Source organism: Serratia proteamaculans, assembly GCF_949794035.1.
Taxonomy (GTDB): Bacteria; Pseudomonadota; Gammaproteobacteria; order Enterobacterales; family Enterobacteriaceae; genus Serratia; species Serratia proteamaculans.
In genome coordinates, this window is sequence record NZ_OX461105.1 from 686,871 (window position 1) to 744,541 (window position 57,671).

47 protein-coding genes and 1 riboswitch (1 of these 48 only partly in view) are annotated in these 57,671 nt (G+C 57.0%); of the genes, 22 read left to right on the forward strand and 25 right to left on the reverse strand.

The features are described 5' to 3' along the window. Positions 1-330: 330 nt before the first annotated feature. From ribF to ispH, 5 genes are read left to right on the forward strand one after another with little or no spacing between them, the layout of a single operon-like run. Positions 331-1,269 (forward strand): bifunctional riboflavin kinase/FAD synthetase, encoded by a 939-nt coding sequence (gene ribF, locus QOT07_RS03145; protein ID WP_099063128.1) that lies wholly within the window; start codon positions 331-333, stop codon positions 1,267-1,269. A gap of 32 nt (positions 1,270-1,301) precedes the next feature. After that, positions 1,302-4,118, forward strand: coding sequence for an isoleucine--tRNA ligase (ileS, locus tag QOT07_RS03150; RefSeq protein WP_099063127.1), 2,817 nt, complete (start codon positions 1,302-1,304; stop codon positions 4,116-4,118). Then, complete coding sequence (gene lspA, locus QOT07_RS03155; protein ID WP_099063126.1) at positions 4,118-4,627, forward strand: signal peptidase II; 510 nt, start codon at positions 4,118-4,120, stop codon at positions 4,625-4,627. Before ileS ends, lspA begins: the two co-directional genes overlap by 1 nt. A gap of 1 nt (position 4,628) precedes the next feature. Beyond that, complete coding sequence (gene fkpB / locus QOT07_RS03160; protein ID WP_085120175.1) at positions 4,629-5,099, forward strand: FKBP-type peptidyl-prolyl cis-trans isomerase; 471 nt, start codon at positions 4,629-4,631, stop codon at positions 5,097-5,099. After that, positions 5,080-6,033, forward strand: a complete 954-nt coding sequence (gene ispH, locus QOT07_RS03165; protein ID WP_099063125.1) for a 4-hydroxy-3-methylbut-2-enyl diphosphate reductase — start codon at positions 5,080-5,082, stop codon at positions 6,031-6,033. Before fkpB ends, ispH begins: the two co-directional genes overlap by 20 nt. Before the next feature lie 304 nt (positions 6,034-6,337). On the opposite strand, the gene QOT07_RS03170 is transcribed toward ispH, so the two are convergent. Further along, positions 6,338-7,261, reverse strand: coding sequence for a LysR family transcriptional regulator (locus QOT07_RS03170; RefSeq protein WP_099063124.1), 924 nt, complete (start codon positions 7,259-7,261; stop codon positions 6,338-6,340). Positions 7,262-7,452: 191 nt separating this feature from the next. On the opposite strand from QOT07_RS03170, the gene pvcA reads away from it, so the two are divergent. The 3 genes from pvcA (at position 7,453) to QOT07_RS03185 (ending at position 10,650) form a co-directional block, all read left to right on the forward strand. Further along, positions 7,453-8,418 carry an L-tyrosine isonitrile synthase gene (gene pvcA, locus QOT07_RS03175; protein WP_099063123.1) on the forward strand — a complete coding sequence of 322 codons (966 nt, stop codon included), beginning with the start codon at positions 7,453-7,455 and terminating at the stop codon, positions 8,416-8,418. 90 nt (positions 8,419-8,508) lie between these two features. Further along, on the forward strand, positions 8,509-9,372 hold the full coding sequence (locus tag QOT07_RS03180; RefSeq protein ID WP_283602559.1) for a TauD/TfdA dioxygenase family protein: 864 nt from the start codon (positions 8,509-8,511) through the stop codon (positions 9,370-9,372). Positions 9,373-9,393: 21 nt separating this feature from the next. After that, a complete protein-coding gene (locus tag QOT07_RS03185) occupies positions 9,394-10,650 on the forward strand; it encodes a glycosyltransferase (RefSeq protein WP_283604281.1) in 1,257 nt (418 codons plus the stop codon). A 53-nt stretch (positions 10,651-10,703) separates the two neighbouring features. On the opposite strand, the gene QOT07_RS03190 is transcribed toward QOT07_RS03185, so the two are convergent. From QOT07_RS03190 to QOT07_RS03215, 6 genes are all read right to left on the reverse strand, one after another. After that, positions 10,704-11,486, reverse strand: a complete 783-nt coding sequence (locus QOT07_RS03190) for an SDR family NAD(P)-dependent oxidoreductase (protein WP_207979322.1) — start codon at positions 11,484-11,486, stop codon at positions 10,704-10,706. Between the two features lie 25 nt (positions 11,487-11,511). Continuing rightward, complete coding sequence (locus QOT07_RS03195; RefSeq protein ID WP_283602560.1) at positions 11,512-12,414, reverse strand: dihydrodipicolinate synthase family protein; 903 nt, start codon at positions 12,412-12,414, stop codon at positions 11,512-11,514. Beyond that, complete coding sequence (gene ilvD, locus QOT07_RS03200) at positions 12,414-14,126, reverse strand: dihydroxy-acid dehydratase (RefSeq protein ID WP_283602561.1); 1,713 nt, start codon at positions 14,124-14,126, stop codon at positions 12,414-12,416. The genes QOT07_RS03195 and ilvD overlap by 1 nt, the downstream gene beginning before the upstream one ends. A 2-nt stretch (positions 14,127-14,128) precedes the next feature. Then, positions 14,129-15,517: an MFS transporter gene (locus QOT07_RS03205; RefSeq protein ID WP_099063118.1), complete on the reverse strand. Its 1,389-nt coding sequence runs from the start codon at positions 15,515-15,517 to the stop codon at positions 14,129-14,131. 28 nt (positions 15,518-15,545) lie between these two features. Further along, complete coding sequence (locus QOT07_RS03210; RefSeq protein WP_283602562.1) at positions 15,546-16,976, reverse strand: sugar porter family MFS transporter; 1,431 nt, start codon at positions 16,974-16,976, stop codon at positions 15,546-15,548. Between the two features lie 205 nt (positions 16,977-17,181). Then, positions 17,182-17,913 (reverse strand): FadR/GntR family transcriptional regulator, encoded by a 732-nt coding sequence (locus tag QOT07_RS03215; RefSeq protein WP_207979310.1) that lies wholly within the window; start codon positions 17,911-17,913, stop codon positions 17,182-17,184. A gap of 321 nt (positions 17,914-18,234) precedes the next feature. Between QOT07_RS03215 and dapB the strand changes: the two genes are divergently transcribed. From dapB to kefC, 5 genes are all read left to right on the forward strand, one after another. After that, positions 18,235-19,056 (forward strand): 4-hydroxy-tetrahydrodipicolinate reductase, encoded by an 822-nt coding sequence (gene dapB / locus QOT07_RS03220; protein ID WP_099063115.1) that lies wholly within the window; start codon positions 18,235-18,237, stop codon positions 19,054-19,056. 470 nt (positions 19,057-19,526) lie between these two features. Further along, positions 19,527-20,675, forward strand: a complete 1,149-nt coding sequence (gene carA, locus QOT07_RS03225; protein WP_099063244.1) for a glutamine-hydrolyzing carbamoyl-phosphate synthase small subunit — start codon at positions 19,527-19,529, stop codon at positions 20,673-20,675. A gap of 15 nt (positions 20,676-20,690) precedes the next feature. Then, positions 20,691-23,915: a carbamoyl-phosphate synthase large subunit gene (gene carB / locus QOT07_RS03230; protein WP_261416068.1), complete on the forward strand. Its 3,225-nt coding sequence runs from the start codon at positions 20,691-20,693 to the stop codon at positions 23,913-23,915. Positions 23,916-24,095: 180 nt separating this feature from the next. After that, on the forward strand, positions 24,096-24,653 hold the full coding sequence (gene kefF / locus QOT07_RS03235; protein WP_112347991.1) for a glutathione-regulated potassium-efflux system oxidoreductase KefF: 558 nt from the start codon (positions 24,096-24,098) through the stop codon (positions 24,651-24,653). Beyond that, on the forward strand, positions 24,646-26,499 hold the full coding sequence (gene kefC, locus QOT07_RS03240; protein ID WP_283602563.1) for a glutathione-regulated potassium-efflux system protein KefC: 1,854 nt from the start codon (positions 24,646-24,648) through the stop codon (positions 26,497-26,499). The genes kefF and kefC overlap by 8 nt, the downstream gene beginning before the upstream one ends. A 43-nt stretch (positions 26,500-26,542) precedes the next feature. Here kefC and QOT07_RS03245 read toward each other — a convergent pair whose 3' ends face one another. Further along, positions 26,543-27,157, reverse strand: coding sequence for a LysE family translocator (locus QOT07_RS03245; protein ID WP_099063111.1), 615 nt, complete (start codon positions 27,155-27,157; stop codon positions 26,543-26,545). A 129-nt stretch (positions 27,158-27,286) separates the two neighbouring features. On the opposite strand from QOT07_RS03245, the gene QOT07_RS03250 reads away from it, so the two are divergent. The 4 genes from QOT07_RS03250 (at position 27,287) to QOT07_RS03265 (ending at position 31,255) form a co-directional block, all read left to right on the forward strand. Further along, positions 27,287-28,087: a threonine/serine exporter family protein gene (locus QOT07_RS03250; protein ID WP_283602564.1), complete on the forward strand. Its 801-nt coding sequence runs from the start codon at positions 27,287-27,289 to the stop codon at positions 28,085-28,087. After that, positions 28,084-28,548, forward strand: a complete 465-nt coding sequence (locus QOT07_RS03255; RefSeq protein WP_165366336.1) for a threonine/serine exporter — start codon at positions 28,084-28,086, stop codon at positions 28,546-28,548. Before QOT07_RS03250 ends, QOT07_RS03255 begins: the two co-directional genes overlap by 4 nt. Before the next feature lie 141 nt (positions 28,549-28,689). Then, the gene (gene folA / locus QOT07_RS03260; RefSeq protein ID WP_099063108.1) at positions 28,690-29,172 is read left to right on the forward strand and encodes a type 3 dihydrofolate reductase; all 483 of its coding nucleotides are present in this window, start codon (positions 28,690-28,692) and stop codon (positions 29,170-29,172) included. A gap of 193 nt (positions 29,173-29,365) precedes the next feature. Then, positions 29,366-31,255, forward strand: coding sequence for a PhoX family protein (locus tag QOT07_RS03265; protein WP_283602565.1), 1,890 nt, complete (start codon positions 29,366-29,368; stop codon positions 31,253-31,255). A 39-nt stretch (positions 31,256-31,294) separates the two neighbouring features. On the opposite strand, the gene apaH is transcribed toward QOT07_RS03265, so the two are convergent. The 6 genes from apaH to lptD all read right to left on the reverse strand — a co-directional run bounded on the left by apaH (position 31,295) and on the right by lptD (position 38,056). After that, positions 31,295-32,146 (reverse strand): bis(5'-nucleosyl)-tetraphosphatase (symmetrical) ApaH, encoded by an 852-nt coding sequence (gene apaH / locus QOT07_RS03270; protein WP_099063106.1) that lies wholly within the window; start codon positions 32,144-32,146, stop codon positions 31,295-31,297. Between the two features lie 2 nt (positions 32,147-32,148). Beyond that, the gene (gene apaG, locus QOT07_RS03275; protein WP_012005174.1) at positions 32,149-32,526 is read right to left on the reverse strand and encodes a Co2+/Mg2+ efflux protein ApaG; all 378 of its coding nucleotides are present in this window, start codon (positions 32,524-32,526) and stop codon (positions 32,149-32,151) included. Positions 32,527-32,538: 12 nt separating this feature from the next. Further along, positions 32,539-33,357, reverse strand: a complete 819-nt coding sequence (gene rsmA, locus QOT07_RS03280) for a 16S rRNA (adenine(1518)-N(6)/adenine(1519)-N(6))-dimethyltransferase RsmA (RefSeq protein ID WP_085120197.1) — start codon at positions 33,355-33,357, stop codon at positions 32,539-32,541. Beyond that, positions 33,350-34,342, reverse strand: a complete 993-nt coding sequence (gene pdxA / locus QOT07_RS03285; protein WP_207979298.1) for a 4-hydroxythreonine-4-phosphate dehydrogenase PdxA — start codon at positions 34,340-34,342, stop codon at positions 33,350-33,352. The genes rsmA and pdxA overlap by 8 nt, the downstream gene beginning before the upstream one ends. Beyond that, complete coding sequence (gene surA, locus QOT07_RS03290; RefSeq protein ID WP_099063104.1) at positions 34,329-35,627, reverse strand: peptidylprolyl isomerase SurA; 1,299 nt, start codon at positions 35,625-35,627, stop codon at positions 34,329-34,331. Before surA ends, pdxA begins: the two co-directional genes overlap by 14 nt. A gap of 65 nt (positions 35,628-35,692) precedes the next feature. After that, entirely contained in the window at positions 35,693-38,056 is a 2,364-nt protein-coding gene (lptD, locus tag QOT07_RS03295) for an LPS assembly protein LptD (RefSeq protein ID WP_099063103.1), read from the reverse strand. Between the two features lie 228 nt (positions 38,057-38,284). Here lptD and djlA point away from each other — a divergent pair, with 228 nt between their 5' ends. Then, positions 38,285-39,106 (forward strand): co-chaperone DjlA, encoded by an 822-nt coding sequence (djlA, locus tag QOT07_RS03300; RefSeq protein WP_085120201.1) that lies wholly within the window; start codon positions 38,285-38,287, stop codon positions 39,104-39,106. Between the two features lie 60 nt (positions 39,107-39,166). On the opposite strand, the gene rluA is transcribed toward djlA, so the two are convergent. The 3 genes from rluA to QOT07_RS03315 form a co-directional block, all read right to left on the reverse strand. Beyond that, complete coding sequence (rluA, locus tag QOT07_RS03305) at positions 39,167-39,817, reverse strand: bifunctional tRNA pseudouridine(32) synthase/23S rRNA pseudouridine(746) synthase RluA (RefSeq protein ID WP_261427615.1); 651 nt, start codon at positions 39,815-39,817, stop codon at positions 39,167-39,169. A 57-nt stretch (positions 39,818-39,874) separates the two neighbouring features. Next, positions 39,875-42,781, reverse strand: coding sequence for an RNA polymerase-associated protein RapA (gene rapA, locus QOT07_RS03310; protein ID WP_099063101.1), 2,907 nt, complete (start codon positions 42,779-42,781; stop codon positions 39,875-39,877). A 265-nt stretch (positions 42,782-43,046) separates the two neighbouring features. Beyond that, positions 43,047-45,410, reverse strand: a complete 2,364-nt coding sequence (locus tag QOT07_RS03315) for a DNA polymerase II (protein WP_283602566.1) — start codon at positions 45,408-45,410, stop codon at positions 43,047-43,049. Between the two features lie 184 nt (positions 45,411-45,594). Here QOT07_RS03315 and QOT07_RS03320 point away from each other — a divergent pair, with 184 nt between their 5' ends. Then, entirely contained in the window at positions 45,595-46,365 is a 771-nt protein-coding gene (locus tag QOT07_RS03320; RefSeq protein WP_099063099.1) for a DedA family protein, read from the forward strand. 241 nt (positions 46,366-46,606) lie between these two features. Here QOT07_RS03320 and ilvN read toward each other — a convergent pair whose 3' ends face one another. The 7 genes from ilvN to sgrR all read right to left on the reverse strand — a co-directional run bounded on the left by ilvN (position 46,607) and on the right by sgrR (position 54,038). Further along, the gene (gene ilvN, locus QOT07_RS03325; protein WP_099063098.1) at positions 46,607-46,900 is read right to left on the reverse strand and encodes an acetolactate synthase small subunit; all 294 of its coding nucleotides are present in this window, start codon (positions 46,898-46,900) and stop codon (positions 46,607-46,609) included. A 3-nt stretch (positions 46,901-46,903) separates the two neighbouring features. Further along, the gene (gene ilvB / locus QOT07_RS03330; protein ID WP_283602567.1) at positions 46,904-48,598 is read right to left on the reverse strand and encodes an acetolactate synthase large subunit; all 1,695 of its coding nucleotides are present in this window, start codon (positions 48,596-48,598) and stop codon (positions 46,904-46,906) included. 110 nt (positions 48,599-48,708) lie between these two features. Then, positions 48,709-48,825, reverse strand: a complete 117-nt coding sequence (ivbL, locus tag QOT07_RS03335; RefSeq protein WP_208295193.1) for an ilvB operon leader peptide IvbL — start codon at positions 48,823-48,825, stop codon at positions 48,709-48,711. A gap of 88 nt (positions 48,826-48,913) precedes the next feature. Beyond that, positions 48,914-49,618: a thiamine ABC transporter ATP-binding protein ThiQ gene (thiQ, locus tag QOT07_RS03340; RefSeq protein WP_207979291.1), complete on the reverse strand. Its 705-nt coding sequence runs from the start codon at positions 49,616-49,618 to the stop codon at positions 48,914-48,916. Continuing rightward, a complete protein-coding gene (gene thiP / locus QOT07_RS03345; protein WP_261416063.1) occupies positions 49,605-51,212 on the reverse strand; it encodes a thiamine/thiamine pyrophosphate ABC transporter permease ThiP in 1,608 nt (535 codons plus the stop codon). The genes thiQ and thiP overlap by 14 nt, the downstream gene beginning before the upstream one ends. Beyond that, a complete protein-coding gene (thiB, locus tag QOT07_RS03350; RefSeq protein WP_099063094.1) occupies positions 51,188-52,174 on the reverse strand; it encodes a thiamine ABC transporter substrate binding subunit in 987 nt (328 codons plus the stop codon). The genes thiP and thiB overlap by 25 nt, the downstream gene beginning before the upstream one ends. A 58-nt stretch (positions 52,175-52,232) precedes the next feature. Continuing rightward, positions 52,233-52,339, reverse strand: a riboswitch (TPP riboswitch). Between the two features lie 37 nt (positions 52,340-52,376). Next, positions 52,377-54,038, reverse strand: coding sequence for an HTH-type transcriptional regulator SgrR (gene sgrR, locus QOT07_RS03355; protein WP_283602568.1), 1,662 nt, complete (start codon positions 54,036-54,038; stop codon positions 52,377-52,379). Positions 54,039-54,128: 90 nt separating this feature from the next. Between sgrR and sgrT the strand changes: the two genes are divergently transcribed. The 3 genes from sgrT to QOT07_RS03370 all read left to right on the forward strand — a co-directional run bounded on the left by sgrT (position 54,129) and on the right by QOT07_RS03370 (position 57,278). Further along, positions 54,129-54,302, forward strand: coding sequence for a glucose uptake inhibitor SgrT (sgrT, locus tag QOT07_RS03360; protein ID WP_283602569.1), 174 nt, complete (start codon positions 54,129-54,131; stop codon positions 54,300-54,302). Between the two features lie 156 nt (positions 54,303-54,458). Further along, a complete protein-coding gene (locus QOT07_RS03365) occupies positions 54,459-55,664 on the forward strand; it encodes a sugar efflux transporter (protein ID WP_283602570.1) in 1,206 nt (401 codons plus the stop codon). Between the two features lie 141 nt (positions 55,665-55,805). Beyond that, a complete protein-coding gene (locus QOT07_RS03370; protein WP_099063090.1) occupies positions 55,806-57,278 on the forward strand; it encodes a DASS family sodium-coupled anion symporter in 1,473 nt (490 codons plus the stop codon). Between the two features lie 47 nt (positions 57,279-57,325). On the opposite strand, the gene leuD is transcribed toward QOT07_RS03370, so the two are convergent. Then, positions 57,326-57,671 carry the 3' portion of a 3-isopropylmalate dehydratase small subunit gene (gene leuD, locus QOT07_RS03375; RefSeq protein ID WP_085120215.1) on the reverse strand. It continues 257 nt past the right edge of the window, so 346 of the gene's 603 nt are visible here — the last part of the coding sequence; the start codon falls outside the window, past its right edge; it ends in the stop codon at positions 57,326-57,328.

The window sequence follows — 57,671 nt, forward strand, 5'->3', positions numbered from 1 at the left end:
TAGTCTTCGTTTGTCAACGGATTTGTGCAAATAAGCGCCGTTTGTACTGGCGGCACTTGCTACGTTGTGATGGGGCAGGATTTTACCAGCTTCGGTCATGGGAATACAGTGTTTCGCGAGAAAATTCGCCAATGAGTTGCCGTATTGGCCGCAAGCTGTTGGCCGCGGTCGATAATCAGCTTTGTGTCGCCGGATAAACTGCGGTTAGGGCGTTTCACCTGCAGATTATCTCCGGTATGGTATGTCTATTACATAAAGGCACCAATCGCGGGTTAACCTTAACCGCTGTACAAGGTATAATCCGGCGATTTCCACTGTTTTGAGCCAGCTATGGAGCTAATTCGCGGCATTCACAATATCCGGGCACGCCACCATGGTTGCGTGCTCACCATCGGCAACTTTGACGGCGTACACCGCGGTCACCAAGCGTTGCTGGAGCAGCTGAAACAAGAGGGGCACCGCCTCGGGCTGCCAGTGATGGTCATGATCTTTGAGCCGCAGCCGCTGGAAATGTTTGCAGCGGACAAGGCACCGGCCCGTCTCACGCGTTTGCGTGACAAGGCCAAATACCTGGCGCAGGCGGGTGTTGACTACCTGTTGTGCGTCAAGTTCGACCCGCGTTTCGCTGCCAACACGGCGCAGGCTTTCGTTGCCGAACTGTTGGTCGAGAAACTGGGGGTGAAATTCCTGATGGTCGGGGATGATTTTCGCTTTGGCGCTACCCGCCAGGGCGATTTTCCGCTATTGCAAAAAGCCGGTAAAGAATACGGTTTTGAAGTGATCAGCACGCCGACCTTCCGCGAGGGCGATCAACGTATCAGCAGCACGGCGATTCGCAATGCGCTGCGCGATGACGACCTGGCACTGGCCGAAACGCTGCTGGGCCACCCGTACAGTATTTCTGGTCGGGTGGTGCACGGCGATGAACTGGGCCGTACCATCGGTTTTCCCACCGCTAACCTGCCGCTGAAGCGCCTGGTTGCCCCTGTGAAAGGGGTCTATGCGGTAGAAGTTTATGGCCTGGGGCCTGAACCGCTCCCCGGCGTGGCCAATATTGGTACACGCCCAACCGTTGCCGGCGTGCGACAGCAGCTGGAAGTCCATCTGCTGGATGTCACAATGGATCTTTACGGGCGCCATATTGACGTGGTGCTCCGCGCGAAATTGCGCAATGAACAGCGTTTTGCTTCGCTCGATGCGCTGAAGCAGCAAATCGCCAATGATGTGGTGACGGCCCGGAAGTTTTTCGGGCTACAGACACCGGTTTAATCTCTATAGCCGAAAACGGAACCGAGAATCTAATGAGTGACTACAAGAATACCCTGAACTTGCCGGAAACAGGGTTCCCGATGCGTGGCGATCTGGCCAAGCGTGAACCTGGCATGCTGCAACGTTGGTATGAACAGGATCTGTACGGGATTATTCGTACTGCCAAAAAGGGCAAAAAATCCTTCATTCTGCATGACGGCCCTCCGTATGCGAATGGCAGCATTCACATTGGTCACTCGGTTAACAAGATTCTCAAAGACATTATTATCAAGTCGAAAGGGATGTCCGGTTTCGACTCGCCTTACATTCCGGGTTGGGACTGCCACGGCCTGCCGATCGAACTGAAGGTCGAGCAACTGTACGGCAAGCCGGGTGAAAAACTCACCGCGGCAGAATTCCGTATCAAGTGCCGTGAGTACGCCGCAGAACAGGTTGAAGGTCAGAAGAAAGACTTCATCCGTCTGGGCGTGCTGGGGGACTGGGATCACCCGTACCTGACCATGGACTTCAAAACCGAAGCCAATATCATTCGCGCGCTGGGTAAAATCATCAGCAATGGCCACCTGTTGAAAGGTGCCAAGCCGGTGCACTGGTGTACCGATTGCCGTTCTTCACTGGCGGAAGCGGAAGTTGAGTATTACGACAAAACTTCGCCGTCTATCGATGTGGCTTTCCACGCGGTTGACGCAGCTGCCGTGGCGGCCAAGTTTGATGTGGCCAGCTTTAACGGTCCGGTTTCTCTGGTTATCTGGACCACCACCCCGTGGACGCTGCCGGCTAACCGCGCCATCTCGCTGCACCCTGAATTTGCGTATCAGTTGGTTCAGGTTGAAGGCCAATGCCTGATCCTGGCGGCCGAACTGGTGGAAAGCGTGATGAAGCGCGCCGGCATTACCCATTGGGAAGTGTTGGGCGGCTGCAAAGGTGCCGATCTGGAACTGATGCGTTTCGAACACCCGTTTATGGGCTTCGACGTGCCGGCGATCATGGGTGAGCACGTGACGCTGGATGCCGGTACCGGTGCGGTACACACCGCAGGCGGTCACGGTCCGGATGACTTTGTCATCAGCCAGAAATACGGTTTGGAAATCGCCAACCCAGTGGGGCCGAACGGCTGCTACCTGACCGGCACCCATCCGCTGCTGGATGGCAAGTTTGTTTTCAAGGCCAACGATCTGATCGTTGAGCTGCTGCGTGAGAAAGGCGCACTGCTGCACGTGGAAAAACTGGTTCACAGCTACCCATGCTGCTGGCGCCACAAAACGCCGATCATCTTCCGCGCTACGCCTCAGTGGTTCATCAGCATGGATCAAAAAGGCCTGCGCAAGCAGTCGCTGGAAGAGATCAAAGGCGTGCAGTGGATCCCTGAGTGGGGCCAGGCACGTATCGAAACCATGGTCGCCAACCGTCCGGACTGGTGTATTTCGCGTCAGCGTACCTGGGGCGTGCCGATGTCACTGTTCGTGCACAAAGACACTGAGCAACTGCACCCACGCAGCGTCGAGCTGATGGAAGAAGTGGCCAAGCGCGTTGAGCAGGACGGTATTCAGGCCTGGTGGGATCTGGACGCGGCCGATATTCTCGGTGCGGATGCTGCCGACTACGTGAAAGTGCCAGACACCCTGGACGTATGGTTCGACTCCGGTTCGACCCACTCTTCCGTGGTCGACGTGCGCCCTGAGTTCAATGGTCATGGCGCCGACATGTATCTGGAAGGCTCTGACCAACACCGCGGCTGGTTTATGTCATCACTGATGATCTCCACCGCGATGAAAGGCAAGGCGCCATATAAAGAAGTTCTGACCCATGGTTTCACCGTGGACGGTCAGGGCCGCAAGATGTCCAAGTCGATCGGCAACACCATCAGTCCACAAGACGTGATGAACAAGCTGGGCGGCGACATCCTGCGTCTGTGGGTAGCCTCTACCGACTACACCGGCGAGATCGCGGTGTCGGACGAGATCCTGAAACGCTCTGCCGATTCTTATCGTCGCATCCGTAACACCGCGCGCTTCCTGCTGGCCAACCTGAACGGGTTTGAGCCGAGCACCGACTGCGTGGCACCGGAAGAGATGGTCGTACTGGATCGCTGGGCTGTGGGCCGTGCACTGGCGGCGCAGCAGGATATCGAACAGGCTTACGCCAACTATGATTTCCATGAAGTGGTACAGCGCCTGATGCAGTTCTGTTCGGTCGAGATGGGCTCCTTCTATCTGGATATCATCAAGGACCGCCAGTACACCGCGAAGAGCGACAGCGTCGCCCGCCGTAGCTGCCAGACTGCCTTGTTCCATATCGCAGAAGCGCTGGTGCGCTGGATGGCACCTATCATGTCGTTCACTGCCGATGAAATCTGGGCTTTCCTGCCGGGCAAACGCGCGCAGTACGTGTTCACTGAAGAGTGGTACGACGGCCTGTTCGGTCTGGCGGAAGGCGAAGGCATGAACGATAGCTTCTGGGCCGAGCTGCTGAAAGTGCGTGGCGAAGTGAACAAGGTACTGGAGCAGGCGCGTGCCGACAAACGCCTCGGTGGCTCGCTGGAGGCCGCGGTAACGCTGTATGCCGATAGCGAACTGGCTGAGCGTCTCAACAGCTTGCAGGATGAGCTGCGCTTTGTGCTGCTGACTTCGGCGGCGCGCGTTGCACCTCTGGCCGATGCGCCGGCGGATGCCCAAGCGTCAGAACAGGTGAAAGGTCTGAAAATCGCCTTCAGCACCGCAGAAGGTGAGAAGTGCCCGCGCTGCTGGCATTACACCACAGATATCGGCCTGGTGGCGGAACATGCAGATCTCTGCGGCCGCTGTGTGATCAACGTAGCCGGTGACGGCGAAAAGCGTAAGTTTGCCTAATGAGTAAACCTATTTGTTCGACCGGCTTGCGCTGGCTGTGGTTGGTAGTGGTGGTGCTGGTGCTGGATTTTGCCAGCAAACAGTGGATCCTCGGTAACTTCGTGCTGGGCCAGTCCCAGCCGCTGATCCCGTCGTTCAATCTGTTCTATGCGCGTAACTACGGTGCCGCGTTCAGCTTCCTCGCCGATCACGGCGGCTGGCAGCGCTGGTTCTTCGCCGGTATCGCCGTCGCTATCGTGGCGGTGCTGCTGGTGATGATGTACCGCAGTTCGGCGCAGCAAAAGCTGAACAATATCGCCTATGCCTTTATTATTGGCGGTGCGCTCGGCAACCTGTTCGATCGCTTGTGGCACGGCTTCGTGGTCGATTTTATCGACTTCTACGTGGGCGGCTGGCACTACCCGACCTTCAACCTGGCGGATAGCTTTATCTGCGTGGGGGCGGCGATGATCGTACTGGAAGGCTTTTTATCGCCGGCGAACAAAAGTGCAAAGAGCAAAGGTGAGTAATATGACGGCTCAGATTAAGGGCGATAGTGAAGTGCTGGTTCACTTCACGTTGAAACTGGAAGACGGTTCAACCGCAGAATCCACTCGCAGCAACGGTAAACCGGCGCTGTTCCGTCTGGGTGACGGCAGCCTGTCCGAGCCGCTGGAAGCACAGTTGCTTGGTCTGAGTGCGGGCGACAAGTGCGCGTTTACCCTGCAACCGGAAGCGGCGTTCGGCGAAGAGAACCCGGACCTGGTCCAGTTCTTCTCACGCCGTGACTTCGCGGAAACCGGGGTACCGGACGCGGGCACCATCATGCTGTTTACCGCCGTCAACGGCAGCGAAATGCCGGGTGTGGTGCGTGAAGTGGCGGAAGATTCGATTACCGTTGATTTCAACCATCCGCTGGCGGGCCATCCGGTGACCTTCGATATTGAAGTGCTGGAGATTGACCCGCAGCAGGAGGAGACGCATGCAAATATTGCTGGCTAACCCACGTGGCTTTTGCGCCGGGGTTGATCGTGCGATCAGTATCGTTGAACGCGCGCTGGAAATTTACGGCGCGCCTATCTACGTGCGTCACGAAGTGGTGCATAACCGCTACGTGGTGGACAGCCTGCGTGAGCGTGGGGCGGTATTTATCGAGGAAATTACCGAAGTGCCGGACGGGTCGATTCTGATCTTCTCGGCGCACGGGGTTTCCCAGGCCGTTCGGGCCGAAGCCAAAGCGCGTGATTTGACCATGCTGTTTGACGCCACCTGCCCGCTGGTCACCAAGGTGCATATGGAGGTGGCGCGAGCCAGCCGCCGTGGTACCGAAGCGATCCTGATCGGCCATGCGGGCCACCCGGAAGTGGAAGGCACCATGGGCCAGTACAGCAACCCGAAGGGCGGCATGTATCTGGTGGAGTCACCGGACGACGTGGGTAAGCTACAGGTGAAAGATGAAAGCAACCTGTGCTTTATGACACAAACCACGCTGTCGGTGGACGACACTTCTGACGTGATTGATGCCCTGCGCAAGCGTTTCCCGAGCATTATCGGGCCGCGTAAGGACGACATCTGTTACGCCACCACTAACCGTCAGGAAGCGGTGCGTAACCTGGCCGGGGATGCGGATGTGGTTCTGGTGGTGGGGTCGAAGAACTCCTCTAACTCCAACCGTCTGGCGGAGCTGGCTCAACGCGTGGGTAAGCCGGCGTACCTGATCGACTCCGCGGCTGACATTCAGGAAGCCTGGCTGAAAGATGCTAGTAATATCGGGGTTACCGCCGGGGCATCGGCACCAGACGTATTGGTGCAGGACGTGATCAGTCGCCTGAAAGCGCTGGGCGGTGTCAACGTGCAGGAAGTCAGTGGCCGTGAAGAGAACATCGTGTTCGAAGTGCCGAAAGAGCTGCGGGTTGATATCAAACAGGTCGATTAAGCATCGGGCATAAATAAAATAACGGGGAGCTTTGGCTTCCCGTTTTTTTTTGGGATCGGTATCAGACAGTGAAAGTATTAAAAAGGCGTGGGAGAGAGAACTGATTCAAATTTTCTGTTACTTAAAGTCAAATTCGTTCTGACAATTTGAATTAATGACGGAGTAAATGCTTATATAGGCAACGAGGAAGTTATTAAGGTTAATATCATTAGGCTGCGATCTAAATAAACTCTGGTGCTGGTCAGCAATCGGCTGAAAAGTTAAATAACTAAATAAAGTGTCGTTACAGATTTTTCTTATTTTATTAAGTCCGTAACTGGCCTACGGAATTCTGCTCTTTTTTCTGTAAATGGATTTTCATATGCTCGAGTAAACGGCGAACCTTTAATGGCTGGCTGTCCCGACGCGGCATAATCGCGTAGCAATTAATATCCGGTAATCGCCAACCCGGTAACACCTCGACCAGGTCGCCCCGGCACAATTCATTTTCAACGTTAACGAAGAAATTACGGATGATCCCCTTGCCGGCCAGCGCCAATTCTTTCATCGCCATACCGTTATTGGTAAATAAACGTCCGGTCATGCGCAACCGATGCTCGTCGCCGTTAGGGTGGAGCAGGCGAACAAACTGCGGGTTTCCCAACGGGGTAAAAGTGACCCATTGATGGTGTGTTAATGCCTGTGGGGTATCCGGTATGCCATGGCCGGCAAGGTAGGCCGGTGAGGCGCACAAAACTTCACGAAAGCGCGCCAGGCGGGTAGAGACGTAGCTGGAATCTGCCATTACGCCGCCGCGGATCGCCAGATCGATACGCTGGCCTATCAGGTCGATCTTTTCATCATGAATTTCCAGCCTCAGCGTGATGCGTGGGTGTTCATCAAGGAAGCTCTGTAGCGCCGGCACCAGATAATGGGTGGCGAATTCCGTCGAGGTGGCGACGCGCAACTCACCGGCCAGTTCACCGCGTAGCGCGGCAATACGCTGTTGACCCCGCTCGGCAGCATGGATCATCAGAACACAGTCCTCATAAAAACACAGCCCGGCTTCGGTCAGGCTCAGTGAGCGAGTAGAACGCAGAAGTAATTGAATGCCCAGCTCGTTTTCCAGCTGGCGGATATGCTGGCTGACAGCGGAGGTCGTAATGCCTAATTCTTTGGCTGCCATGCTGAATGCGCCGCAATCGACAACTTTAGAAAAAATGGCCATGCGTTTTAGAATATTACTCATAGTTTGTTAAGTTCAACTTAACCAAGATTGTTAATTATACGGGCTAATAATATAGCATTAACTCTTCTATATTGCCTGAAGCAGATAAATCGCGAGGCGAGGCTTATTTCCCACGCGACACCTCTCTTTTTGATAAGTCTTATTGCGTTTGCGAATAAGTTGCCTGCGCCACATCTGAACAGGAGTTAATTGTGGATAGTGCCCGTACTGAACAAATATCGTTAAAAATCCTTCATGAGCTATTGCAATATCGGCGTCGATTCCCGGGATTGGAAGCCTCAAATGCTGAAGAAGAACAGGCCGTTTCACAGGTGCAATTACCGCGTATCCGGGCATTCATTGAAAATGAGCAGCGTATTGAATTTGTCCTGCCCGCCTTCCCGACAAAATCACCCAATACGAATAAGGTGATTGGTTCGGTACCCGATATGGCAGAGCGACTGTCGTTGATATTTCTTAATTCTCTCTGCCAACGTATTCAGCTTTATTACCCGCCGGGTGCCCATATCGTCATCTGCTCGGATGGCCATGTCTTCGGTGATTTGATCCGTGTCAGCGACGAGGCTATCAACCACTATCAGCATGAAATCGAAAACCTGTTGCATGAGGTCGGGGCGACGCACCTGAGCGTGTTCAACCTGGGGGACGTGGAAGGGCTGGCCGAGCATACCGGCGACTATGACCTGCTGCGCCAGTTGTTGGTCGACGGTTATGCCGAGCCGGAGGCGACAATCAAACAGCAACTGATGCAGGACGAGCAGGGGCTACAGTTGTATCGCGCCATCACCCGGTTCCTGTATGAAGACAGCCAACTGCCGGGCTACAGCGGCTCCAACGCCGCATTGCAAAAAGACGCCAAACAGCGCGCCTGTGGTGTGATCCAGCGCAGCTGGGCCTGGGGTAACCTGCTGGCCCAGCATTTCCCGCTGGCGATACGTTTGTCGATCCACCCGCAGCCCGCCGACAGCCTGAAAATGGGCATTCATATGATGCCAACCAAAGACGACTGGCTAACGCCGTGGCATGGCGTAGCGGCCAACGTCAACGGACAGTTTGTGCTGATGAAACGCAAAGACGCTCAGCAGTTGGCGGGCGAACTGGTGGCGATCCGCGGCACGCCCAGCCATTACCTGATCGAACAGCCACAGATGGCCTGATGCATCACCTTACGCCCGTCACTTTGGCGGGCGTCTTTTAACGGCCCGGTTGCCGTGTGAGCAGAAAATTCGATTCAAGGAGAGTGACCTATGGACCACCAAACACTGAACTGCCGTATTGAACTGAATACTCCTTTTGGCGCGGTATTGACCCCGCAATATCCTGGGCAACCGATCAGCGAACTGCCGGTAGCGACGCTGCGGGCGTTGGCTCAACAGCATCACCTGCTGGTACTGCGTGGCTTCGACTCTGGCTTTACCGATCCTCAGGTGCTGACAAGCTATGCCGAAGGCTGGGGCGAGATCATGATGTGGCCATTTGGTGCAGTATTGGATGTGAAAGAACATCCGGATGCCAAGGACCATATTTTCGACAGCAGCTATGTGCCGTTGCACTGGGACGGCATGTACAAACCGACCATCCCGGAATTCCAGCTATTCCACTGTGTGGCCGCGCCTTCGCAGGATGAGGGCGGGCGCACCACCTTTGTCGATACCACGCGCCTGCTGGCCAATGCCGATGAGGCGTTGTTGGCCCAGTGGCTGAAGGTGTCGATTTCTTATCGCATTAAGCAGGTCGTGCACTACGGCGGTGAGGTTTGTTCGCCGCTGGTGGTGACGCATCCGAGCGGCCGTGGGCAGATCATGCGCTACAACGAACCGCCGATCGAAGGCAAAAAGTTCCTTAACCAGCACGCGCTGGAATATCACGGTGTGCCGCAAGACAAGCAAGAGGCATTCCACCAGACCCTGCAACAGCATCTCTACGATCCGCGCCATTACTACGCCCACCAGTGGCAGCAGGGCGACGTAGTGGTAGCGGACAACTTCTCGCTGCTGCACGGGCGTGAGGGCTTCACTGCACGCTCTGCTCGCCATTTGCAGCGGGTCCATATTCAGAGCAACCCGGTGTGCGCCAATCTGGCGTTGAAGCCGGCAAACACAGAGGCTTAAGCCGTTATGGCACGTATTCTGATGGCCGCGGTGGCCACGCCCGGCCACGTTTATCCGATGCTGAGCATTGCCCGGCACCTGATTGCGCAAGGGCACCAGGTTCGGGTGATGACCGGTGCGCTGTTTCGCCAACGTGCTGAGGCCGTCGGCGCGCAATTCATTGCTTTTGATCAGCGGGTCGATTTTGACTACCGCTATCTTGAGCAGCACTTTCCAGAGCGGGCTGCGCTGCCGCCGGGCAATGCACAGATGGCGCTGGCGCTGAAAGACTTCTTCGCTGCTCCGATCCCCTTGCTGGATCAGCAGTTGCGAAGCGTGATGGCCGCCGAGAGCACAGATCTGTTGATTGTGGAGAACTGTTTCTACGGGGTGTTGCCGCTATTGCAGACTCGGGATCGCCCGCCGGTGATCGGCATTGGCGTGACGCCGTTATCGTTCTCCTCTACGGATTCGATCTTCTACGGGCCGCGGATCCCTCCGGCATTATTGCCCTCTGAGCTGCGGCGCGAGCAGTTGGTGGATGAAGGCACCCGCGCGTTAATCGAGGAGGTACAACAGAGTTTTGATGCTGCGATGGCACAATCCGGCGGTCAGCCACTGCAACAGCCGTTTACCGATGCGTTAATTGGCGGCTGCGATCGCTTTTTGCAACTGGCAACCCCGGCACTGGAGTATCTGCGTGAAGATTTACCGGCCAGCGTGCGCTTTATTGGTCCGCTGCGCAGCACGGCAGCGGCGGTTGAAACTGCCGATGAGTGGGATGAAGCCGACCGGCGGCCGCTGGTGATTGTCTCGCAGGGTACGCTGGCGAATGTCGATCTGCATCAGCTGATTGTCCCGACGCTGAAGGCGCTGGCTGAATTGCCGGTTCGGGTGTTAGCGACCACGGGGGGCCGCCCGATTGACGAGTTGTTGGCGCTGTTGCCCGCTAATGCCAGGGTGCAGGAGTTTATCTCTTTCGAGCACTGGCTGCCGCAGGCCGCACTGTTGATCACCAACGGCGGTTACGGTTCAATCAACTACGCTCTGGATCAGGGGGTGCCATTGATTGTCGCCGGTACCGGTGAAGATAAACTCGAGGCCGCCACGCGGGTGGTGGCTGCGGGATGCGGAATTAACCTGCATACCAGCAACCCGGATCAGGCGCAGTTGCGGCAAGCTGTGCAGCAAATTTTGACGCAGCCGATGTATCGGCAGCGTGCTGCACTGGTCCAGGCCGATTACGCTCGCCATGATGCACTGACGGCAATCGCCGACGAGGTGGCGGTGTTAATCTAGCCGGTTGAATGGTCTGTCGAACGGGGGGCTTTGGCTCCCCGTTTTTCTTTCAGTTAGTCGGGGTCTTCATCCTGCATGATGGCACTGCGTCCTCCGTCCATCACAATCGTGGTGCCTGCGATAAATCCCGCGTGTTCACTGGCGAGAAACAAACACAAATCACCGACTTCTTCAGGTGCTCCGAGGCGGCCGACCGGGTGCTTGTTAACGGTTCTTTCCCGCGCCAGTTTGGCATCTGGGTGGCTATCGAACCAGGTTTGGTTGCCTTCGGTATCGATAAAACCAGGAGCAATCCCCAGAGTGCGGATCGCCGGCCCCCACTCGATAGTCAGGCTTTGTACCAGGGAGAGTAGTGCCCGCTTGCTGATGTTATACGGCGCACAGCCCGGCAGGGTGGAAAATGCGTGGTTGGAGGTGATCACCAGGATCACGCCACGGCTTTGGGTCAGGGCCGCACGGGCACATTTGGCCAGATACCAATGCGAGCGCAGATTGAGATTGAAGTTATGCGTCCAGTCTTCTTCTTCGCAATCAATGCCTTTGAAAACGTTTTTACCGGCGTTGGAAACCACAATATCGATACGATGGAACCGTTGCTCAGCATTGGCGACAAAACGTTTTATCTCGGTGGTCTGCGTGACATCCACCGAGTCGTAGAAAAAATGTTGCGGGTACTCGCGTCGCAATTGCTGGGCATGGGGGGCTTTCTCCAGGGTTGGTTCGGCGCAACCCATAACGCTATCGCCGTTAGCGAGAAAGGCCTTGGTAATAGCCAGACCTATGCCCTGGCTGGCACCGGTGACGATCACCACTCGTCCGGATTTGTCGATAAGCATATAAACCTCGGCAAGGGCTGTTTTGCTACAGAGAAAACTGGCCTAAAAACCGGTCGATCATCCGGTGATCGTCCGCGGTGAGTTGCCAGCCGGGGTGACGGCAGTAATCGGTGGCAATGATATTGCGCCGCTGCAGAATCGTCTTCTCAACCTGAATAATGTATTCGCAGTGGCTCATCCAGCGCTGAATGTAAGGCAAGAGTGCCTGATGCAGCCTCTGCGCCTGTTCAGCTTCACCGACTTGCCAGTGGTGATAAATGCGCAGGTAAACCTCACTGAATGAACAGCCGGGCATCACGCCTTTGCCCCCCGCCGCCAGCATTGGCAACATATAAAGTCCGGCATAGCCGTTTAACACGCTGGCTTGCGGCGCCAGTTGCAGAAATTCTTTGGTGTAATCCACCGGCGGATTGCACTCTATCTTAAACACCGCATGGGGGTAGCGTGCTGCCACGTCAGCCAATTGTTGAGGCGTGATCGGCAATCCGGTTTCACCCGGCGCGTATTGCACCATCACCGGGATGTCCACGGCATCCAGTACGGCAAAAATGTGCTGTTGGATCTCCTGTGGACTGGGCTGCAGGAAAAATGGCGGCAGCAGCATCAACGCATCCGCGCCCAGTTGTTGATAATGGCGGGCGCGCTTAACGGCGACTTCGCTGCTGTGATCGGTGACCGAGATAGCACGGTACAGCGGGGCGCCTGCCAGCGTGGTGATAAAGATTTCTGCCAGGCGGCCGCGCTCGTGGTCGTCCAATTTGGGAAATTCACTGGCGATACCAAACAGCGTCGTTCCCTGAATGCCGGTTGCGGCCAAATGTTCCAGCAATCGCACAAAGCTTGTTTCATCGATCTCGCCGTCAGGACTGAACGGCATAGCGACAATAGGGTTGACCCCGCAAATATCAGCGGCTTGATAACGGCTCATTATTCTTCCTCCCGGTCAGCCAGCACGGCACCCTGTGCGGCCGGCATTGCCCAGCGACGATAAAGTCGCAGGAAACCTCGCGGTACTTCTTTATCCAGCGGCTGCCAGGTTTTACGTCGCTGGATCAGTTCGGTCTCGCTGACGTGTAGCGTCAGGGTACGCGCCGGAATATCTATCGAAATTTCATCGCCATCCTGCACCAATGCCAGTTCGCCGCCGTCCATTGCCTCAGGCGAGATATGGCCGACAAACAGCCCGCGGTTGGAACCGGAGAAACGGCCGTCGGTGATCAGGGCGCAGCTGTCGGCCAACCCCATCCCCTCCAGCGATTTCATCGGCTTATACATTTCCGGCATGCCAGGGCCGCCTTTGGGCCCTTCATAACGCAACACCAGTGCGCTACCCGGCTTAATTTGACCGGACATAATCGCCTCGACAGACTCCTGTTCGCTGTTGAACACCACAGCGGGACCACGGAAACGCATCAAATTTTCCGGCACGGCCGCAGGCTTCACGACGCAGCCGAGCGGCGACAAATTACCGTGCAGCACGGCGACACCGGCTTCATTACGCACCGGAATGGCGAGGGTGTGGATGACCTCCGGACGTCGGCTTGGCGGGGTCTTCGCCAGCAGTTCAGCTTTGGTTTTGCCGGTAACGGTTAAGGCGTTAAGATCGAGCAGTTGGGCAATCTCAACTTCGACCGCCGGTACGCCGCCTGCCTCCCAGAAGTCAATCATGTCATGTTCACTGGCCGGGTAGAGTGAGGCGACCAGTGGCACCTGATGGCTCAGTTCATCAAAGGCGGACAGCGGCAGATGCCCCAATTCCGCTTCGTAGTGAATGGCTTGCAGATGCAGAATGGCATTGGTGGAACCGCCGGTGGCCAGTAGATAAACCATCGCATTGCGGATCGACGCCGCGGTGATGATCTGTCGCGCGTTGATGCCATTGAGCACCAGCGCCACCGCCTGACGGCCGGTTTCGATAGCGCACTCGCGCCGTGCGGCTGAAACCGCCGGTAGCGTACTGCTGCCCGGCAGGCTCATGCCGAGCACCTCGCCGATACAGCACATGGTGTTGGCGGTGCCGTACATGGTGCAGGAGCCCGGTCCGGGTTCAGCGATATTTTCGATGTAAGCGAATTCGGCCTCATCGATTTCACCGCGTTTTTTCCAGCCGATGGCTTCGGTGACGATGTTGCCGTCCCAGTGTTTGCCCTTATATTCTGCCGGGTACATCGGGCCACCGTTGACCATGATCGCCGGAACGTCCAGCCGTGCAGCCGCCATCAGCATGGCGGGCACAATCTTGTCGCAAGAGCCGAGCAGCACCATGCCATCGAAGCGATGGGCGCGCATCATCACTTCAATTGAGGCCGTGATCACTTCACGAGCAGCCAGGATATAGCGCATGCCAAGATGCCCTTCGGCAATACCGTCGCAGGGGGCGATAGTGCCGAACACCATGCCGACACCGCCGGCTTCTTCAATGCCCTGCAATACCTTGGCCGTCAGTTCATTCAGGTTGACGTGGCCGGCGGTGGCATTGGTATAACTGTTGACCACGGCGATCACCGGGCGTCGCAGTTGTTCGTCGCTGTGGCCCATCGATTTATACAGCGCACGTTTCAGCGCACCGTCATCACCCTCGAGGATTGGGTTAAAATGCGAGCCACAACTGCCGCCGCCACAGGTTCCACATCCGCTCATAATCAAAATCTCTCAGTGATATTTAAAGGGCCGTCGGTATCAGGCTGAGTCGCCTGATGCGGTTTTATCTTTGGGTTTATCAATCTGGCCGGAAGCATGAAGATCAACGGGGCGCAGAGCAGCAGGAAGCCCGCCAAAATATACAGGCCACTGTCAGTCTGGCCGGTTTGGTCTTTCAGCCAGCCGAGCACCGTGGGGCCGAAGAACCCCGCGAGATTGCCGACTGAATTCACCAGTGCGATACCGGCCGCCGCCGCAGTGCCGGAAAGCAATGCGCCCGGCAGGCTGATATAGGTGGGGATCAGCGCCAGGGTGCCGGACATGGCAACGCAGATCCACGTCATCATCCAGAAGGTCGAGCCGCTGCAGTAAGCGCTGAGTGTCAGCCCGATACAGCCAATCACCGCCGGAATGGCAATATGCCAACGGCGCTCCTGTTTCAGATCGGAATGACGGCTGTTCCATATCATAAACAACGCGCCAAATACGTAGGGCAAGGCCGCCAGCAGGCCGATTTGGAAGTCGTCGCTGATACCTGAGGTTTTGATGATGGAAGGCAACCAAAAGCTGATGCCGTAATAGCCGACGTTGAAGCTGAAGAAAATCAGTGCCAGCAGCCAGACATAGCGGTTAGCCAGCATCTCTTTCAGGCTGTGGGCCGCTTTGCCGTTGGCAGCCCGGTCACGATTGGCGCGATCTTTGGCCAGATCGGCCTGTACGAGGTTTTTCTCTTCGGCGGTTAGCCACTTGGCTTCGGCCACGTTGTTATCCAGATAACGCAGTACCACAAAGGCCAGAACCAAAGATGGGACCGCTTCAATCAAGAACAGCCACTGCCAGTTATGCAACCCCCCCACATCCTCAAACAGCTTGAGGATCAGGCCTGAAAGCGGGCTGCCGATGATCACCGACAGCGGGGTGACCAGAATAAACAGCCCCAGCGTGCGGGCGGAGCGCCATGAAGGAAACCACAGGGTTAAATAGAATACGATGCCGGGGAAGAAACCGGCTTCGGCCACGCCGAGCAGAAAGCGCAATACATAAAAGCTGGTGGGGGTGGTGACGAACATCATGGCGGCTGACAATAGTGCCCAGGTTGCCATGATGCGGGCTATCCAGAATCGCGGCCCAAAACGTTGCATAAGCAGGTTGCTGGGCAACTCAAAAATAAAATAACCAATGAAGAAGATACCGGCACCCAGGCCATAAACGGTATCGCTGAAATTCAGGGCATCCTGCATGTGCAGCTTGGCGAACCCGACGTTAACGCGGTCCAGGTAAGCGAAGAAATAACACAGGATCAAAAAAGGGATCAGGCGGCGTGTGATCTTACCGTAGACCTGTGTTTCAGCGGCTTGCTTCACCGTCTGGTTTTCCGTCGTCAACTTCATGAGCGGTTCCTCAGATTTATTAGTCGGGTTATACCGGCGTATTCAAGGAGCGAACATCAGCCTTCGGCTGCGGTGATTTGCCGATGTGGCGCAGGGCAACACCGTTCATCAGGTTTTTTTCGATGTGTTCAAGCGAGATATTCTTGGTTTCTGGCACCAGCCATAACGTCAGCAAGATACAGAACAGGTTGAGCCCAGCGTAAAGCCAGAAAGTACCGGCACTGCCGACGGTGTCGATCAGCGTCAGGAAGGTAGCGCCGATGATCATATTGGCCATCCAGTTGGCCATGGTGGAGCAGGTAACGCCAAAATCGCGTCCGGCCAGCGGCTGGATCTCGGAGCACAATACCCAAATCAAGGGGCCTGCACTCATGGCAAAGCCGGTGATGAAAATCAGCAGCACCATAACCGCTGCGTATTGTTCTGCTGGATTGCTGATGCCGGTGTGGAACATATAACCCAGGGTGCCCATGCAAATGGCCATCACACTGAAACCCAGCTTGAGCATTGGCTTGCGTCCCCAACGATCGACCAGCGCGATAGCGATAAAGGTAGCCAGCACGTTGGTCAACCCGGCGATCACGGTGCACCACATTTGTTCGCTGGTGGTGGAGAAGCCGGCGATTTCAAAGATCTTCGGTGCGTAGTACATGATTATCGTCATGCCGGTGAACTGCTGCATAAATTGCAGCAAGATGCCAAGACAGGTGGAACGGCGGAAGTTGGCATTGTGGCGAAACAGTTGCCAGCCGCGTTGCTTCATTTGCAGACTTTCACGGATTTGGTCCAGCTCCACGCGGGCTTCATCATCCGAGTTACGTAGCAGCATTAGCACCTTTGAGGCCAGCTCGCTGCGGCCTTTCATGGCTAACCAGCGCGGACTTTCCGGCAGCGTCACCACGCCAATAAACAGGATGATGGCGGGGAATGTGATAATACCCAACATCCAGCGCCAGTGACCTCCGGCGCTGAAGGCGGTGTCAGACAGAAAGGCCGCCAGAATGCCGATAGTGATCATCAATTGATAAAGCGAGATCATGCTGCCGCGAATACGCTCCGGGGCGATTTCCGACAGGTACAGTGGTGCAGTGAACGACGCTACGCCGACGGCTAAACCCAGAATAAAGCGCGAAATAACCAACACTTCGAGACTAAGGGCAATGGCGCAACCGACAGAGCCGACGACAAACAACACGGCGCTCAACAACAGGCTTTTTTTACGGCCAAGGCGGGAAGACATCGGCCCGCTGCCCAGTGCCCCGAGTGCGGCACCGAGCATCATAATGCTGACCACGATTTCCTGCTGTTGGCTGGACAGGCTGAATTCGTGGGCCAGGAACGGCAACGCACCGGCGATTACCCCCATATCCAGGCCAAACAGCAGCCCTGCTAAGGCGGCGAGAAAGCAAACCTGCAGGGTTTGTCGGTTAGCTTTGGCGGGAACAGCGATTTTTTCCATAACAACACCCTTTTATTCAATGCGTTATTTTTTTATGCGGAAAGCGCTGGCACCGAACTGTCGGTGAAGCCCGCCCCAGACGTAAGCCGTTCAGTTATTATTTATTCAGGTAATACAAAAATGGTAATCTTGTAATACAAGAATGCTAGAGCCAAAAGCACTCTGGAACTGTGAGATTGATCGAAATTACAGCAAAGGAGGGTTTTTAGAGGATATGGGCGAACATTTCCGGTTGTTGATGCCAGTTATTCTTTTTGGCCGCGTTGAGCAGAATCACCCGCATACGCTGGCGCGCATTTTCCACCTGCTTGAAGCGAATCGCCTCCAGCAGTTGCTGATGTTCTTCTACGGCATTTTTGGCCAGACGGACGTCCTCTTCCAGCGTTTGCTGGAAAGAGAGGGCCATGGCGGCGGAAAGTGCGCTGCCTAATGAATACAAAAAGGGGTTATGGCTGGCGCTCAACAAGGCGAGGTGGAACGCCATATCGCCCTGTTCGAAGAGTTCGCGGCTGGCTTGTTGTTGCCCTTGTGCCATCAGTTTGCAGGCATCTTCAAGTGCGGCCAAATCATGGCCGGTTGCGTTAACGGCCGCCAGTGCGGCGATATTAGGCTCAAAGATAAGGCGAGTGACCATCAATTGCTCAACCAACAACGGGTCGAGGCTGCCTTCTGCCAGCCAGGCCAGAACATCGGTATCCAGAAAACTCCATTGCTCGCGCGCATTGACCGTGCTGCGTTTCTTCGCCTGGATGGAAATCAGCCCTTTTGCCGCCAGCACTTGCAAGGCATTGCGCACCGAGGTGCGTGAAACCTCATATTGCAGCGCCAGTTCATTTTCCCCCGGCAGTGACAGCCCGGGCGGCAGATCGCCCTTGATGATACGGCGGGCCAGATCTTGCGTCAGGGTTTCCGATAGGGTGGTGGGTGCGGTTTTCATCCGTGGCTCTCAGGCAATAAAGCGGCAGTTACTGCATATACTAAGCTAAGCGACAGGTTGGTGGTACCTATGCCGATTTTAGTGAAGCGAATAAGCGGTTTTTCATGCAGATTATGCCGGTTAAAACTGCATGATTATGTAAATCAAACCATCGACGCTTTTTAGGTTAAATGTTAACCCATTGACAGCATTGCTGATGAAATGCGTGGGATATCATAATTTTCTAATTATGAAATGAATCCTCTGGCGGTGATAAGGTGGGGCAGTTACCCTGAACCGATAGCCTAATGGGATAGGCGTCAAATCAACAAGAGAGCAAGCATGACTGATTCACAAATCCGCATTGCGGTTGCGGGTTCCGGCGGCCGTATGGGCCGTCAATTGATCCAGGCGGTACAGCAGGCACCGGGTGTGGTGCTGGGAGCCGCGATTTCACGGCCAGGCTCAAGCCTGATTGGTACCGATGCCGGTGAACTGGCGGGCGTTGGCACGCTGGGCGTGACCGTTAGCGACAGTCTGGAAAAGGTGGTTGGCGATTTCGATATTCTGATCGACTTCACCCGTCCGGAAAGCACCCTGGGCTACCTGGCTTTCTGCGTCGAGCATAAAAAAGCCATGGTGATTGGCACCACCGGCTTTGATGATGCCGGCAAAGAGGCCATCCGTGCCGCCGGGCAGCAGATTGGTATCGTCTTCGCCGCCAACTTCAGCGTCGGCGTCAATCTGGTGCTGAAACTGTTGGAAAAAGCCGCTCAAGTGATGGGCGACTATACCGATATCGAGATTATTGAAGCGCATCACCGCCATAAAGTGGATGCCCCTTCGGGCACGGCGTTGGCGATGGGCGAGGCGATTGCCGGTGCACTGGGACGCGATCTTAAAGAGTGTGCGGTGTATGCGCGCGAAGGTTATACCGGTGAGCGCGATCCGAAGAGTATTGGCTTTGCCACTATTCGTGCCGGCGATATCGTCGGGGAGCACACCGCCATGTTTGCCGACATCGGCGAGCGGGTAGAGATTACCCATAAAGCCTCCAGCCGCATGACTTTCGCCAGTGGAGCGGTGCGCGCGGCATCATGGCTGTATAAGCGTGATAAAGGGCTATTTGATATGCGGGATGTGCTCAATCTTGACCAGTTATAATTGATTTATATACCATCGTGATGTGGTTGTATTGATCATAATGCTATGATTAACGGACAATAATTTTATTGTCCTTTTTTTTAACGCTTAAAATGATGATGATGCATTTATTTTATAGTGTAATGCTTGTTTTTATGTGTTTAATTTGATTTTTTTGCCGTTAATCTCAAACAATGATGTTTTTAGCCCGGGATTTTGCCTTTATCATTGCGCTTTTTTGTCATTCCTCCCCGCAACCGTTTACCAACCCGAGTTTAGCGGTGTTTTTGTGGCTGCTAACCCTATTAAACGTTGAGAAGTGCAAAAATAAGAGAAAAAATGGCGCTTTGGGTAGACAAGCGGAGCTCTCATCATTAAAATGCGCCCAATTTGCCAAAAATTGACCTTGAAGGCGGTTTTTGCATTGATTTAGATCGCGATATCTGAATTAATATGCAAATATTGTGATTGATTATTCCTTGGAGGGTGTTTTGATTAAGTCAGCGCTATTGGTTCTCGAAGACGGAACCCAATTCCACGGTCGGGCCATCGGGGCAGAGGGTACGGCAGTGGGGGAAGTGGTCTTCAATACGTCGATGACCGGTTATCAAGAAATCCTCACTGATCCTTCCTACTCCCGCCAGATCGTTACTCTTACTTATCCTCATATCGGCAATGTCGGCACCAATGCTGCTGACGAAGAATCCTCCGCTGTACACGCCCAAGGCCTCGTCATTCGCGACCTCCCACTGATTGCCAGCAACTACCGCAACGAAGAAGGCCTGTCTGACTACCTGAAGCGTCACAACATCGTGGCGATTGCCGATATTGATACCCGCAAGCTGACCCGTCTGCTGCGTGAAAAGGGTGCACAGAACGGCTGCATCATCGCCGCTGACACACCGGATGCTGCCCTGGCATTGGCGAAGGCCAAAGGTTTCCCGGGCCTGAAAGGCATGGACCTGGCGAAAGAAGTAACCACTCAGGAAGCATACAGCTGGCAGCAAGGTAGCTGGACGCTTGAAGGCGAACTGCCGGAAGCCAAAGCGGCCTCCGAGCTGCCGTTCCACGTGGTGGCCTACGACTTTGGCGCCAAGCGCAACATCCTGCGCATGCTGGTGGATCGCGGCTGCCGCCTGACGGTAGTGCCGGCGCAGACCCCGGCAGATGAAGTATTGAAGATGAGTCCGGACGGCATTTTCCTGTCCAACGGCCCGGGTGACCCGGAGCCTTGTGATTACGCCATTACCGCCATCAAACAGTTCCTGGAAACCGACATTCCGGTATTTGGCATCTGCCTCGGCCACCAGTTGCTGGCACTGGCCAGCGGCGCGAAAACCGTGAAGATGAAGCTCGGCCACCACGGCGGTAACCACCCGGTAAAAGATCTGGATAAAGACTGCGTCATGATCACCGCGCAGAACCACGGTTTTGCCGTGGATGAAAACAACCTGCCGGCAGAACTGCGCGTAACGCACAAATCCTTGTTTGACCACACGGTGCAGGGCATTCACCGCACCGACAAGGCTGCGTTCAGCTTCCAGGGGCACCCTGAAGCCAGCCCGGGCCCACACGATGCCGCGCCGCTGTTCGATCACTTTATCGAACTGATCGAGACTTACCGTTCTAACGCCAAATAATCAGGAGCAGTAAAAATGCCAAAACGTACAGACATAAAAAGCATCCTGATCCTCGGCGCTGGCCCGATTGTTATCGGCCAGGCGTGTGAGTTCGACTACTCGGGTGCTCAGGCGTGTAAAGCGCTGCGCGAAGAGGGTTACCGCGTTATTTTGGTGAACTCCAACCCGGCCACCATCATGACTGACCCGGAAATGGCGGATGCGACCTACATCGAGCCGATTCACTGGAAAGTGGTACGCAAAATCATCGAAAAAGAGCGTCCGGATGCCGTGCTGCCGACCATGGGCGGCCAGACCGCACTGAACTGTGCGCTGGAACTGGAACGTCAGGGCGTGCTGGCCGAGTTTGGCGTGACCATGATTGGCGCTACCGCTGACGCGATCGATAAAGCTGAAGACCGTCGCCGTTTCGACGTGGCGATGAAGAAAATCGGTCTGGACACCGCGCGCTCCGGCATTGCGCACAATATGGAAGAAGCGCTGGCGGTTGCCGCTGACGTCGGCTTCCCGTGCATCATCCGTCCTTCCTTTACCATGGGCGGCAGCGGCGGCGGCATCGCCTATAACCGCGAAGAGTTCGAAGAGATCTGCGAACGCGGCCTGGATTTGTCACCGACCAAAGAGCTGTTGATTGACGAGTCGCTGATCGGCTGGAAAGAGTACGAGATGGAGGTGGTGCGCGATAAGAATGATAATTGCATCATCGTCTGCTCGATCGAAAACTTCGACGCCATGGGTATCCATACCGGTGACTCGATCACCGTCGCGCCGGCGCAGACGCTGACCGACAAAGAATACCAAATCATGCGTAACGCCTCGATGGCGGTGCTGCGTGAAATCGGCGTGGAAACCGGTGGCTCCAACGTGCAGTTCTCGGTTAACCCGAAAACCGGCCGTCTGATCGTCATCGAAATGAACCCGCGTGTATCCCGCTCTTCGGCGCTGGCGTCGAAAGCCACCGGCTTCCCGATTGCCAAAATTGCCGCCAAGCTGGCGGTGGGTTACACCCTCGACGAACTGATGAACGACATCACCGGTGGCCGCACGCCAGCCTCGTTCGAACCGTCCATCGACTACGTCGTGACCAAAATTCCTCGCTTCAACTTCGAGAAATTTGCCGGTGCCAACGACCGTCTGACCACCCAAATGAAATCCGTCGGCGAAGTGATGGCGATTGGCCGTACTCAGCAAGAGTCACTGCAGAAAGCGCTGCGTGGCCTGGAAGTGGGTGCTACCGGCTTTGACCCGAAAGTGAGCCTGGACGACCCGGAAGCGCTGACCAAAATCCGTCGTGAGCTGAAAGATGCCGGTTCTGACCGCATCTGGTACATCGCTGACGCCTTCCGTGCCGGTCTGTCGGTTGACGGTGTCTTCAATCTGACCAATGTGGACCGCTGGTTCCTGGTGCAAATTGAAGAGCTGGTGCGCCTGGAAGAGCAGGTTGCCGAAACCGGCATCAACGGTTTGACGTCGGAATTCCTGCGTACCCTGAAGCGTAAAGGCTTCGCCGATGCGCGCCTGGCTATCCTGGCCGGCGTTGCAGAGAGCGAAATCCGCAAACTGCGCCACGGTTATGGTCTGCACCCGGTTTACAAGCGTGTGGATACCTGCGCGGCAGAATTCGCCACCGACACCGCTTATATGTACTCCACTTATGAAGAAGAGTGCGAGTCCAATCCGACCAATGACCGTCCGAAAATCATGGTGCTGGGCGGCGGTCCGAACCGTATCGGCCAGGGCATTGAGTTCGACTACTGCTGCGTACACGCCTCGCTGGCGCTGCGCGAAGACGGTTACGAAACCATTATGGTCAACTGTAACCCGGAAACCGTGTCTACCGACTACGACACTTCCGACCGTCTGTACTTCGAGCCGGTGACGCTGGAAGACGTGCTGGAAATCGTGCGTATCGAGAAGCCGAAAGGGGTGATCGTCCAGTACGGCGGCCAGACCCCGCTGAAGCTGGCGCGTGAGCTGGAAGCCGCAGGCGTGCCGATCATCGGCACCAGCCCGGATGCGATTGACCGCGCCGAAGACCGTGAGCGTTTCCAACAGGCGGTGCACCGTCTGGGCCTGAAACAGCCGGCCAACGCCACCGTCTCCACCATCGAACAGGCGGTAGAGAAAGCGGCCGGCCTCGGCTACCCGCTGGTGGTACGTCCTTCCTACGTGCTGGGCGGCCGCGCGATGGAAATCGTTTATGACGATATCGACCTGCGCCGTTACTTCCAGAATGCAGTCAGCGTTTCCAACGACGCGCCAGTGCTGCTGGATCGCTTCCTGGATGATGCGGTAGAAGTCGACGTCGATGCCATTTGCGACGGCGAGCGGGTGCTGATTGGCGGCATCATGGAACACATCGAACAGGCGGGCGTGCACTCCGGTGACTCCGCTTGCTCACTGCCGGCCTACACCCTGAGCAAAGAAATTCAGGATGTGATGCGCCAGCAGGTTGAGAAACTGGCGTTCGAGCTGCAGGTTCGCGGCCTGATGAACGTGCAGTTTGCGGTGAAGAACAACGAAGTCTACCTGATTGAAGTCAACCCACGTGCTGCGCGTACCGTACCTTTCGTCTCCAAGGCGACCGGCGTCCAGTTGGCCAAGGTAGCGGCACGCGTGATGGCGGGCAAAACGCTGACCGAGCAGGGCGTAACGGAAGAAGTTATTCCGCCTTACTACTCGGTGAAAGAAGTGGTGCTGCCGTTCAACAAGTTCCCAGGCGTCGACCCGATTTTAGGGCCGGAAATGCGCTCTACCGGGGAAGTGATGGGCGTAGGCCGCACCTTCGCGGAAGCCTTCTCCAAGGCGATGCTCGGCAGCCAGTCAGGCATGAAGAAACAGGGTCGTGCGCTGCTGTCGGTGCGTGAAGGCGATAAAGCCCGGGTGGTGGATCTGGCGGCAAGCCTGCTGAAACAGGGCTTTGAGCTGGATGCCACCCACGGTACCGCCGTGGTGCTGGGCGAGGCGGGGATTAACCCACGCCTGGTCAACAAGGTGCATGAAGGTCGTCCGCATATTCAGGACCGTATCAAGAATGGCGAGTACACCTACATCGTTAACACCACGGCCGGCCGCCAGGCGATTGAGGATTCCAAGTTGATTCGCCGCAGCGCGCTGCAGTACAAGGTGCATTACGACACCACCCTGAACGGCGGCTTTGCCACCGCGATGGCGCTGAAGGCCGATCCGACCGAACAGGTGACCTCGGTGCAGGAGATGCACGCACGCATCGGTAAGTAATCTCTCTATGCCGTAACATCAGGGCGCTGCAGTTGAATGCAGTGCCCTTTTTTTATCTCCATCAGCCAATTTGTTGTCTCACGTTAAAAATTTCCGCTATCAATCATTCAGCAAACTGTCACTCTGTGTGATTGGTATATGCTTGATATATTGGCAAGGAACGAAGGAACGACGACAACCATGATCCTGATAATTTACGCCCATCCTTATCCCCGGCATTCTCATGCCAACCATCGGCTGCTACAGGCGGTGAAGGACCTTCCCGAGGTGGAAGTCCGTTCGCTGTACGAGCTGTATCCCGATTTCAATATTGATATCAACGCCGAGCAGCAAGCGCTGGAGCGTGCCGATCTGGTGGTGTTGCAGCATCCGATGCAGTGGTACAGCCAACCGCCGTTGCTGAAACTGTGGATCGACAAAGTGCTGGAGCACGGTTGGGCCTATGGTCATGAAGGCGATGCGTTGGTAGGTAAAGATGTCCTGTGGGCGGTGACCAGTGGGGGGGATGAGCACCATTTCGAACTGGGCGATTACCCCAATTTTGCCGCACTGGGGCAGCCGCTGCAGGCCACGGCGCTGTATTGCGGTATGAACTGGCAGCCCTACTTTGCCGTGCACAATACCTTTACCTGCAATGAACCGGCGCTGATTGCCGCCGGAGAGGCCTATCGCCAGCGGCTGGTGGCGTATCTGATGGAACACAGTGAACCGGCGGATCAGGGAGTCGAGCATGGATAATCACCATATGATGATTGAGGGGCTGATCTATCTGGGATCGGCCGCGTTGTTCGTGCCGATAGCGGTGCGATTGGGGCTGGGCTCGGTACTGGGCTACCTGATCGCCGGCTGTATTATTGGCCCCTGGGGGCTGAAACTGGTCTCTGACGCGGAGTCGATCCTCACCTTTGCCGAGATCGGCGTGGTGCTGATGCTGTTTATCATCGGGCTGGAACTGGATCCGAAACGACTGTGGACGTTGCGCGCCTCGGTATTTGGCGGCGGCATTATCCAGATGGCGGCTTGCGGGCTGGCGCTGAGTGCCTTTTGCTATTTCCTCGGGCTGGACTGGAAGGTGGCGCTGCTGATCGGCCTGACGCTGGCTCTGTCCTCCACCGCCATTGCCATGCAGGCGATGAGTGAACGTAACCTGACGCCGTCGCCGATTGGCCGTAGCGCATTTGCTGCATTGCTGTTCCAGGATATCGCGGCGATCCCGCTGGTGGCGATGATCCCCTTGCTGGCCAGCAGCGGTGCCGTCACTACCCTGGCGACCTTTGCCCTGTCGGCGGCCAAGGTGGTGGGTGCGCTGGTGGTGGTGGTACTGCTCGGTCGTTATGTGACCCGGCCGTTGCTGCACTTTGTCGCCCGCTCCGGCATGCGCGAAGTCTTTAGTGCCGTGGCGCTGTTTCTGGTATTTGGTTTTGGCATTCTGCTGGAAATGGCCGGGCTGTCGATGGCGATGGGGGCCTTCCTTGCCGGGGTGATGCTGGCGAGTTCCGAATACCGTCATGCTTTGGAAAGCGATATTCAGCCGTTCAAGGGCCTGCTGCTCGGGCTGTTCTTTATCGGTGTTGGCATGTCGATCGACTTCGGCACCCTGTTCCACCATCCGTTGTTGATTGCCTCGCTACTGTTGGGCTTTATGTTGATCAAGGCGGCGCTGCTGTGGGTGATTGGACCCTGGCTTGGCGTACCGAAGCGTCAGCGCGGCATGTTTGCCATTTTGTTAGGGCAGGGCAGTGAGTTTGCCTTCGTGATTTTCGGGGCCGCCCAGTTGGCCGGGGTGTTGCCGCCGGAATGGGCTAAATCGCTGACGCTGGCGGTGGCCTTATCAATGGCGGTGACGCCAGTGCTGTTGGTGGTAGCGGCTCGCATTGAGAAAAACGCGCCGAAGGATGAGCGTCCGGCGGATGAAATTGATGATGAAAACGCCAGCGTAATCATTGCCGGGTTTGGGCGCTTTGGTCAGATTGCCGGCCGTTTACTGCTGGCCAACGGCGTGCATACCGTGGTGTTGGATCACGACCCGGATCATATTGAAACGCTGCGCAAGTTCGACACCAAGGTGTTTTATGGTGATGCCACGCGTGCCGATCTGCTGGAGGCCGCGGGTGCCGAGCACGCCAAGGTGCTGATTAACGCCATCGACGACGTGGAGGCCAATTTACAATTGACCGAGTTGGCCAAGCGGCACTTCCCACACCTGAAGGTGGTGGCGCGCGCACGCGATGTTGACCACTGGTATCAGTTGCGCCAGTTAGGGGTGGAAAGCCCGGAGCGTGAAACCTTTGAAAGCTCGTTGCGCATTGGCCGCGAAACGCTGGAACTGTTGGGGCTGGATGCTTACGAGGCACGTGAAAAAGCGGATACCTTCCGGCGCTACAACCTGAAAATGCTCGAGGAAACGCTGGAGAATTATCAGGATACCGAATTCCGTCTTGCCGGTCTGCAACGGGCCAAAGAGATGCTCAGTGCGGCTATCGAGCAGGATCAGAATCGGTTGGCGAGGGTACAGCAGAGTGGCTGGCGCGGTAGTATCGATGGCAAAGCACCGGAGGATGAGGTGGTAGAAGTCAAGGGGTAAACCCGGTGGGCGCAGCGTCAGGCTGCGCCCCACAAGAGATGGGTTAGCTCAGCGCTACCTTGATACCCAGGGCAATCAGCATGCCGCCCAGCAATTTATCCACTACCTTCTGGGTTTTCTCCAGCCCGCGACGCACCGGTCCGCTTTGGATCAGGAACACCAGCACCGGCCACCACAGGGCGGACAGGCCAAGGATAATCCCCGCATACCACAGTTTTTCACCCAGCCCGGAGTTGATCTGCAATACCTGAGTAAACACCGCCAGGAAGAACAGTGTGGCTTTCGGGTTGAGCAGATTACACAGATAGCCCTGCACAAAGGCACTCTTCAGACTCACCTGTTGCTGCGGCAGATTGCTGACGTTCATCTTGCTGCCACTGCGTGACAGCAATGCCTGAATACCTACCCAGATCAGATAGACCGCCCCGGCGTACTTCAGCACGTTGAACAGCCATGGTGTGGTGGTGATCACCACTGCCAGTCCGGCCACGCAGTAAGACATATGGGTCGCGACGCCGCAGATCACACCGAAGGCGGTCATCATGGCGGCCAGGCGCGGGTAGCGGGCAGCATTCTTGATCACCAGAAAAAAATCCGGGCCGGGCGACAGCATCCCCAGGGCGGCAATACCAGCAACGAACAGCGAAGTTTCAAGCATGATTTGACTCTCTGCACAAAAGGCCTAATTGCGCTGATAATAACGCCGCTTCCCCTGATGCGCATCAACCAAATGAGGTAATGTTTAACCCTATGATGGATCCTCAGTCTGAACAAACCCCGGGGCCCTATGCAGCAACTGACAACCACCGACCTACCGTCACCGCAGCGGCAACAGCGTGAAATCACCCGTCTGTGCATTCAATGTGCTTTGCTGTTGTTACAGCACGGCGCCGAAAGCATGGTGGTGGAGCAATTATCCACCCGGCTGGGGCTGGCGTTGGGCATGGACAGCGTGGAAAGTTCGATCTCGGCCAATGCGGTGGTGCTGACCACCCTCAGTAACGGTGAATGCCTGACCACCACGCGCAAGAACGTCGATCGCGGCATCAATATGCAGATGGTGACCGAGGTGCAGCACATCGTTATTTTGGCGGAGCACCGGCTGGCGGATGCGCATGATGTGGCCCGGCGCTTCGAGAAAATTCGTCCGCTGCGTTATCCGCGTTGGTTGGTGGTGCTGATGGTAGCGCTGTCCTGCGGTTGCTTCAGCATGCTGAACGGCGGCGATCAGAAAGCCTTTGCCGTGACCTTTATCGCCAGCGGCCTGGCCATGTCGGTGCGCCAAATGCTGACCGCCCGCCACATGAATCCACTGATCAACTTTTGCCTGACGGCGTTTGTCGCCACCTCGGTTTCCGGCCTGTTGCTGCGGCTGCCGGTGTTCAGCCAAACCTCTACGGTGGCGATGGCCGCCAGCGTACTGTTGCTGGTGCCGGGGTTTCCGCTGATTAACGCGGTGGCCGACATGTTCAAAGGCCATATCAATACCGGGCTGGCGCGCTGGGCGATGGCCAGTTTGCTGACGCTGGCCACCTGTATTGGCGTGGTGATGGCGATGTCGTTGTGGGATCTGCGGGGGTGGTCATGAACCTGCTTTGGGCTTTGCTGCAGGACATGCTGCTGGCGGCGGTACCGGCGCTGGGCTTCGCCATGGTCTTCAACGTACCGGTGCGCGCACTGCGTTATTGTGCACTGTTGGGGGCGGTGGGCCATGGTTCACGGATGCTGATGATGCACGCAGGCATGAACATCGAATGGGCCACGTTCTTGGCGGCGATTTTGATCGGCATGATCGGTATTTACTGGTCGCGCTGGCTGCTGGCGCACCCGAAGGTGTTTACCGTGGCGGCGGTGATCCCGATGTTCCCGGGTATCTCGGCCTATACCGCGATGATCTCGGTGGTGGAAATCTCGCATTTGGGGTACAGCGAGGCGCTGATGGCCACCCTGATGAGCAATTTCCTCAAGGCCTGTTTTATCGTTGGTGCGTTATCGATTGGGCTGTCACTGCCCGGGCTGTGGCTGTACCGTAAACGCCCCGGCGTCTGAGAATCAAGGGGTGGAAAAACGGGTATTAGATATTCTAATAAGAGCTATCTTATATATTCATATTGCTTGATTAGCCTATCGACGGCAGTTGGGGCTTTACGTATAGTGTGAGCAATTTTGCTGCCTACACAGGGTTTAACAATGATTATCAGCCTGATCGCTGCCTTGGCGGCGGATCGCGTTATTGGCATGGAAAACGCCATGCCGTGGCACCTGCCGGCGGACTTAGCGTGGTTTAAACGTAACACGCTGAATAAACCGGTTATTATGGGCCGTAAAACTTTCGAATCCATTGGTCGCCCATTACCGGGCCGTCATAACATCGTTTTAAGCAGCCGTCCCGGCACGGATACCGGGGTGACCTGGGCCACGTCGATTGACGAAGCGCTGGCCGCTGCCGGTGATGTGGAAGAAGTGATGGTGATAGGGGGCGGGCGTATTTACAGCCAGTTCCTGGCTCGCGCCAACCGCATGTACCTGACGCATATCGATGCCGAAGTCGGTGGCGATGCTCACTTCCCGGACTATGAGCCGGACGAATGGGAAACCTCGTTCAGTGAGTTCCACGATGCTGACGAACTGAATTCTCACAGCTATTGCTTCGAGATTTTAGAACACCGCTGATTGCCGGGTGTGAGTCCGACCTTCCTGAGGGCGCAAGAGATTGCGTCCTTTGTCGTTTCTGCGGCAAAATTTCCGCCGACTTTTGATTGTAACATTTTCGTCACACTTCCTGATTAGTATGAAGCCCAACTCTGAGCGCCCGGCAACTCTGGTGAATCTCGATCGCGGCGCCATTTAAAAAGGAAGCAAAGCAATGACGAGCAAAATTGAGCAATTAGACGCCGACCGCCTGACCGATCCCACCCGTCGTAAACTGCTGCTGGGTAGCGCCGGTGCCGTTGGCCTGGCCGGCTTCCTCGGCGGTGGCATCTGGACCGTTTCCGCCCAGGCGCTGGCCGAAGACTTACCGCCGAACAAGCTGCTGGGTTTCAAAGGCATTGCGGCCTCAACCGCCGATGAAGTGGTGATTGCACCGGGCTACCGCGCCGAGGTGTTGATTTCCTGGGGGGAGCCGCTGGTGGAGGGGGCTGCCGCTTTTGACCCACAGGGCAACAATAGCGCCGCCGATCAGGAAAAACAGTTCGGTGATAACAACGATGGCATGAGCTTCTTCCCGATTGATGACAATCACGGCGTGATGGCTATCAACAATGAATACGTAAACGAGCAGTATCTGTTCGCCCACGGTGGCAGCAAAGCCACCAGTCTGGAAGACGTGCGTAAATCTCAGGCCGCGCACGGGGTTTCCATCGTGGCGGTACGCCGCACCGGTGACAGCCAGCGCTGGGAAGTAGAGCGCCCGTCGCGCTATAACCGCCGCATAACGGCCAATACCGAGATGCAGTTCAGCGGCCCGGCTGCCGGTCATGCCTTGCTGCAAACTGCGGCCGATCCTACCGGTCGCAAGGTTCTGGGCACCTTCGGCAACTGCGCTAACGGAAAAACCCCCTGGGGCACTTACCTGACCTGCGAAGAGAATTACGATACCTATTTCGGCACCCATCAGGCCGACTATAAGACCACGGCGGATCAAAAGCGCTACACGCTGAAAGTCAGCGAGCCGGAACGCAACTGGCCGGATTACGACGAACGTTTTGACGTGGCGAAGAACCCGAATGAGTTCAACCGTCACGGCTGGATCGTCGAAATCGACCCGATGAATCCAACCTCGACGCCAATTAAACATACGGCACTGGGCCGCTTCAAACATGAAAATGCCGCTGTGACCGTCGCCAAGGACGGTCGCCTGGTGGTTTACATGGGTGACGATGAGCGCGGTGAGCACATCTACAAGTACGTTTCCAAAGGCGTGGTGGACGTGGCTAATCCGGCCAACAATCGCAGCCTGTTGGATGAAGGCACGCTGTACGTGGCGCAGTTTGATGGTGATGCCGCCGGTACGCCACTGAAAGGGACCGGGCGCTGGATTGCGCTGGAGTTCGGCAAAAATGGCCTGACGCCGGAAAATGGTTTCCGTGATGAGGCTGAGGTGCTGATCTTCGCTCGCAAGGCCGCGGCACAGGTGGGTGCCACCAAGATGGACCGTCCGGAATGGATCGCGGTCAACCCGCATGATGGCCGCGCCTACTGCACATTGACCAACAACAGCAAACGTGGCGAAGAAGGCATGCCATTGAACGCGGCGAACCCACGCCCGAACAATGTCTATGGCCAGATTATTCGTTGGGATGAGGGCGGTGATGCGACGGCAGCGTCATTCTCCTGGGATATTTATGCCCTGTGCGGCAACCCGATTGCGCACCCGGAAGGGGTCAATCGCGGCACGCCAAATATCACGGCTGACAATACTTTTAACAGCCCGGACGGCTTGGGCTTTGATAAGGCCGGTCGCCTGTGGATCCTCACCGACGGCAAATACAATAACAAGGGCGACTATGAAGGACAGGGGAACAACCAGATGCTGGTGGGCGATCCGCAGAGCGGGGAGATCCGCCGCTTTATGGTCGGGCCAAAATCCTGTGAACTGACCGGTATTACTTTCACCCCGGATTACAAGACCATGTTCGTCAACGTCCAGCACCCGGGCGAAGAGGGCGATTCTCATTTTCCGAACAACAGTCCACGTCCACGCTCGTCAGTATTGATGATTACGCGTGAAGACGGTGGGGTGATTGGCGCTTAAGACGAAAACAGTGGGGCGGCGTTGACCGCCCCGACTTGATTATGACGCGACCTGTTGGTGCACGCCATCCAGCAGATCGCGGCGGTGGGCCGGTTGGGTAAAGTACTGCTGGTCTTCCCAGCGCAACATGGTCAGATCGCCTCCCCAGCAACAGCCGGTATCGAGGCCAATAATGCCTGCCGGTGTGCCTTTGCCTTCCAGTGATGCCCAATGACCAAAGATAATGGTGTAATCGGCATCGACCAATCGTGGCAATTCAAACCAGGGTTTCAGCGGCGCAGGCGCGGTGCCTGGTGCATCTTTGCAAATCATGTCGAGCTGGCCGTTCGGGAAGCAGTAACGCATGCGCGTCAGGGCATTGGTGCTGAAACGCAGGCGTGCCAGGCCACTCAGTTCCGGACTCCAGTTGTTCGGCATATCGCCGTACATGGCGTCGAGGAACAGCGGGTAGCTGTCGCTGCTCAGTACCGCTTCCACTTCGCGGGCGCAGAGCTGTGCGGTTTCAATATCCCACTGCGGCGTAATGCCGGCATGTGCCATAACCAGTTTAAGTTGTTCATCTACCTGCAGTACCGGTTGGCGGCGCAGCCAGTTGATCAATTCATCGGCGTCCGGGGCCTCCAGCAGCGGGGTGATGCGGTCTTTGGGTTTGTTGCGGCTGATACCGGCGTAGACCGCCAGCAGATGCAGGTCGTGGTTGCCCAGCACCATACGTACCGCCGGACCCAGTGAACGTACGTAGCGCAAGACGTCCAGCGAGCCGGGGCCGCGGGCGACCAGATCGCCGGTCAGCCACAGTTGGTCATGCTGAGGATCGAAAGCCACCTGGGCCAATAGCGATTTCAGTTCATCGAAACAGCCATGAACGTCGCCGATAAGGTATGTCGACATAATTAGTGGATCAGCGTTGGAATAGCTAAGCGGAACACCGGAATAGCGGTCTGGAATGGCTGACCCTGATGATCAACCATTTCGTAATGGCCTTCCATGGTACCCAGCGGCGTTTCAAGGATCGCACCGCTGGTATATTGGAATTCGCCTCCAGGCGGGATGAGCGGCTGTTCGCCGACGACACCTTCGCCCTGAACTTCGGTCTGACGGCCATTACTGTTGGTGATCAGCCAGTAACGGCCCAGCAGTTGCACATTGAAACGCCCCAGGTTGCGGATGGTGATGGTATAAGCGAAGACGTAACGTTCTTCCTCAGGTATCGACTGTGATTCCACATAGACACTTTGTACCTGAATACATACGCGGGGCGAATCAATCATGACCACTACTCCTTATTGCTGCGGCGTGGGATTGGCTGAAAGCCAGTTGGCCAGCTTACAGTATTGCGCCACAGAAATATTCTCTGCTCTCAGTATCGGATCGATACCCAACTCCGTCAGTTGCTCCGGGGTGAACAGGTCGCCCAGGCTGTTACGGACGGTCTTCCGGCGTTGGTTGAACGCCTGAGTGGTAATACGGCTCAGCATGCGCACGTCGCCCACCGGGTTCGGGTTCACCAGGTGTGGCACCAGACGCACCACGGCGGAATCCACTTTCGGCGCCGGGGTGAAGGAGGTCGGTGGCACTTCCAGCACCGGGATAACGTTGCAGTAGTACTGCGCCATCACGGTCAAACGCCCGTAGGCCTTGCTGTTCGGGCCGGCAACCAGGCGGTTAACCACTTCTTTCTGCAACATAAAGTGCATGTCGCGAATGGCCTGAGTATAGCTGAAAAGGTGGAACATCAGCGGCGTCGAAATGTTATACGGCAGGTTACCAAACACGCGCAGCGGTTGGCCTGCCTGCTCGGCCATTTCGGCAAAGTTCACCGTCATGGCATCTTGCTGGTGAATGGTCAGTTTGTCTTTCAGCTGCGGGTGGTTCGCCAGGCGGGCCGCCAAATCGCGGTCCAGCTCAATCACCGTCATGCGATCCATACGTGCGCCGACCGGCTCGGTCAGTGCGCCCAGGCCGGGGCCGATTTCAACTACCGCTTCGCCCGGCATCGGGTGAATGGCGGAGACAATGCTATCGATGACAAACTGATCGGTTAAAAAGTTCTGTCCAAAGCGTTTGCGGGCAAAGTGCCCTTGGTGGACTTTATTATTCATTACAATTAATTATCATTTTAATGGCGAGATTCAAGGCCGTTTTAAAACTGCCTGCATCGGCGGTGCCGGTGCCGGCCAGTTCCAAAGCGGTACCGTGGTCGACCGAGGTACGGATAAAAGGCAAACCGAGGGTAATATTTACCGCCCGGCCGAACCCTTGGTATTTTAGCACCGGTAGACCCTGATCGTGATACATCGCCAGCACCGCATCGGCATGTTGCAGATACTTGGGCTGGAACAGGGTGTCCGCCGGCAGTGGGCCGATCAGATGAATACCTTCAGCACGCAGCGCGTCGAGCGCCGGGATGATGGTATCTATCTCTTCATGCCCCATATGGCCGCCTTCCCCGGCATGCGGGTTCAGGCCACAGACATAGATCTGCGGTTGAGCGAGGCCAAATTTGGTTTTCAGGTCATGGTCGAGAATGCGGATGACTTCATGCAGGCTTTGCCGGGTGATAGCGCCAGGCACCGCCAGTAAAGGCAGGTGGGTGGTCGCCAGCGCCACGCGCAGCTCTTCAGTCGCCAACATCATCACCACGCGATCGCAACCGCTGCGATCGGCAAAGAATTCGGTATGGCCAATGAACGGCACGCCGGCGTCGTTGATCACCGCCTTGTTCACCGGGCCGGTGATCAGCGCGGCGAATTCACCGTTCAGACAGCCGTCACAGGCGCGCGCCAGAGTTTCCACCACGTAGGCGCTGTTGCCCACGTTCAACTCGCCTGCCACCACCGGATGAGCAGTAGCGACCGGCAACACCGTCAGCGTACCGGCGCGCTGTGGCTGAGCAGGCTGCTGTGGCTGATAGGTGCGCAGTTGCAACGGCAGGTTTAACTGTCGGGCGCGTTCAAGCAACAAGGCCGGATCCGCGCACACCACCAGTTCAACAGGCCAATCCTGTTGCGCCAGCGCTGCCACTAAATCCGGCCCAACCCCGGCAGGCTCGCCGGGGGTGATTACGATGCGATTATTGTTGTGCATTACCGTCAAGGATCTTCACGTAAGCCTGAGCACGTTGTTCCTGCATCCAGGTTTGCGCTTCTTCAGCAAACTTGCGGTTGAACAGCATGCGGTAAGCGCGATCTTTCTGCGCTGCATCGGTTTTGTCGACCTGACGCGTATCCAGCAACTGAATCAGGTGCCAGCCGAAGGAAGAATGCACCGGTTGGCTGACTTCGCCTTTGCTCAGCTTCATCAACGCGTCGCGGAAGGCCGGATCGTAGATGTCTGGAGAAGCCCAGCCCAGATCGCCGCCCTGCAGTGCAGAACCCGGATCCTGAGAAAGCTGTTTGGCTTCGTCAGCAAACTTGGCGCGGCCGCTTTTGATTTCTTCGGCTACCGCTTGCAGCTTGGCGCGTGCTTGATCGTCGGTCAGCACCACAGAAGGTTTCAGCAGAATGTGACGTGCATGAACCTCAGTAACGGACACCGACTGGCTGGAGCCACGGATGTCATTCACTTTCAGGATGTGGAAGCCTACGCCGGAACGGATCGGCCCAACCACGTCGCCTTTTTTGGCGTTAACCAGTCTTTCGGCGAACAGGGTAGGGATTTCCTGCAGCTTGCCCCAGCCCATGTTGCCGCCTTTCAGCGCCTGGGAGTCGGCAGAGTAGGAGATCGCCAGCTTGCCGAAGTCGGCACCGCCGTTGATTTCGCCCATCAGTTTTTTAGCCAGGGCTTCCGCGTCGTCAACCTGTGCCTGCGACGGGTTTTCCGGCAGTGGGATCAGGATGTGGCTGATGTTCATTTCGGTATCGCTACCGTTCTGAGCGCCAACCTGAGTGGCCAGGGAGTCAACTTCCTGAGGCAGGATGGTGACGCGGCGGCGCACTTCATTGTTACGCACTTCCGTAATCAGCATTTCCTTGCGGATCTGCGAACGGTAGGTGTTGTAGTTCAGGCCTTCATACGCCAGACGGCTGCGCATCTGATCGATGCTCATTTTGTTCTGTGCGGCGATGTTGCCGATGGCTTTGTCCAGATCGGCGTCAGAAACGTTGATGCCCATTTTCTTGGCCATCTGCAGCTGGATGTTATCCATAATCAGACGCTCAAGGATCTGGTGACGAAGCGTTTTGTCATCCGGCAATTGTTGGCCGGCCTGCTGCGCATTGAGCTTCACCGACTGCAACAGGGTGTTTACGTCGCTCTCAAGGACCACGCCGTTATCCACGACGGCGGCGACTTTATCCACTTCTTGGGGTGCTGCGAACGCGGTATTGGCACAAACCACCAATCCGAGAATAAGCGTTCTCCAGTTCTTCATACATTTCCCATTATGTAATCCGCAAATGCGGGTTAAAGTTCTCGTTTTCAAAGTGTTACAAAGCATCAAAATGCACGCTGGTAAGGCAGAATGCCGGAACGCAGCATTTCCGCGGAGCCCAGACTGTGATCGCTGCTCAGGCCACGCAGTTCGACGTTGAACGAAACTTTGTTGTCATAAACGCTGGTATTGTTGCTGCCATTCCAGTCGGTGATCTTACGCTCATAGCCCAAGGTCACTGCCCAGCAGCAGGTGTTGTACTTCACGCCGAGCAACTGATCGGCGGACTGCTTGGCACGGGTGTCGTAGTAATAAGCACCTACGACGGCCCAACGATCGGCGATTGGCCAACTGCCGGTGACGCCCACCTGCGAGATACCGTCCTGATAGGCCGGAACCTGCGTGGTGTTCAGTGCCGTCTCAATATACTCCGGCGTGGCGTAACGGTAGTTCAACTGCAATACACGTTCAGAATCCTGACGGTATTCCAGTACGCCGTTGCCCAGCGAGACGCTATTCAGGCGCGTATCATACTGCAGGCCGCCGCGCAGGCCCCAACGATCGTCTATCTTCCAATAGGTGTCGCCGGCCCAGGCCAGGCTGCCGGTGTCATCATTGTTATCGTAACCTGTGGTTTGGTCACCGGTACGTGAACGGCTGAAGTAGTAGATTTGACCCACGGAAGCATTAAAACGTTCAACCAGCGCGTCATCATAAATTCGCGTGGTCAAACCGGTAGATACGCGGTTCTGTGAAGCGATGCGATCCAGGCCGCTGTAGGTACGGTCACGGAACAGGCCGGAGTAGTCGGTTTGCAGCAGTGTGGTGTCGTAGGTGTAGATATTGCTCTGATCGCGATACGGCACATACAGGTACTGCATGCGCGGCTCCAGGGTCTGGGTATAGCCTTCCGACCAATCCATTGGGCGATCGAACACCATTTTTCCGTCGACCTTGAACTGCGGCAAGACGCGGTTAACCGAGTCTTCAAGACCTGGCGCGTTGTTGCCGGTACGGGTCTTGTAGTTGGCGGCGAAACCGTCAGGAATATCCTGCTGATAGTGGGTCGCCAGCAGTTTGGCTTCGGTGTTCAGACTGCCCCAGCCGTTGGTCAGCGGCAGGCTCAGCGTCGGTTCCATATGCAGACGAGTGGCGTCCGGACTGTAAGGGTTGACGCTGATAAACTTGGCCGCCTGGCCGTAGATGCGGAAATCAAACGGGCCGAGATCGTCTTTATAGTAGTTCAGGTCCAGCTGTGGCTGAACTTTGTACGAGTCTGACCGGCTGCGATCGGTATCGTCGTAGATCTGGAACTGTTTGGAACTTAAGGTGGCGTCCCAGTTATCAATGGCATAGCCGAGGCTGAATTTCTGCGTGGCATAACCGTCGGTGGTGGAACCGTAGGTTGAGTCCAGATCGGTAAAGTATTTGGAATCACTGACCTTGGTGTAGTCGACGTTGAAGCGCCACACCTGGTCCATCACGCCATTGTGGTTCCAGTAGAATAACCAGCGTTTGCTGTCGTCAGGGTTATTCTTGCTGTATTCCTTGTCGTCCGGCAACCAGTCGAATTCCATCAGGCCCAGGCCAGGCTGCACCAGATAGCGGAATTCGTTCTGCAACTGCAGGCCGCGTCGGGACATGTAGTGCGGCGTGATGGTGGCGTCGAAGTTCGGCGCAATGTTCCAGTAATACGGCAGCATAAATTCAAAGCCATTGCTGCTGCCATATTTTGCATTCGGGATCAGGAAACCGGAGCGACGTTTATCACCGACCGGCAATTGCAGGTACGGGCTGTAAAACACCGGCACACCGCCAATCTTAAAGCGGGCGTTCCAGATTTCCGCTACCTGTTCTTCACGGTCGTGGATCACTTCGGAACCGACCACGCTCCAGCTGTCGTCACCCGGCAAACAAGAGGTAAAGGTACCGTTTTCCAGAATGGTGTAACGGTTGGCGCCGCGCATCTTCATCTTGTCGGCGTCGCCACGCCCCTGACGGCCTACCATTTGGTAGTCACCCTCATAGACGTCGGTATCTTTGTTGTTCAGGTTTGACCAGGCCTTCGGACCTTTCAGCTTGATCTGATTGTCGCTGTAGTGCACATCACCGGTAGCGGTCACGGTGCGCACCGGATCGGTCTGCCCCGGATTTTGCGTCTGGGTCAGTTCCACCTGCTTGGCGGTCAGCGTGCTGTTACCTTGTTCAATATTTACGTTACCGGTGAACAGCGCGCTTTTCGGATAATCCGTGCGAGAGTCATCAGCGTTGATAGTGACAGGCAGGCTGTTGGGGTCGCCGCTGACCAGCGGTTTGTCATAAACAGGAACGCCAAGCATACATTGCTCGGCCAGGTCAGCCAGGGCATGCTGGCTGTAGAGTGCCGTCCAAATCAGTGTGGCCAGCAGTGTTGGGAAACTTTTTTTCATACGCGGTTTTGGTGTTCCGTCATCAGAGGCGTCATGTCCGGCAAACGGTCAGAGACTATATTACTCATCTGCGTTGCGCTAGTGTTAAATCCGGCCGTTTACTTGCGTCGTCGATAGGCGCAAAGATAAATGACAGGTATGATAATCCAAATCCTGAGAAAAATCGCCTTAACCCTCACCTAAGACGGGAGGGAGCAGTCGGCTTTCGGCATGATAATTGAGGAGTATATGCAGTATTGGGGAAAACTGCTCGGGGTCATCGTGGCCATTTGGGCTGGCGCGGGATTCTGGGGTGTAGTTTTGGGGCTGATTGTCGGTCATATGATCGACACTGCGCGCAGCAATAAGCGCAGCCGGGGCTTTTTCGCCGGCCAGCAAACGCGGCAAACGCTGTTTTTCCGCACCACTTTTCAGGTGATGGGTCACCTGACCAAATCAAAAGGACGTGTTACCGAGGCGGATATTCAGATCGCCAGCCTGTTTATGGATCGTTTGCAACTGCACGGGGAAGCCCGTACGGCAGCGCAGCAGGCGTTTCGTGAAGGTAAACAGAGCCAGTTTCCGCTGAGAGAAACGCTGCAGCAGTTCCGCAGCATTTGTTTCGGCCGTTTTGACCTGATTCGGATGTTTCTGGAAATTCAAATCCAGGCGGCATTTGCCGATGGCTCGCTGCACCCGAACGAGCGTCAGGTGCTGTATGTGATTGCTGAAGAGCTTGGCATTTCGCGTGCGCAGTTCGATCAGTTCCTCAGCATGATGGAAGGCGGGCGTCAGTTTGGCGGTGGTCAGCAGGGCGGTTATTCGCACGGCGGTTACCAACAGGCGCAACGTGGGCCTACGCTGGAGGATGCCTGCAAAGTGCTGGGTGTCAGCAGCAGTGACGATGCCACCACCATCAAGCGTGCTTATCGCAAGCTGATGAGCGAGCACCATCCGGATAAGCTGGTGGCGAAAGGTTTGCCGCCGCAAATGATGGAAATGGCCAAGCAGAAAGCGCAGGAAATTCAGGCAGCGTACGACCTGATCAAGCGTGAGAAAGGCTTTAAGTAATAGCGGGCTCTGAATGCCTGACAGGGGCCCAGCATGCTGGGCCCCTCGTTATAATACCACTCAGAAATCCGGTTCGACGCGAAAGTGCATTGGCGTCTGGAATACCGGGTGGGTAATTCGCAGTTCCTGTGCATGCAGCTGTAATCTGGGCGCCATGGCTTTGGCTTCTGGAGGGGCGTAGAAACCGTCGCCGAGGATCGGGTGGCCCAACGCCAGCATATGCACGCGTAACTGATGTGAGCGGCCGGTAATCGGCATGAGTTTTACCCGCGTGCTGCCATCGGCATCGCGTGACAGCACCAGATATTCGGTTTGCGCCGCTTTGCCGGTTTCGAAACACACCTTCTGCAACGGCCGGTTCGGCCAGTCACAAATCAGTGGCAAATCTACCAAACCTTCGTCCTGCTCCAGATGGCCCCATACGCGGGCGATATAAGACTTCTTCGGCTCCCGCTCGCGGAACTGGCGCTTAAGCTCGCGCTCGGCAGGCTTGTTCAGCGCCACTACAATCACGCCGCTGGTTGCCATATCCAGGCGATGTACTGATTCTGCCGCCGGAAAGTCCGCCTGAATGCGTGTCATCAGGCTGTCTTTGTTTTCCGGCGCACGGCCAGGTACCGACAGCAGGCCGCTCGGTTTGTTGACCACGATAATGTGCTCATCCTGATACAGAATATGCATCGGGCCCTGCGGGGGATTGTAAGGTTCCATCTTGTTGACTCCGCTGAAAGTGACGGTACGGGGAACCGCAGTTCCCCGTCGCACAGATTACTGGTGAGTCACGACCACCAGACGGATCGCATCCAGACGCCATCCCGCTTCATTCAGGTTAACCAGCACCTGCTTGCGGTTGAACTCCAGCGTTTCGACTTCGTCATCACGGATGTTCGGGTTGACCGCCTTCAGGGCTTCCAGACGCGCCAATTCGGTGCTCAGCTTGTCATCCGCTTCCTGTTTCGCCAGTTCAATCAGCGCACGGGCCTGCTCTTCAACCAGGCTTTCCGCCTGTTGCAGCATGGCATGCACATCCTGCTGCACCGCATTGACCAGCTTGCTGGAGGTGTGACGATTAACCGCGTTCAACTGGCGGTTGAAGCTTTCGAATTCAACCTGTGCCGCCAGATTGGTGCCTTTGCGGTCCATCAGCATGCGGATTGGCGTCGGGGGCAGGAAGCGGGTCAGTTGCAGGTGCTTCGGCGCCTGTGCCTCAACCACGTACACCAGTTCGACCAGCAGGGTACCGACCGGCAGCGCCTTGTTTTTCAACAGGGAGACCGCACAGCTGCCGGTATCGCCGGACAGGATCAGATCCAGACCGTTGCGGATAATCGGGTGTTCCCAACTGACGAACTGCGCATCTTCACGCGACAGGGCCTGTTCGCGATCGAAGGTGACGGTGCAGCCGTCCTGCGGCAGGCCCGGGAAGTCCGGCACCAGCATATGGTCGGACGGCGTCAGCACAATCAGGTTGTCGCTGCGATCGTCCTGGTTGATACCGACGATATCGAACAGGTTAAGCGCAAAGCCCACCAGATTGACGTCGTTGTCCTGATTGGCGATAGCTTCTGCCAGTGCTTGCGCTTTCTCACCGCCGTTGGAGTGCATTTCCAGCAAGCGGTCACGGCCCTGCTCCAGTTGCACTTTCAGGTGGTCGTGCTGCTGACGGCAGGCATGAATGAATTCATCCAGCCCTTCCTGCTCGGTCGGCGACGCCAGGAAACCGATCAGTTGCTCGTAGCCGCTGTCATAAATGGTGCGGCCGGTTGGGCAGGTATGCTCGAAGGCATCCAGCCCTTCGTGGAACCAACGCCCCAGTACCGCCTGAGCGGTGTTTTCCAGGTAAGGCACCATGATTTGAATGTCATGCATCTGGCCGATACGGTCCAGACGGCCGATACGCTGTTCCAGCAGATCCGGGTTGAACGGCAGATCGAACATCACCAGGTGGCTGGCGAACTGGAAGTTACGGCCTTCAGAACCGATTTCCGAGCACAGCAACACCTGAGCGCCGTCTTCTTCTGAGGCGAAGTAGGCGGCGGCACGGTCGCGTTCGATAATTGACAAGCCTTCGTGGAATACGGCAGCGCGGATCGCTTCACGTTCACGCAGCACCTGCTCCAGTTGCAGCGCGGTGGCGGCGTGGGCGCAGATCACCAGTACTTTCTCGTGACGGTTGGCCACCAGGTAATTCAGCAGCCACTCAACGCGTGGATCGAAGTTCCACCAGGTGGCGTTTTCGCCTTCGAACTCCTGATAAATTTGCTCCGGGTACAGCATGTCGCGCGCGCGGGCATCGACGGTTTTCTTCGCACCCATGATGCCGGACACTTTAATCGCGGTCTGATACTGGCTCGGCAGCGGTAGCTTGATCTGGTGCAGGTTACGGTGTGGGAAACCTTTGACGCCGTTACGGGTGTTACGGAACAGCACGCGGCTGGTGCCGTGGCGGTCCATCAGCATGGTGACCAGTTCCTGACGCGCCTGCTCACTGTTGTCACTGTCGCTGTTGGCCGCTTTCAGCAGCGGTTCGATGTCCTGCTCGTCAATCAGTTCACCCAACAGGTTCAGCTTGTCATCGGTCAGACGTTCACCGCTCAGCAGCAGGGTGACGGCGTCGGCCACCGGGCGATATTTCTGCTGTTCGGCGACAAAGTCGTGATAGTCGTGGAAACGGTTCGGATCCAGCAGGCGCAGACGGGCGAAGTGGCTCTGCTGGCCAAGCTGTTCCGGGGTTGCGGTCAGCAGCAACACGCCGGGAATGTGCTCAGCCAGTTGCTCAATCACCTGATACTCGCGGCTTGGCGCGTCTTCGCTCCAGGCCAGGTGGTGGGCTTCATCGACCACCAGCAGGTCCCACTGGGCGTCGGCCAGCTCTTCCAGACGCTGCTTGTTGCGGCGCACGAAGTCCAGCGAGCAGATCACCAGTTGTTCGGTTTCAAACGGGTTGCTGCTGTCGAGTTTGGCCTCTGAGTAACGGCTGTCGTCGAACAGTGAGAAATACAGGTTGAAGCGGCGCATCATTTCGACCAGCCACTGGTGCTGCAGGGTTTCCGGCACCACGATCAGTACGCGCTCGGCGCGGCCTGCCAGCAATTGCTGGTGAATGATCATCCCGGCTTCGATGGTTTTACCCAGGCCGACTTCATCCGCCAACAGCACGCGCGGTGCGTGACGCTGACCGACTTCATAGGCGATATGCAACTGGTGCGGGATCAGGCTGGCGCGCATGCCGCGCAGGCCGGCAAACGGCAGACGATACTGCTCGCTCTGGTATTTACGCGCACGGAAGCGCAGGGCGAAACGGTCCATACGGTCGATCTGGCCGGCAAACAGACGGTCCTGCGGCTTGCTGAAGGTCAGCTTGCTGTCCAGCAGCACTTCACGCATTGCCACACCGCTTTCCTGGGTATCCAGGCGGGTGCCGATATAGGTCAGCAGGCCGTTATCCTCTTTGACCTCTTCCACCTGCAGCTCCCAGCCTTCGTGGTTGCTGATGGTGTCGCCCGGGTTGAACATCACGCGGGTGATTGGCGAGTCATTTCTGGCATAGAGGCGGTTTTCGCCGGTTGCGGGGAAAAGCAGGGTAATCATGCGCGTATCCAGCGCCACGACGGTACCCAGTCCTAATTCGCTTTCCGTGTCGCTGATCCAGCGTTGACCAAGTGTAAAAGGCATATATTGTCGGCTCGATTCTTTAAGTAAGTCTTGTTACCGGGCGAGAAGGCCGCGGCACCCGTATCAAACGTCTGCTAATCCCGATTTATTTTAATATGGCGGGCAATAGCTATTCATCCCATGCATACATCATCGATGGCATGGGTGGAGTGTGGTCCAGAATTTGGGAAGGGCGCTATGGTAATGGAAGGCGGCGCGTTCGTCACCTGCAAAACCCGATGATTTTTCTTAACCCTTCGCCAACGCCCGCATGGCGGGCGGAATGTTAAAACAGGCCCATCTGTCCGGTCACCAGAGTGGTAAAATCGTCATGTAAAAATGGCAGTATGGCGTCAGCCACCGGTTCCAACTGGCGCTCGAGATAATGGGGGTAATCAATTGCCGACTGCTGGGTTTCCAGCGGCTCTGGCCCGGCCACGGTCATCACATAGCTGATCCAGCCGCCGTTCTGGTATTGCAGCGGTCGCCCCTGCTGACGATTATAGTCGTCAGCGATGCGGGCTGCGCGAACATGTGGCGGGACGTTACGTTGATATTCGTCCAGCTTTCTGCGCAGGCGCTTGCGGTAGACCAGCCGATCGTCGAAGTCGCCGTTAAGCGTTTGGCTAACGTATTCACGCACAAAATCCTGATACGGCTGCCGCTTGAAAATACGTTGGTAAAGCAGCTGTTGGAACTGCTGTGCCAGCGGTGTCCAGTCGGTACGCACCGTTTCCAGCCCTTTGTACACCATCTCTTCGCTGCCGTCCGGTTTGGCGATCAGCCCGGCATAGCGTTTTTTACTGCCCTGTTCGGCACCGCGAATGGTGGGCATCAGGAAGCGCGAATAATGGGTTTCGAACTCCAGCTCCAGCGCATTTTCCAGCCCGTACTGTTGCTGTAAATGCTGTTGCCACCATTGGTTCACCTGTTGCACCAGGGTCCGGCCTATTTGCGCCGCCTGTTGCTCGTCATGCGGCTGCTTGAGCCACACGAAGGTGGAATCGGTATCCCCGTAGATCACCTGATAACCCTGAGCCTCGATCAGCTCGCGCGTCTGGCGCATGATCTCATGGCCACGCAGGGTGATTGACGAGGCCAACCGCGGATCGAAAAAGCGGCAACCGCTCGATCCCAGTACGCCGTACAGCGCGTTCATAATGATCTTTAATGCCTGGGACAAGGCTTTGTTCTGTTGACGCTTGGCTGCCTCACGCCCTTGCCAGATCTGTTCGACGATCGCCGGCAGACAGTGTTTGCTGCGCGAGAAACGTGCATGGCGGAAACCGGGCACCGAATCGGCATCGCCGGGGTGCTGCATGCCTTCCACCAACCCGACGGGGTCGATCAGGAAGGTGCGGATGATCGACGGGTACAGGCTCTTGTAATCCAGCACCAGCACCGAGTCATACAGGCCGGGCTGTGAATCCATCACAAAGCCACCAGGGCTGTGTTCTTCCGGTTGCTCGCCGAGGTTGGGGGCAACAAAGCCCAGCCGGTGCATGCGCGGCATATACAGATTGCTGAACGCGGCCACCGAACCGCCGCTGCGGTCGGCGGCCAGTCCGGTCACCGTGGCGCGCTCCAGCAGGAAGGTCAGCAGATCGGTCTTGGCGAAGACTCGCGTCACCAGTTCGCAGTCCTTCAGGTTGTAGCGTGCCAGCGCCGGTTTGTCTTCGGCAAAGCGCCGGTCGATTTCCGCCATTCGCTGGTAAGGATTGTCGATCGACTTGCCTTCTCCCAGCAGTGTCTGCGACACATGCTCGAGGCTGAAGGAAGGGAAGTTCCAGGTGGCGGACTTCAGTGCCTCGATGCCATCAATAATCAACCGCCCGGCGGCGGAGGCAAAAAAGTGATTCTGCTTGAAACCGTGTTCACGCCACTCCAGCAGGTTGCCGCCACGACCAAACCGTAACGGGATTTGGTAACGCTCGGCATGTTTTTGCAGCACCCGTAAATCGAACTGCACCAGATTCCAGCCAATGATGGCGTCGGGATCGTGTTGTTCCAGCCACTGATTCAGCCTTTCCAACATTTGTGGGCGGCTGACACAGTACTCCAGGTCAAAATCCAGCGCCTCATTGCCACCGTTAGCCGGCCCGAGCATGTAAACCTGACGCTGACCGCAGCCTTCCAGCGCGATCGAGTAGAGCTCGCCATGGGCGGAGGTTTCAATGTCCAGCGAGACCAGTTTCAACGTGGGGCGATATTCCGGCGCCGGCTTCATCTGGCCGTTGATCAGCGGACCATTGCCGTTGTCCTGGCCGGTGAACCACACCGGCGCAGTGATAAAGCGTTCCATCAGGTAGCGTTCCGGTGGGCGGATATCGGCCTCATAGAGATTGACACCGCCGTCTTTCAACAGCCTTTCCAGTTTGATCAGCTGACGGTGCTGACGGCAATAGAGCCCCAACACCGGGCGATGATGAAAATCGGTTAGCGGCAGCGGTTTTAGCTCCCATTGGCGCTCTTCACGCAGCAATTGCTCAGCGCGTTGACGCTGTTCGACCGGGATAAAGGCGACGGAGGTCTGCGGCGACAGGCGAAGTTGCTGCGGGCCGTGATCGGTCGCCAGCCAAAACTCCACCTCGGTGCCGGCAGGCGTATCACGCCAGTGGCGGGTGAGCAAGAAACCCTGTTGGAGTGACATCACGCTGTTCCTGACAAGCTAAGCTAAAGGGGGGAATAGATAAGTTATAGTATGGGTTTTTATACAGTAATTGTCCATTACCGCACAGTTCTGCCAAAAACGCATACAATTCACCGGTTGACTCGTTTCCGGCGGCACCTGACAATCCCACGCCCACGCGCTTTGGATAACCAACAGAGGTTTAATGGAAGCCTATTTACAGCATTTGATCACCCAGTCTTTGGCTTTCACTCTGATGGTCGTCATGTTTGTCGCGTTTTTGGAATCGCTGGCGCTGGTCGGACTGCTGTTGCCCGGTACGGTGATGATGGCCAGCATCGGTGCGCTGATCGGCAGTGGTCAGGTGGACTTCTATTATGCCTGGGCTGCCGGGATCGTCGGTTGCCTGCTGGGGGACTGGATCTCTTATTTTATCGGCCGCGCTTTCAAGGGGCCGCTGCACCGCTGGTCATTCCTGAAAAAGAACAAGGCGATGCTCGACAAGACCGAACATGCGCTGCATCAACACAGTATGGCGACCGTTCTGATTGGCCGCTTTGTCGGCCCGACCCGCCCGCTGGTACCGATGGTGGCGGGGATGCTGGACTTACCGCCGTACAAATTTGCACTGCCGAACATTATCGGCTGTATCACCTGGCCGCCGGTCTACTTCTTCCCGGGGATTCTGGCCGGGGTGGCGATCGACATTCCCGCCAGCGCCAACAGCGCTTTATTCAAATGGCTGCTGTTTGCGGTGGTGGTGTTGATCTGGCTGGCCGCCTGGCTGAGCTGGCGCTGGTGGCGTGAAGGCAAGCGCAGCGCCGATCGACTAAGCAACTGGCTGTCACCGGTACGGCTACGGATGGCCTGCGTACTGAGCTGGATCCTCGCGCTCACCACCTTTTATTATCTGCACCAGCAGCCGTTGATGCCGGTTTACCGACATTTGCTGTGGAAGGTGCTGGCCGGGCAGTAACCAGGGGTTATTCGCCTCAGATTGTGACAAAGCCTGTTATTAGGGAGAGCGTGCCGAAGGGGTCGTAGCGGCTTGTCCGCCGACCAATTTGCCGGGAGCAAATTGGAACGACTTCCAGTCGGCCCGTAGGGTGGGACACATGGACGTGTCCCATAATGGCCCTCGGTGCGCTAGGCCCGGGTATCTCGGGTTCAAAGACAACTTTGTCATCAAACTCGGGGGCGTAACGCCCCTCGGTGCATTACTGGAAGAAAGCCTCTAACTGTTCGAACACCCGCACGTCTTCGCTGTGGCGTTTTACCTGCAGCACATCTTCGAGTTTTTCCACCTGGCTGATCATCTGCATCAGCCGTTGATCGTCCGCCACCAATAGCCAGATACGGCTCTGTTTGCCGTCTTTCAGCGGCAGACACAGAATGCCCTCTACGTTGAAGGCGCGGCGGGCAAACAGGCCGCACACGTGCGACATCACGCCGGGATGGTTACGTACCGTCAGCTCCAGGATCACCTGTGGGTTATTGTGTTGTTCTGACATGGCTTATTCTCCAATCATGTCGATGTTGGCGGCACCCGGCGGCACCATCGGGAAGACTTTTTCATTGATATCAATCAGCGCGTGGATCAGGCAAGGGCCGGGCCGTTGGATCGCTTCGGCCAGCGCGGCCTGCGGATCTTCTGCGGCGTTCAAATCGCAGGTATCCAGCCCGAAACCGGCGGCAATCTTGATAAAGTCGGTACGCTTGGGATAGGCGGCGGCAAAGATGCGCTGCTGGTAGAACAGCGTTTGCTGCTGATGCACCAGCCCCAGCGCTTGGTTGTTCATCAGGATAATTTTCACGTCCAGATCCTGCTCGACGGCAGTGGCCATTTCCTGAATGTTCATCATCAGACTGCCGTCACCGGAGAAGCACAATACCTTGCGCTGCGGCTCGGCCAGGGCTGCGCCGATCGCCGCCGGCAGGCCGAAGCCCATGGTACCCAGGCCGCCGGAGGTCAGCCACTGGCGTGGACGGCTCAGCGGATAGGCCTGCGCCACCCACATCTGATGCTGGCCTACATCGGTGGTGATGATGGCGCTTTCGTCCACGCAGCGTGCAGCAGCCAGCACCAACCCGTAGTGACTCAGCGGATCTTCGGCGTTCGGCATGCTGAACGGGAACTCGCGCTTCAGGCCGTTGACGGTTTCCAACCATTCGCTGCGCGGCTGCGCCTCAATCTGCGGCAGCAGCTGTTGCAGCACCTGGCCGACGTCGGCATGAATGGCAATGTTGGCCTGTTTCACCTTGCCCAGTTCGGCACGGTCGATATCCACGTGAATGATGCTGGCGTTCGGGCAGAACTGTTCGGTTTTGCCAATTGCCCGATCGTCAAAGCGTGCGCCCAGTACGATCAGCAGGTCGGCCTCTTGCAGAATGAAGTTGGTACTGCGCGCCGCGTGCATCCCCAGCATGCCCAGCGACAGCGGGTGCTGTACCGGCATGGCACCCAACGCCATCAGCGTCATGGTGGTCGGCAGGTTGGCGCGTTCCGCCAACTCAATCGCCTGTTGGTGAGCATTGGCGCAGATGATGCCGCCGCCCAGGTACAGCACCGGGCGCTTGGCCTGGTTGATCATCGCTGCGGCCTGCGCTACGGCAGTGGCCTCGAAGGTGGGGGCGGCGTCGGGAACGGCGATCGGCGGCAGTTCATCCCAATCGATCACCGCGGTTTGTACGTCCTTCGGTACGTCGATCCACACCGGGCCAGGACGGCCGGATTCGGCGATACGGAATGCGTCGCAGATCACCTGTGGCAGTTCACGGATATCGCGCACCAAATGGTTGTGCTTGGTGATAGGGATCGAGATGCCGTAGGTGTCTACTTCCTGAAAGGCATCGGTGCCGATCATCGAGGAGGGCACCTGGCCGGTGATGCACACCAGCGGAATGGAATCGAGCTTGGTGTCGGCGATGGCGGTCACCAGGTTGGTGGCGCCCGGCCCGCTGGAGGCGATGCACACCGCAGCTTTACCATTGGCGCGTGCCATGCCCTGCGCCATAAAGCCCGCGCCCTGTTCGTGGCGTGCCAGTACGTGATGAATGCGGGTGCTTTGGCTCAGTGCGTCATACAGCGGCAGCGCCGCGCCACCGGGAATGCCGGCGACGGTGGTGATGCCCTGACGTTCCAGCAGATGAACGATCAACTGTGCGCCGGTGAAGCGGTTGCCTTGCTGTGGCGTGCCCGAAATTGCCATGTTCCTATCCTTTCTCAAGGCCGGTTCGCTTTTCTGGGCAGGGGGCTGAAACTAAAAACCCCGCCCGGTTGCGCCGGCGGGGTTTGGGAATCGATGCGTTGATTCGGACCCTACGGCGCATTGCCGACGACCACCACCACACGCACGACGACCATCACCGCGGCTGGTAGCGCGGTAACTAGTAGGGTCGAAGTCAGCGAGGATGCGATCACAGGGAACCTTATCATCAGTAAAAAAAGTCAGGTTTTTATAAAACCACAGGCGAAAAATTCGCACAACAGGTTTATTTGCGCAGCATAAAAAACGCGCGGCAGATCACGGTTTGTGTGAAATGCCCAACACCCGGGCTTCCGGCGCACTGCCGTCCAGCAATGCCTGGGTTGGACCGTCGTAATATATGCGTCCATCGACCACCAACAGGGTACGTGGCGCGATGCGCGCGGCGTCATCCAGGTTGTGGGACACCATCAGCAGCGTCAGGTTGCGCTGGTCACACACCTCCCGCAGCAGGTGCAGCATCTCATTGCGTAACGCCGGATCGAGCGCCGAAAAGGGTTCGTCGAGCAGCAAGATGGGTCGCTGGCGGATCAGACAGCGCGCCAGGGCGGCACGCTGACGTTGGCCGCCGGAAAGCTGGGACGGCAGACGTGGCAGATGCTCTTCCAGCCCCACTTGCCGGGCAATCTGTGCCAACTGCTGCTTTTGCTGCTCATTCAGCCGCAGCCCCGGATCCAGCCCCAATCCGATGTTCTGCGCCACCGTCAGGTGGGCAAACAGGTTGTTTTCCTGAAACAGCATCGAGACCGGGCGTTTGGCCGGTGGCGTGGCGGTGTGAACGCTGCCGTTCAGCAGCAGCTTGCCGCTGGCGGCCGGCAGGAACCCGGCGATCAGGCTGAGCAGGGTGCTTTTGCCTGCGCCACTGGGGCCAAGCACCGCGACACGTTCGCCTGGCTCAATGCGCAGGTCAAAGCGCATCGGCAGGTGCTCATACAGGTAGGTCAGTTTTTCAAGCTCTATCATGGCGGCCCGGTAAGCGTTCGATCAGGGTAAACAGCAGGAAACACAACAGTAGCAACAACAGTGCGGTGACCGCGCCGTCATTACTGCGATAGGCGCCAATCTGCTGATACAGGTAGTAAGGCAGAGTGCGAAAGTGCTCGTTGCCAAACAGGGCCACCACGCCGAAATCGCCGATCGACAGCACGCAGGCAAAGGCCAGCGCCTGGGCCAGCGGGCGGCGCAACGCTTTCAGCTCGATAAGCCGCAGCCGCTGCCAGCCGTGGATATCCAGCGATAGACACAGTGGGTTGTAGCGTTCGGCCAGGTCGCGCATCGGGTTTTCCAGCACTTTCAGCGCGTAGGGCACCGCCATCAGTGCATTGGTGAGGATCACCAGTGCGTACGGCGACTGTGGCAGCCCGACGGTATCGCTCAGCAGCAGGAAGAAGCCGGTCGCCAACACGATGCCCGGCATCGCCAGGATCACCATGCCGCTCAGTTCCAGTGCATGGCCCCAGCGCAGGCTCTGTTGCAGCTTCAGCTCACGGCTGCTCCACAGCAGCATCATGGTCAGCACCACGCACAGTGCGCCGGCACCGAGAGCAATACGCAACGAGGTAAACAACGCCTGCCACAGCACCTGCTGTTGTAGCACGCTGACCAGAGTTTGGTTGGCACCGTCGGCAATCACCGCCAACAGCGGGGGTAACAGCAGTAGCAGGGCAGCGACGATCAGCAAAAAGTCGCTGACCCGGCGCCCCAGGCTGTCTTCCGGGTTACGCCAGACGTGGGCCTGGGTGTTGCCGACCGGCAAGGCCTGGCTCAAGCGCTGGCTGAGTACCACCAGCCCCAGGCAGCAGGCCAGTTGGATCAGCGCCAACAGCGCGGCGCGGCTGAGATCGTAGTCATAGCTGAGCGCCTGGTAGATCGCCAGTTCGATGGTGGTGGCCTGTGGCCCGCCACCCAGTGACAATACGGTGGCGAAGCTGGCAAAGCACAGCATAAAGATCAGTGCCCCGCTCGGCAGGATCTGGCGGCGTAGTGCCGGCCATTCGACAAAACGAAACTGTTGCCAGCCGCTCATGCCGAGTTGTGCTGCCAGTTGGCGCTGTTCGACCGGAATATTTTCCAGCGCCTGCAACAGCAGGCGGGTCGCCAGCGGCAGGTTGAAGAACATGTGGGCCAACAGGATGCCCTGCAGGCCATAAGGCGAGAAGCTGTAATCAATGCCTAACCAACCGCACAGCGCGGCCAGCCAGCCCTGTCGACCATAAACGCTGAGCAGGCCGAACACCGCCACCAACACCGGCAACACCAGCGTCATGGCGCACAGCCGCAGCAGTAATTGGCGTCCGGGGAAACGGCGGCGGTACAGCGCGCGCGCCAACAAAATGGCGGGCAGCACCGAGATCAGCGCGGACAGCAACGCCTGCCAGAAGGTGAAACGCACCACATGCCACAGATAGCTGTCCTGCCATAGACCTTGCCAGTCGCTTTCCGGCGCGTGCCGCCACAGAGAACCCATCGCCAGTGCGGCGATGGTCAGGATCAGACCGGCAGCCAGCAGCCCCGGCCATAGCCAGCGTGGGATCAGTGGCTGACGGCGGTTTGCCATGCCCGGATCCAGTTGCCGCGTTGTTTGGCCACTTCTTCAGCGCTGTATTGCAGCGCGGTCTGCGGGACGGTCATTTGCTCAAACCCGGTCGGCAGCTGGGTTTTGATCACCGGGTACATCCAGTTGCCGGTGGGAATACTGTTCTGGAACGCCGGGGTCACCATAAATTGCATAAAGCGTTCTGCCAGCTCGGGTTGTTTGCTGGCCTTGAGTTTGCCCGCCACTTCGACCTGCAGATAATGGCCTTCGCTAAAGTTAGCGGCGGCGTAGCTGTCTTTTTTCTCTTCGATCAGATGGTAGGCCGGGGAGGTGGTGTAGCTGAGCACCAGGTCACCTTCGCCTTTCAGGAACAGGCCGTAGGCTTCACTCCAGCCCTTGGTCACGGTGACGGTTTTCTTCGCCAGCTTTTGCCAGGCTTCGGGGGCCTTGTCGCCATAAACTTTCTGCATCCACAGCAGCAGGCCGAGGCCGGGGGTGCTGGTGCGCGGATCTTCGTAAATCACCTTCCAGTTCTGGTCACTGTCGACCAGCTCCTGCAGGCTTTTTGGCGGGTTCTTCAGCTTTTCTTTGTTGTAAACGAAGGCAAAGTAGCCGTAGTCATAAGGCACAAAGGTTTTATCCTGCCAGCCGCCGGGGACGCTCAACTTCGCGCTGTCGACGTCGCTTGGCGCGAATAAACCGGTTTGTTGCGCAGCCTGCAGCAGGTTGTTGTCCAGCCCCAGCACGACGTCGGCGGCGCTGTTTTTCCCTTCCATGCGCAGGCGGTTAAGCAGCGAAACGCCGTCTTCCAGCGCGACGAACTTCAGCTCACAGTCACACTGGGCCTCAAAGGCTTTTTTGACCGCCGGACCCGGGCCCCAGTCGGCAGCGAACGAATCATAGGTGTAGACCGTCAGCGTGGGTTTGGCGAACACCGGTGCGGCGCACAACAACAGTAATAAGGGCAGGCTTTTCTTGACCACTTTGCACTCCTGAAAATTTAGGGGGGCAAGGGTATCTGAGGGGGCGATCGGCTGCTGCCTGTTCGCTGGGCTCAAATCCCTCCGCCGGTATTGACCGGATCAGGTTCGACGGGTTTGTTCTCAGCAAATTCGGCACGCCGCCGTTTTGCACCCCGTTGAGACGGCGCCATTGTAAAGACTAACGGGCGCCGGTGAAAGGCGCTTATGCTTCCGGCGGCGCAAACCAGGCGGATTTAAAATCAAACCAGCCGAGGGTGTTCATCCGCACGCCGCGCATGCTGCGTTGGCCGTGCAGTTGCAACCAGTGGTGGAACAACGGGTGTAACTGATGATTGCTGACCAGGCGTTGGCAAAAATCGGCCAGCGGCAAGGCATTGGCACGCCACAGTGCGGCATCCGTAGCGAGGTCTTCATTCATGCAGTGCTGCATCAGCGGCAGTTCATACAGGGTAGCGAACAGCGAGAACTCCAGCGGCAGATAGAAGTTGGCGCTACCGAGCCATAAATCGCTACTGGCTTCGCCTTTATGCCAGGTGTCGTAATCCACAACCTGGATCTTCAGCTTGATGCCCTGCTGCGCCAACAGGGGTTCGATCGCCTGTTGAATGGCGTGGAATTCCGAATGCTCGCTGTAGTAGGTCAGCGTCAGTTCGGTCAGCCCGGCCGGTTTGGGCTGCTGCGCCAGCGTGCGGTTGTGGTGCCAGCGCGGCAGAAGACCGTAGGCCGGTGACCAATAGCGCTGATAGACCGGGCCGGCATTGCTCAGCAGCGAAATGGGGTTGATCAACTCGCATAGCCAGCTGCGAATAGCCGGATCGGCCGCCAGCGGCGAACGCTGGTCGAACAGCAGGAAATAGCAGCCTTCTTCCAACCGGCTTTCCAGCTCATTTTTGCCGGTATCGTCCGCCTGCAGTTGGACGCCGGAATGCACCAGTTCCTCAGTCACTTCCGGCAACACCCAGATATTCACTTCATCGATCAGCGCGCGGTAACCAAAGTAATCGTCAAAAGCGTGAATTTTCATCTGGCTGCGGTGGTTGCGCACTACGCTATACGGCCCGGTGCCCACCGGGTGGCGTGAGAATTCCGGCAGGCTCTGCCATTCGCGCGGCAGGATCATCGCGGGCACGCTGCCCAGCAGCCACGGCAGCCAGTAATCGGGACTGTGCAGATGGACGTCGATCACATAAGGCGTCGGTGAAGTCACTCGTTCAATATGGGAAAACAACGGCTGTGGGATCAAGCGGGTAAGCGAACTGATGACATCCTCCATTTCCAGCTCGCGGCCATGGTGAAAATGAATCGCCGGGCGCAGATAAAAACGCCAGTGCTGTGGAGTTAATGGCTGCCAGTGATGCGAAAGGTCAGACTCCAGTTCCCCGTTTTCCTCATTTATCCGCGTCAGGCCGCTGAAAATTTGCCGTGCCAGATGGGTTTCCGAACGCCGCAGCGCCGAACCGGGCAACAGGTTGTACAACTGGCGATAGTAGAGCACCCGCAGAATGTGTTTCCCTTGACGAAAGCTGCGCCCCAGTTGGGATAGCAGCATCTGGCGTACCACGTTTTTATCGCCGACCAGTTGCACCAGTTGATCGATGCGGTCCTGCTCCAGCAACTCCTCCGCCCGCTGCTGTTGCAGCGCCAGACCGGTGTAGTGGAAGGTGAGCCGTGAACGCTTGCCGCGCCCCGACTCTGCCTGCCAGGTTAGCCAGCCCTGCTGCTGCATGGCGCCCAGTAACGAACGTACGTGGCGGCGCGAACAGGTGAGCACTTCGGCCAGCTCTTGCAGGGTCGTTTCTGTCGGCTCGCCGTGGCAGCGCTGCCACAGGCGAATGAACTGCTGTTGCAATCTGGAGGTGGACATAAAAGAGGAACGCTCCGGCATCAACCCATCAATTTATCTTTCCCTATATTACGCCGATAATTTTCCTCAATGAAAGGGGGAGGGCGACGGATGAAAGTTTTCTTGTCAAAACAGTTCTATCAGCGGTATTTCACAGCGGTACGCCGCCAGCGGGCCGACTGGTTGGGGCTGGTGCCTGAACAGGTGCGGCTGGAGATACTGGCGCATGTAACCCAATGGGATATCCATAGCATGACAGATAAGCAATACCGCGAGCACCTGTGAGGCTCGGGTAGAAAAGGTTTCTGAGTAATGGTGTTGTTCACCAGCCAGTGGGGTTATACCCACTGGTTTTTTTATTATGGGTCGCGGTGATGTTCTTGCAATTTTTCCACCGTAGCCTAAGGTTCTGTCTTCCGCTTTAGGGTCAGGAACAAAGATATGAAACGCCAGCGCTGGCTGCCACGCCGCTTTAATCCGATCTTTGCCGCATTCCTGCTGATTGCTTTTCTTTCCGGCATTGCCGGCGCGCTCTTGGCGCCGACGCTGAGCCTGTTCCTGACCACCGAGGTCAAGGTACGGCCGCTGTGGGTCGGCCTGTTTTATACCGTTAATGCCATTGTCGGCATTGCAGTCAGTTTCCTGTTGGCCAAGCGTTCGGATTCACGCGGCGATCGGCGCAAGTTGATCCTGTTGTGTTGCCTGATGGCGGTTGGCAACTGTCTGCTGTTTGCCTTTAACCGTGACTACCTGACATTGATCACCGCCGGGGTGTTGCTGTCGGCGATTGCCAATACCGCGATGCCGCAGATTTTCGCGCTGGCGCGGGAATATGCCGACAGTTCGGCGCGTGAAGTGGTGATGTTCAGCTCGGTGATGCGTGCGCAACTGTCGCTGGCCTGGGTGATTGGTCCGCCGCTGTCGTTCACGCTGGCGCTGAACTACGGATTTACCGTGATGTTCATGATTGCCGCGGCGACCTTCGCGATCTGTGCATTGCTGGTGTGGTTTACCCTGCCTTCGGTGCCCCGGGCGGCTCCGGTCGATCCGGGGAATGTACTGGCGGCGACCCCTTCGGCTCCTATCGCCCCTGCCAGCGTCTGGCGCAACCGCGATGTACGACGCTTGTTTATTGCCTCGATGCTGATGTGGACCTGCAACACCCTGTATATCATCGACATGCCGCTGTATATCACCGCCGATCTGGGCCTGCCGGAGGATCTGGCGGGGCTGCTGATGGGGACCGCCGCCGGGCTGGAGATCCCGGCAATGTTGCTGGCCGGTTATTACGTCAAACGGTTCGGTAAGCGCAACATGATGCTGTTCGCCGTGGCGGCCGGCATCCTGTTTTATGCCGGGTTGGTGGTGTTTAAATTTAAGCTGGCACTGATGGTGCTACAGCTGTTCAACGCCATATTTATCGGCATCATCGCCGGTATCGGTATGCTCTATTTCCAGGACCTGATGCCAGGCCGACCGGGCGCGGCAACCACGCTGTTTACCAACAGTATTTCCACCGGGGTGATCCTGGCCGGGGTACTGCAGGGGGCGCTGGTGGAAAACCTGGGGCACTATGCAGTTTACTGGTTGGCGACCCTTCTGGCGGTGGCGGCGTTGTGGATGAGTGCCCGCGTGCGGGAAGTGTGAGCTTAAACGTCACCAACCTTGACGCATGTCATTGAGAACATGACGCCAGCCCCCCAAGCTGAACGGACCCGGAACGCGATGAGCGCGTTCCCGCCCATCTTGCTGCTGAGATGCCGATCCGTTTAGAAAAGTGGGTATGTTATGGATAAACTAACGCCGCTCAAGCCCGTCCCTTCTCTGTGTGCCGTCGTTGCCGCCTTGCTTATTTGGTTTGTGATCCCCGTGCCTGAAGGGGTGGAACCGAATGCCTGGCATTTGCTCGCGCTGTTTATCGGCACCATCATCGCCATCATCGGCAAAGCTATGCCCATCGGCGCCGTTTCGGTGGTGGCGATTGCGCTGGTGGCCGTCACGGGCGTCACCAATCCCGGTAAACCCGGTGCTGCGCTGAATGATGCGCTCAGCGGATTTTCCAACCAGTTGATCTGGCTGATCGGCTTTTCGATCATGATCTCCCTTAGCCTGAACAAAACCGGGCTGGGGGCGCGTATCGGCTATTACTTTATCTCGCTGTTCGGTAAGAAGACGCTGGGCATCGCCTATGCGCTAACGCTGGCGGAAACCACTCTGGCACCGGTGACCCCAAGCAACACCGCCCGTGGTGGCGGGATTATCCATCCAATCATGAAGTCGATCGCCGACAGCTTTGGCTCCAAACCCGAGTTGAACACCTCCGGCAAGATTGGCCGTTATCTGTCGCTGGTAAATTACAATATCAACCCGATCACTTCGGCGATGTTTATCACCGCGACCGCACCTAACCCGTTGATCGTCAGCCTGATCGCCAAGGGCACGCATGGTAACTTCGAGCTGTCCTGGTCCATGTGGGCAGTGGCCGCGCTGGTGCCGGGGTTGTGCTCGCTGATCGTCATGCCGTTGGTGATTTATCTGCTCTATCCGCCGGAGGTGAAAAGCACCCCGGATGCCCCGCGTTTCGCACGCGACAAGCTGCAAGCGCTGGGACCGGTGACGCTGCCGGAGAAAATCACGCTGGCGGTGTTTGCCTTGCTGCTGGTGCTGTGGGCCGGTATTCCGGCGATGATCTTCGGCCCGGCGCTGGCGGTCAACCCGACCACCGCCGCGATGATTGGCCTGGCGGTGCTGCTGGCGACCGGCGTGTTGAGTTGGGAAGATGTGCTCAGGCACAAGGGGGCCTGGGACACGGTGGTGTGGTTCTCCGCACTGGTGATGATGGCCAGCTTCCTTGGCAAGTTGGGGTTAATCAGTTGGCTGTCGCAAACCGTGGGCAACGGTATTGATCATATGGGGATGAGTTGGGTTGGCGGCACGGTATTGCTGACCATTATCTATCTGTATTCGCATTACTTCTTCGCCAGCACCACCGCGCACGTTACCGCCATGTTTGCCGCCTTCTTTGCCGCCGGTATTGCGCTCGGCGCACCGCCCGCGTTGCTGGGTTTAATCCTGGCCTTCTCTTCTTCATTGATGATGTCGCTGACCCACTATGGTACCGGCACGGCACCGATTGTCTTCGGCTCCGGCTATGCGACGCTGGGTGAGTGGTGGAAAACCGGTTTGGTGATGAGCATAGTTAACTTGCTGATTTGGATGTTGATTGGTGGGGCGTGGTGGAAATGGCTCGGTTATTGGTAGTCGGTTATTGATAATAAAAAAACCCGCCTGGCGGCGGGTGATTAATATCAGTTCAGGAAAGCCGGCTGCTGCGCCTCGTAGCGGGAAATATCCGCTTCGTGTTGCAGCGTCAGACCGATGCTGTCCAACCCGTTAATCATGCAGTGGCGGCGGAAGCTGTCGATCTCGAACGGATAGCTTTTGTCACCGGCTTTGACCGTCTGGTTTTCCAGGTCAACTTCAAATTCAATGCCTTCGTTGGCCGCGACCAGTTGGAACAGCGTTTCCACGTCCTGCTCGCTCAGCTTAACCGGCAGCAGCTGGTTGTTGAGCGAGTTGCCGTAGAAGATATCGGCGAAGCTGGGGGCAATCACCACTCTAAAGCCGTAGTCGGTCAGTGCCCAGGGGGCATGC

Coding starts and splice junctions, on each gene's coding strand:
- rsmA (WP_085120197.1), bottom strand. CDS start 33,357: ATGAATAATAAAGTCCACCAAGGGCACTTTGCCCGCAAACGCTTTGGA.
- QOT07_RS03250 (WP_283602564.1), top strand. CDS start 27,287: ATGCAGCAACTGACAACCACCGACCTACCGTCACCGCAGCGGCAACAG.
- folA (WP_099063108.1), top strand. CDS start 28,690: ATGATTATCAGCCTGATCGCTGCCTTGGCGGCGGATCGCGTTATTGGC.
- QOT07_RS03255 (WP_165366336.1), top strand. CDS start 28,084: ATGAACCTGCTTTGGGCTTTGCTGCAGGACATGCTGCTGGCGGCGGTA.
- QOT07_RS03215 (WP_207979310.1), bottom strand. CDS start 17,913: ATGAAAACCGCACCCACCACCCTATCGGAAACCCTGACGCAAGATCTG.
- apaG (WP_012005174.1), bottom strand. CDS start 32,526: ATGATTGATTCGCCCCGCGTATGTATTCAGGTACAAAGTGTCTATGTG.
- ribF (WP_099063128.1), top strand. CDS start 331: ATGGAGCTAATTCGCGGCATTCACAATATCCGGGCACGCCACCATGGT.
- sgrR (WP_283602568.1), bottom strand. CDS start 54,038: ATGTCCACCTCCAGATTGCAACAGCAGTTCATTCGCCTGTGGCAGCGC.
- QOT07_RS03170 (WP_099063124.1), bottom strand. CDS start 7,261: ATGAGTAATATTCTAAAACGCATGGCCATTTTTTCTAAAGTTGTCGAT.
- QOT07_RS03320 (WP_099063099.1), top strand. CDS start 45,595: ATGGAAGCCTATTTACAGCATTTGATCACCCAGTCTTTGGCTTTCACT.
- pdxA (WP_207979298.1), bottom strand. CDS start 34,342: ATGCACAACAATAATCGCATCGTAATCACCCCCGGCGAGCCTGCCGGG.
- apaH (WP_099063106.1), bottom strand. CDS start 32,146: ATGTCGACATACCTTATCGGCGACGTTCATGGCTGTTTCGATGAACTG.
- rluA (WP_261427615.1), bottom strand. CDS start 39,817: ATGGAACCTTACAATCCCCCGCAGGGCCCGATGCATATTCTGTATCAG.
- ileS (WP_099063127.1), top strand. CDS start 1,302: ATGAGTGACTACAAGAATACCCTGAACTTGCCGGAAACAGGGTTCCCG.
- djlA (WP_085120201.1), top strand. CDS start 38,285: ATGCAGTATTGGGGAAAACTGCTCGGGGTCATCGTGGCCATTTGGGCT.
- carB (WP_261416068.1), top strand. CDS start 20,691: ATGCCAAAACGTACAGACATAAAAAGCATCCTGATCCTCGGCGCTGGC.
- sgrT (WP_283602569.1), top strand. CDS start 54,129: ATGAAAGTTTTCTTGTCAAAACAGTTCTATCAGCGGTATTTCACAGCG.
- QOT07_RS03185 (WP_283604281.1), top strand. CDS start 9,394: ATGGCCGCGGTGGCCACGCCCGGCCACGTTTATCCGATGCTGAGCATT.
- ilvN (WP_099063098.1), bottom strand. CDS start 46,900: ATGTCAGAACAACACAATAACCCACAGGTGATCCTGGAGCTGACGGTA.
- thiQ (WP_207979291.1), bottom strand. CDS start 49,618: ATGATAGAGCTTGAAAAACTGACCTACCTGTATGAGCACCTGCCGATG.
- QOT07_RS03265 (WP_283602565.1), top strand. CDS start 29,366: ATGACGAGCAAAATTGAGCAATTAGACGCCGACCGCCTGACCGATCCC.
- kefF (WP_112347991.1), top strand. CDS start 24,096: ATGATCCTGATAATTTACGCCCATCCTTATCCCCGGCATTCTCATGCC.
- QOT07_RS03205 (WP_099063118.1), bottom strand. CDS start 15,517: ATGAAGTTGACGACGGAAAACCAGACGGTGAAGCAAGCCGCTGAAACA.
- QOT07_RS03195 (WP_283602560.1), bottom strand. CDS start 12,414: ATGAGCCGTTATCAAGCCGCTGATATTTGCGGGGTCAACCCTATTGTC.
- QOT07_RS03370 (WP_099063090.1), top strand. CDS start 55,806: ATGGATAAACTAACGCCGCTCAAGCCCGTCCCTTCTCTGTGTGCCGTC.
- ispH (WP_099063125.1), top strand. CDS start 5,080: ATGCAAATATTGCTGGCTAACCCACGTGGCTTTTGCGCCGGGGTTGAT.
- thiP (WP_261416063.1), bottom strand. CDS start 51,212: ATGGCAAACCGCCGTCAGCCACTGATCCCACGCTGGCTATGGCCGGGG.
- lptD (WP_099063103.1), bottom strand. CDS start 38,056: ATGAAAAAAAGTTTCCCAACACTGCTGGCCACACTGATTTGGACGGCA.
- kefC (WP_283602563.1), top strand. CDS start 24,646: ATGGATAATCACCATATGATGATTGAGGGGCTGATCTATCTGGGATCG.
- ivbL (WP_208295193.1), bottom strand. CDS start 48,825: ATGATAAGGTTCCCTGTGATCGCATCCTCGCTGACTTCGACCCTACTA.
- QOT07_RS03315 (WP_283602566.1), bottom strand. CDS start 45,410: ATGTCACTCCAACAGGGTTTCTTGCTCACCCGCCACTGGCGTGATACG.
- surA (WP_099063104.1), bottom strand. CDS start 35,627: ATGAAGAACTGGAGAACGCTTATTCTCGGATTGGTGGTTTGTGCCAAT.
- ilvD (WP_283602561.1), bottom strand. CDS start 14,126: ATGAGCGGATGTGGAACCTGTGGCGGCGGCAGTTGTGGCTCGCATTTT.
- ilvB (WP_283602567.1), bottom strand. CDS start 48,598: ATGGCAATTTCGGGCACGCCACAGCAAGGCAACCGCTTCACCGGCGCA.
- dapB (WP_099063115.1), top strand. CDS start 18,235: ATGACTGATTCACAAATCCGCATTGCGGTTGCGGGTTCCGGCGGCCGT.
- QOT07_RS03180 (WP_283602559.1), top strand. CDS start 8,509: ATGGACCACCAAACACTGAACTGCCGTATTGAACTGAATACTCCTTTT.
- fkpB (WP_085120175.1), top strand. CDS start 4,629: ATGACGGCTCAGATTAAGGGCGATAGTGAAGTGCTGGTTCACTTCACG.
- QOT07_RS03365 (WP_283602570.1), top strand. CDS start 54,459: ATGAAACGCCAGCGCTGGCTGCCACGCCGCTTTAATCCGATCTTTGCC.
- lspA (WP_099063126.1), top strand. CDS start 4,118: ATGAGTAAACCTATTTGTTCGACCGGCTTGCGCTGGCTGTGGTTGGTA.
- QOT07_RS03210 (WP_283602562.1), bottom strand. CDS start 16,976: ATGGAAAAAATCGCTGTTCCCGCCAAAGCTAACCGACAAACCCTGCAG.
- QOT07_RS03245 (WP_099063111.1), bottom strand. CDS start 27,157: ATGCTTGAAACTTCGCTGTTCGTTGCTGGTATTGCCGCCCTGGGGATG.
- rapA (WP_099063101.1), bottom strand. CDS start 42,781: ATGCCTTTTACACTTGGTCAACGCTGGATCAGCGACACGGAAAGCGAA.
- QOT07_RS03190 (WP_207979322.1), bottom strand. CDS start 11,486: ATGCTTATCGACAAATCCGGACGAGTGGTGATCGTCACCGGTGCCAGC.